This is a genomic window from Arcobacter sp. YIC-80 (genome assembly GCF_044841725.1).
GTDB lineage: Bacteria > Campylobacterota > Campylobacteria > Campylobacterales > Arcobacteraceae > Arcobacter_B.
In genome coordinates, this window is sequence record NZ_JBJBSI010000005.1 from 115,344 (window position 1) to 173,014 (window position 57,671).

At 26.8% G+C, this 57,671-nt stretch carries 47 protein-coding genes and 1 pseudogene (2 of these 48 cut by a window edge); 11 read left to right on the plus strand and 37 right to left on the minus strand.

The window, feature by feature from the left end; translation table 11 throughout:
- The 9 genes from ACH5BK_RS08680 to ACH5BK_RS08720 all read right to left on the minus strand — a co-directional run.
- Positions 1–613 carry the start of a Y-family DNA polymerase gene (locus tag ACH5BK_RS08680; RefSeq protein WP_404306460.1) on the minus strand. The gene continues 665 nt to the left of window position 1, outside the view, so only the first 613 of its 1,278 coding nucleotides appear in the window; it begins with the start codon at positions 611–613; its stop codon lies off the left edge, out of view.
- 124 nt (positions 614–737) lie between these two features.
- Positions 738–1,871: a hypothetical protein gene (locus tag ACH5BK_RS08685; protein ID WP_404306462.1), complete on the minus strand. Its 1,134-nt coding sequence runs from the start codon at positions 1,869–1,871 to the stop codon at positions 738–740.
- A 288-nt stretch (positions 1,872–2,159) separates the two neighbouring features.
- A complete protein-coding gene (locus ACH5BK_RS08690) occupies positions 2,160–3,239 on the minus strand; it encodes a hypothetical protein (RefSeq protein ID WP_404306464.1) in 1,080 nt (359 codons plus the stop codon).
- A gap of 88 nt (positions 3,240–3,327) precedes the next feature.
- Entirely contained in the window at positions 3,328–4,140 is an 813-nt protein-coding gene (locus tag ACH5BK_RS08695) for a tetratricopeptide repeat protein (protein ID WP_404306466.1), read from the minus strand.
- The gene (locus ACH5BK_RS08700) at positions 4,140–7,793 is read right to left on the minus strand and encodes a hypothetical protein (RefSeq protein ID WP_404306468.1); all 3,654 of its coding nucleotides are present in this window, start codon (positions 7,791–7,793) and stop codon (positions 4,140–4,142) included. The genes ACH5BK_RS08695 and ACH5BK_RS08700 overlap by 1 nt, the downstream gene beginning before the upstream one ends.
- Positions 7,794–7,877: 84 nt before the next feature.
- Positions 7,878–8,417, minus strand: a complete 540-nt coding sequence (locus ACH5BK_RS08705) for a rhomboid family intramembrane serine protease (RefSeq protein WP_404306469.1) — start codon at positions 8,415–8,417, stop codon at positions 7,878–7,880.
- Positions 8,401–8,973: a hypothetical protein gene (locus tag ACH5BK_RS08710; protein WP_404306471.1), complete on the minus strand. Its 573-nt coding sequence runs from the start codon at positions 8,971–8,973 to the stop codon at positions 8,401–8,403. Before ACH5BK_RS08710 ends, ACH5BK_RS08705 begins: the two co-directional genes overlap by 17 nt.
- 10 nt (positions 8,974–8,983) lie before the next feature.
- Positions 8,984–11,401 (minus strand): endopeptidase La, encoded by a 2,418-nt coding sequence (lon, locus tag ACH5BK_RS08715; protein WP_404306473.1) that lies wholly within the window; start codon positions 11,399–11,401, stop codon positions 8,984–8,986.
- A gap of 26 nt (positions 11,402–11,427) precedes the next feature.
- Positions 11,428–12,087 (minus strand): outer membrane protein assembly factor BamD, encoded by a 660-nt coding sequence (locus ACH5BK_RS08720; protein ID WP_404306475.1) that lies wholly within the window; start codon positions 12,085–12,087, stop codon positions 11,428–11,430.
- Between the two features lie 92 nt (positions 12,088–12,179).
- Between ACH5BK_RS08720 and ACH5BK_RS08725 the strand changes: the two genes are divergently transcribed.
- Genes ACH5BK_RS08725 through ACH5BK_RS08740 form a run of 4 tightly spaced genes read left to right on the plus strand, consistent with a single transcriptional unit; the run spans position 12,180 to position 13,875 of the window.
- Positions 12,180–12,944: a pyrroline-5-carboxylate reductase gene (locus ACH5BK_RS08725; RefSeq protein WP_404306477.1), complete on the plus strand. Its 765-nt coding sequence runs from the start codon at positions 12,180–12,182 to the stop codon at positions 12,942–12,944.
- Complete coding sequence (locus ACH5BK_RS08730) at positions 12,931–13,215, plus strand: hypothetical protein (RefSeq protein WP_404306479.1); 285 nt, start codon at positions 12,931–12,933, stop codon at positions 13,213–13,215. The genes ACH5BK_RS08725 and ACH5BK_RS08730 overlap by 14 nt, the downstream gene beginning before the upstream one ends.
- On the plus strand, positions 13,181–13,546 hold the full coding sequence (locus tag ACH5BK_RS08735) for a hypothetical protein (RefSeq protein ID WP_404306481.1): 366 nt from the start codon (positions 13,181–13,183) through the stop codon (positions 13,544–13,546). Before ACH5BK_RS08730 ends, ACH5BK_RS08735 begins: the two co-directional genes overlap by 35 nt.
- Positions 13,543–13,875 carry a hypothetical protein gene (locus ACH5BK_RS08740; RefSeq protein ID WP_404306483.1) on the plus strand — a complete coding sequence of 111 codons (333 nt, stop codon included), beginning with the start codon at positions 13,543–13,545 and terminating at the stop codon, positions 13,873–13,875. The genes ACH5BK_RS08735 and ACH5BK_RS08740 overlap by 4 nt, the downstream gene beginning before the upstream one ends.
- Here the strand turns inward: ACH5BK_RS08740 and rdgB are convergent.
- The gene (gene rdgB / locus ACH5BK_RS08745; protein WP_404306485.1) at positions 13,872–14,471 is read right to left on the minus strand and encodes an RdgB/HAM1 family non-canonical purine NTP pyrophosphatase; all 600 of its coding nucleotides are present in this window, start codon (positions 14,469–14,471) and stop codon (positions 13,872–13,874) included. The two genes, ACH5BK_RS08740 and rdgB, sit on opposite strands and share 4 nt — an antisense overlap.
- Before the next feature lie 81 nt (positions 14,472–14,552).
- Here rdgB and ACH5BK_RS08750 point away from each other — a divergent pair, with 81 nt between their 5' ends.
- From ACH5BK_RS08750 to ACH5BK_RS08765, 4 genes are all read left to right on the plus strand, one after another.
- On the plus strand, positions 14,553–15,863 hold the full coding sequence (locus ACH5BK_RS08750; RefSeq protein ID WP_404306487.1) for an MFS transporter: 1,311 nt from the start codon (positions 14,553–14,555) through the stop codon (positions 15,861–15,863).
- Positions 15,864–15,910: 47 nt separating this feature from the next.
- Entirely contained in the window at positions 15,911–16,555 is a 645-nt protein-coding gene (locus tag ACH5BK_RS08755; protein ID WP_404306489.1) for a transglutaminase-like cysteine peptidase, read from the plus strand.
- A gap of 13 nt (positions 16,556–16,568) precedes the next feature.
- Entirely contained in the window at positions 16,569–18,806 is a 2,238-nt protein-coding gene (locus ACH5BK_RS08760) for an EAL domain-containing protein (RefSeq protein ID WP_404306491.1), read from the plus strand.
- Between the two features lie 94 nt (positions 18,807–18,900).
- Positions 18,901–21,993 carry an efflux RND transporter permease subunit gene (locus ACH5BK_RS08765; protein ID WP_404306493.1) on the plus strand — a complete coding sequence of 1,031 codons (3,093 nt, stop codon included), beginning with the start codon at positions 18,901–18,903 and terminating at the stop codon, positions 21,991–21,993.
- Here ACH5BK_RS08765 and ACH5BK_RS08770 read toward each other — a convergent pair.
- The 15 genes from ACH5BK_RS08770 to ACH5BK_RS08840 form a co-directional block, all read right to left on the minus strand.
- Positions 21,990–24,098: a sensor histidine kinase gene (locus ACH5BK_RS08770; RefSeq protein ID WP_404306494.1), complete on the minus strand. Its 2,109-nt coding sequence runs from the start codon at positions 24,096–24,098 to the stop codon at positions 21,990–21,992. The two genes, ACH5BK_RS08765 and ACH5BK_RS08770, sit on opposite strands and share 4 nt — an antisense overlap.
- A 61-nt stretch (positions 24,099–24,159) precedes the next feature.
- On the minus strand, positions 24,160–24,924 hold the full coding sequence (locus ACH5BK_RS08775) for a hypothetical protein (RefSeq protein ID WP_404306495.1): 765 nt from the start codon (positions 24,922–24,924) through the stop codon (positions 24,160–24,162).
- Between the two features lie 26 nt (positions 24,925–24,950).
- Positions 24,951–27,584: a valine--tRNA ligase gene (locus tag ACH5BK_RS08780; RefSeq protein ID WP_404306497.1), complete on the minus strand. Its 2,634-nt coding sequence runs from the start codon at positions 27,582–27,584 to the stop codon at positions 24,951–24,953.
- A 68-nt stretch (positions 27,585–27,652) separates the two neighbouring features.
- Positions 27,653–29,722 carry an ATP-dependent helicase gene (locus tag ACH5BK_RS08785; RefSeq protein ID WP_404306499.1) on the minus strand — a complete coding sequence of 690 codons (2,070 nt, stop codon included), beginning with the start codon at positions 29,720–29,722 and terminating at the stop codon, positions 27,653–27,655.
- Between the two features lie 276 nt (positions 29,723–29,998).
- Positions 29,999–30,553 carry a sulfite oxidase heme-binding subunit YedZ gene (locus ACH5BK_RS08790; protein WP_404306501.1) on the minus strand — a complete coding sequence of 185 codons (555 nt, stop codon included), beginning with the start codon at positions 30,551–30,553 and terminating at the stop codon, positions 29,999–30,001.
- Positions 30,553–31,512: a protein-methionine-sulfoxide reductase catalytic subunit MsrP gene (gene msrP, locus ACH5BK_RS08795; RefSeq protein WP_404306503.1), complete on the minus strand. Its 960-nt coding sequence runs from the start codon at positions 31,510–31,512 to the stop codon at positions 30,553–30,555. Before msrP ends, ACH5BK_RS08790 begins: the two co-directional genes overlap by 1 nt.
- An 80-nt stretch (positions 31,513–31,592) precedes the next feature.
- Complete coding sequence (prx-suh, locus tag ACH5BK_RS08800) at positions 31,593–32,099, minus strand: thiol peroxidase Prx-SUH (protein ID WP_404306505.1); 507 nt, start codon at positions 32,097–32,099, stop codon at positions 31,593–31,595.
- A gap of 90 nt (positions 32,100–32,189) precedes the next feature.
- Positions 32,190–33,014, minus strand: a complete 825-nt coding sequence (locus ACH5BK_RS08805) for a S1 RNA-binding domain-containing protein (RefSeq protein ID WP_404306507.1) — start codon at positions 33,012–33,014, stop codon at positions 32,190–32,192.
- Positions 33,015–33,067: 53 nt separating this feature from the next.
- Positions 33,068–33,862 carry a metal ABC transporter permease gene (locus tag ACH5BK_RS08810; protein WP_404306509.1) on the minus strand — a complete coding sequence of 265 codons (795 nt, stop codon included), beginning with the start codon at positions 33,860–33,862 and terminating at the stop codon, positions 33,068–33,070.
- Positions 33,856–34,617 (minus strand): metal ABC transporter ATP-binding protein, encoded by a 762-nt coding sequence (locus ACH5BK_RS08815; protein WP_404306511.1) that lies wholly within the window; start codon positions 34,615–34,617, stop codon positions 33,856–33,858. The genes ACH5BK_RS08810 and ACH5BK_RS08815 overlap by 7 nt, the downstream gene beginning before the upstream one ends.
- A gap of 50 nt (positions 34,618–34,667) precedes the next feature.
- Entirely contained in the window at positions 34,668–35,411 is a 744-nt protein-coding gene (locus tag ACH5BK_RS08820) for an ElyC/SanA/YdcF family protein (RefSeq protein WP_404306513.1), read from the minus strand.
- Entirely contained in the window at positions 35,412–37,193 is a 1,782-nt protein-coding gene (gene amrS, locus ACH5BK_RS08825; protein ID WP_404306515.1) for an AmmeMemoRadiSam system radical SAM enzyme, read from the minus strand.
- Positions 37,193–37,747 (minus strand): AmmeMemoRadiSam system protein A, encoded by a 555-nt coding sequence (amrA, locus tag ACH5BK_RS08830; protein ID WP_404306517.1) that lies wholly within the window; start codon positions 37,745–37,747, stop codon positions 37,193–37,195. Before amrA ends, amrS begins: the two co-directional genes overlap by 1 nt.
- An 8-nt stretch (positions 37,748–37,755) precedes the next feature.
- Entirely contained in the window at positions 37,756–38,691 is a 936-nt protein-coding gene (gene hemH, locus ACH5BK_RS08835; RefSeq protein ID WP_404306519.1) for a ferrochelatase, read from the minus strand.
- 1 nt (position 38,692) lies between these two features.
- A complete protein-coding gene (locus ACH5BK_RS08840; protein WP_404306521.1) occupies positions 38,693–39,280 on the minus strand; it encodes an ATP-binding cassette domain-containing protein in 588 nt (195 codons plus the stop codon).
- 196 nt (positions 39,281–39,476) lie between these two features.
- Here ACH5BK_RS08840 and ACH5BK_RS08845 point away from each other — a divergent pair, with 196 nt between their 5' ends.
- Positions 39,477–39,767 (plus strand): c-type cytochrome, encoded by a 291-nt coding sequence (locus tag ACH5BK_RS08845; protein ID WP_404306523.1) that lies wholly within the window; start codon positions 39,477–39,479, stop codon positions 39,765–39,767.
- A 24-nt stretch (positions 39,768–39,791) separates the two neighbouring features.
- Here the strand turns inward: ACH5BK_RS08845 and ccoS are convergent, their stop codons facing one another.
- Entirely contained in the window at positions 39,792–40,031 is a 240-nt protein-coding gene (ccoS, locus tag ACH5BK_RS08850) for a cbb3-type cytochrome oxidase assembly protein CcoS (protein ID WP_404306525.1), read from the minus strand.
- 9 nt (positions 40,032–40,040) lie between these two features.
- Positions 40,041–42,479 (minus strand): heavy metal translocating P-type ATPase, encoded by a 2,439-nt coding sequence (locus tag ACH5BK_RS08855; RefSeq protein ID WP_404306527.1) that lies wholly within the window; start codon positions 42,477–42,479, stop codon positions 40,041–40,043.
- A gap of 138 nt (positions 42,480–42,617) precedes the next feature.
- Between ACH5BK_RS08855 and ACH5BK_RS08860 the strand changes: the two genes are divergently transcribed.
- A complete protein-coding gene (locus ACH5BK_RS08860; RefSeq protein WP_404306529.1) occupies positions 42,618–44,240 on the plus strand; it encodes an EAL domain-containing protein in 1,623 nt (540 codons plus the stop codon).
- Between the two features lie 2 nt (positions 44,241–44,242).
- Here the strand turns inward: ACH5BK_RS08860 and gmk are convergent, their stop codons facing one another.
- The 6 genes and pseudogenes from gmk to ACH5BK_RS08890 all read right to left on the minus strand — a co-directional run.
- Positions 44,243–44,860: a guanylate kinase gene (gene gmk / locus ACH5BK_RS08865; RefSeq protein ID WP_404306579.1), complete on the minus strand. Its 618-nt coding sequence runs from the start codon at positions 44,858–44,860 to the stop codon at positions 44,243–44,245.
- A 3-nt stretch (positions 44,861–44,863) separates the two neighbouring features.
- Entirely contained in the window at positions 44,864–45,685 is an 822-nt protein-coding gene (locus tag ACH5BK_RS08870) for a hypothetical protein (protein ID WP_404306531.1), read from the minus strand.
- A complete protein-coding gene (locus tag ACH5BK_RS08875) occupies positions 45,682–46,362 on the minus strand; it encodes an ABC transporter ATP-binding protein (protein WP_404306533.1) in 681 nt (226 codons plus the stop codon). The genes ACH5BK_RS08870 and ACH5BK_RS08875 overlap by 4 nt, the downstream gene beginning before the upstream one ends.
- A gap of 39 nt (positions 46,363–46,401) precedes the next feature.
- Positions 46,402–47,445, minus strand: coding sequence for a translation elongation factor Ts (tsf, locus tag ACH5BK_RS08880; protein ID WP_404306535.1), 1,044 nt, complete (start codon positions 47,443–47,445; stop codon positions 46,402–46,404).
- Between the two features lie 2 nt (positions 47,446–47,447).
- Positions 47,448–48,242, minus strand: a complete 795-nt coding sequence (rpsB, locus tag ACH5BK_RS08885; protein WP_404306537.1) for a 30S ribosomal protein S2 — start codon at positions 48,240–48,242, stop codon at positions 47,448–47,450.
- A gap of 180 nt (positions 48,243–48,422) precedes the next feature.
- Positions 48,423–49,085 (minus strand): annotated as a pseudogene (locus ACH5BK_RS08890) (SDR family NAD(P)-dependent oxidoreductase); the annotation flags it as partial.
- A gap of 154 nt (positions 49,086–49,239) precedes the next feature.
- Here ACH5BK_RS08890 and ACH5BK_RS08895 point away from each other — a divergent pair.
- Complete coding sequence (locus ACH5BK_RS08895; RefSeq protein ID WP_404306539.1) at positions 49,240–49,614, plus strand: hypothetical protein; 375 nt, start codon at positions 49,240–49,242, stop codon at positions 49,612–49,614.
- Positions 49,615–49,673: 59 nt separating this feature from the next.
- Here the strand turns inward: ACH5BK_RS08895 and ACH5BK_RS08900 are convergent, their stop codons facing one another.
- The 4 genes from ACH5BK_RS08900 to ACH5BK_RS08915 form a co-directional block, all read right to left on the minus strand.
- Positions 49,674–50,003 (minus strand): hypothetical protein, encoded by a 330-nt coding sequence (locus ACH5BK_RS08900; RefSeq protein WP_404306541.1) that lies wholly within the window; start codon positions 50,001–50,003, stop codon positions 49,674–49,676.
- A 2-nt stretch (positions 50,004–50,005) separates the two neighbouring features.
- Positions 50,006–56,683, minus strand: coding sequence for an RHS repeat-associated core domain-containing protein (locus ACH5BK_RS08905; RefSeq protein ID WP_404306543.1), 6,678 nt, complete (start codon positions 56,681–56,683; stop codon positions 50,006–50,008).
- Positions 56,684–56,694: 11 nt separating this feature from the next.
- Entirely contained in the window at positions 56,695–57,363 is a 669-nt protein-coding gene (locus ACH5BK_RS08910) for a hypothetical protein (RefSeq protein ID WP_404306545.1), read from the minus strand.
- Positions 57,364–57,511: 148 nt separating this feature from the next.
- On the minus strand, positions 57,512–57,671 hold the 3' end of the coding sequence (locus tag ACH5BK_RS08915) for a hypothetical protein (RefSeq protein ID WP_404306546.1). 428 nt of this gene lie beyond the right edge of the window; the window shows 160 of its 588 coding nt (coding positions 429–588); its start codon lies beyond the right edge, outside the window; it ends in the stop codon at positions 57,512–57,514.

Sequence of the window (57,671 nt, forward strand, 5' to 3'; positions counted from 1 at the left end):
CTACAAATTTAACGCCATCAGGCTTTGCATATTCAGTTATTAGCTTTGATAAAAACTTAGTATTTGCTATTCCTATAGATATGGGAAGTTTAAGTTCATTATATATTTTCTTTTTTAAATTATATGCAAACTCAACAATTTCATTAGAATCTATATAACCAGTAAGATCACCAAAAAATTCATCTATTGAAAACTGTTCTACTAAAGGTATTTCCTTTATAAGCAGTTTTTTTAACTTTTCAGATAAGTCGTGATATAAAGGATAGTTTGGAGGAAGCATTTTTAAATGGGGGCATAATTTTAGAGCTTCATTTACACTCATTGCAGTTTTAACTCCATAAGCTCTTGCTTCATAAGAAGATGTAGTTATGATACCTCTTATTTTTCCATTTTCATCAACAAAATAATCTTTAAAGGTTTTTTGCCCTTCATTTGTAAGAATTGTACTTACAAAGGCTCCTGAATTTGATGAGATTTTTCTAACTTCTTTTTTAGATGAAAAAATATTAAGATTACTACGTCCCCCAACTGCAACTGGAATATGCTCTAAACTACTATCAATAGTCCTATGAGCTGATACAAAGAAACAATCTAAATCTAGGTGAATAAACATAAAAGAATTATAACTAATATAAAAAACTTATATTAATTTTATTACAAATTGAAATATTTTTACATTTATAAAAAATCAATATAAAGTAACATTGATGATATATATCAATGTTACTTTAAAAATACTATTTATTCTTTGCATTCTTTTTACAATCTTTTCCAAATGGATAAAAGTTCTTTCTAATATTAAAACCTTCTGTTATGATAGAAAACAAGCTTATCCCTTCTGATTTTTCATCTAATAAGTCTTTGTATTTCATAGGTTTAGATGTAGTAATTGTAGCTTTACTAAACTGACTATTACTAGATAATAAAGACTGTTTTAATGAAGATAAATTTAAATCAATTTTTGCTATTTCTCTAAGCTCTTTTGAAAACTTATTTATATTACTAATATTAACTTCAAGTTTTGCTAACCTCTCATTCTCTTTAGAAGAAAATGAAATTAGTTTTTTAACTTTTAGTAAATAACTTACTACACCAGCTCTTCCAAAATGCCAAGATGTTCTTGAATCTGTATTAATATTACATTCAAAAGCATCTAAATAAGAAAGACTTGGTACTAATTTTTCAACTTCTACTCCTGTTGAAATGACATAACCATTTTTAGATTCACTATTTTTATATTTTCCCTCAGCTAAAGAGCTAACTTTTGCACTTGAAGAGTTATCCTTATTTGTGTTCCATTTGAAAATAAATATATCTTTTTTCTTCATTAGATTTATAAGATTAGTAGAGTTATCATTATATTCTTTTTTTAGTGCTGTTAATTGAGTATTTAATAGTTTAAGTTCTTCTTTGTAAATGGCTTTTTTTTCTTCATTTTTTTCATTTTTTTCCAAAGAGCTTTTATTATAAAAATCTACAGTTTTATCTAAAATATAATTTGCTAAAACTTCTAATTTTAATAAAGAAGACTTGATAGTAAGTAACTCATCAAAAGTTGCATTATTTTCATATACAATTTTTTGTATTCTAAAATCTTCTTTTCCTAACCATTCTTTACTCATGTCAATAAGAATAGAACTTTGAGCACCTCTTGAAGGATGTAAAAAATAAACCTCCCCTGCTTTTGTAATAGGAGATAAACCATTTACTGCCATAGATTTTATTTGAGAGCTATTTGTAAATAAAGATGAGACTTCAAACTCATTGTTAACATCAAATGATGATTCGATGATTGGATTTTTAGGAGCACATGCTGAAAACAGTAACGTTATACCAGTAATAAATATTACTTTTAAAGTTGTATTTAACATAAATAGTCCTTTTTTAATTAAGTAAAAACTATTTTTATAATTAAGTTTATTTTAATTTTATAGAATAATTGAATAGAAGCTTTCTTTTAAAACTCTTTATGATAATATCACAATAAAAAAGGATATATCATAGCTACTTGTAAAAACTGTAAGAGAGAAATTGAAGCAAAAAAAAGACAATGTCCCTATTGTGGTATATTAAATCCAACTGTAACTTTAAAAGATATATTTATAGCATTAGCTTTAGTTTTAGCAGTAATGACAGTAGTTACATTCTTTATAAAATAACTACTTCGCTACTTTATTAATATCTGATTCAATTGAATTTTCTAAAGAATCCCTTTTAAGTTCATAAAATTTAAATATATCCATAACTCTTTCAAGTTCTTCAATATCATATTTGTTATCAACTGGTTCTTTTAAATTTAGCACATTTTTAACTATATCTTTTTCATAATCACTCAAAGTAGAAATATCGCCATTATTCTCTTTTAATTTTTCTAATATTTTCTTTGTTTTTTCATCATCTTCATTTAAAAGTAAAGCTACAATCAAAGAAAAAACATCATTTAGTTGAGAAGATAAATCATCTAAATCCAAAGAACTTTTTTCTTCACTTAAAGCTTTGTTTCTAACAACATCTTCAATTTTCAAAGAGTTTACATGAGCTAAAAGAAGCTCTTCTTTTGTTATATTCTCATTTGTACTATATGCTTCATTTAAATCAATTTTTGAATCAAAATCTTTATTGATTGATAAAGTCATATTTAATTCATCTGCGATAGAATGTGCACGATTACCACTTCTGTACATACTTGTATACTCATCATCTTCTTTAGTGTTTAAATATGTTTTACTTATAGTTTCATCAACATCTACTGATAAATCACTACTATTATTTACAGCAATTCTTAGATTTACTTCAAAGTTATTTTTTGTTTGATTGTATTCATCTAAAGACAATAAACCATCATTATTTTTATCTGCTTCAAAAAAGTTTCTCTTATATGCAATATCTTCAAACCAACTAGCAACATAACTTTCTGCTTTATTATCTAGTGTTACAATTCCATCTGTACTTCTATAAATATCATCTTTACCAAAATAATCTTCTAACTTAGAAATAATATCATTATCTAAAGATACAGCTACCATTTTACCATCAACAGGATTTTCAAAAGTAGTAACTGTATTATTTTCATCGTTATCAATAGCTTGATAAGATATATTTTCACTCTTCTTTCCATTATTTAAAAGATCAGCAAAATTTAATGCTTGTTCTTCTAACTCTTTTTCATTTCTATCTTTTGATTCTACTTGTGTAGACTCAAAAGCAATACTATTATCAACAGATATATCTATATTCATAATAACTCTTTTATTAATATTTGAATAATTCTAGCTAAAAATATATAAATTATCTTCTAAAGTTTAAGTTATTATAAGTAATACCATTTTACTCTAAATTTAAATCACCTTTATATTTTATTGGAAAATCAGGTGAGTTTAGTTGTAATTCATAGCCTTTTTTTATTGTTTCGTTTGGGATTTTCCATTCTTTTTGAAGTATGTTTAAAACTGAACGTTCTGTATATTTATTTCCTATTAAGGCTATTGCATAAGCTGAAGCTTTTACATTGTCTTTTAATTCTAAATAATATAAATGAGCAATATTATGAAAAGCAATTAAATTTTTATTTTTTATAGCCTGTTTATACCAAGTTTCAGATTTTTTTAAATCTATGATTTTTTCATTATAAATAAGTCCTAAATTATTCATTGCTTTATTATTATTCTTTTTTGCAGACTCTTCATACCATTTTATTGCCATATCATAATTTTTTAAATTTTCATATATTTTCCCTATTTGAAACAACGCCTCATCACTACCAAGCTCAATAGCATTTTCACACCATTTAATAGCTTCTTTATACTCTTTTTTCATTTGATAGGCATAACACATATAGTTTGAGTTTTCACCCATTGGTTTCATTGAGTTTGAGTATTTAAACCATTCTATAGCTTTATCATAATCTTTTAACTCTTCACTATAGGCATACCCTATTTTTGTGGCTGGGATTGGATCTTTTTTTGCTCTGTGCCAATTTTTGTAACTTTCCCAAATTTTTTTACCTCCAGATTCATCCCATTCTGGCATAGGTAAAGAAGCTTTGTATTTTACTTCCTCTTTTTTTTGAATAGGCTCACAAGCTGTAAATATAAAGGCACTTATACTTACTAAAACTATTTTTACTATATTTTTTATCATTATATTTTCCCTTTTAATAATTCTTTATCTTTTATAGAAAAACTTATCTGTTTTAGTTCTTCTATATCTATTCTACAATTTGGTGTTATTTTATCTACATCTTTAAACTCTACTTCATACTTAAACTCTATTTGTGAAGATATTACTACTATATATGATTTATGGTTTTGTTTTTTTATATTATGGCTAAATTGATTTAAGTGGATATATGGTGTTTCTTTTGGGAAAAAGTCAAATGTATAATAATCTTTTTCTTCTATTAAATGTGCTAATTTAAATTCTAAATACTCATCCCCATAAGCAGAAAAGAATAGTTTAAACTCTTTATCTTCTGCTAGTATTTTTGGAATCTTTAAAGCCCTTTGAACATAAAAGCTTATTTCCATTCCACTTACTGTTCTTACTCTTTGATGTGAATTAAACTCTGTTTCTTCTAACTTATATCCAAACAATGAAGATTTAAAAAAACTTAACTCATTTTTTAAACTTGTATCAAAGTATTTCTCATTTCCTTTATAGTTCTCTCCTATAAATTTTACTAATCTTTTTGGATTATTAAAACCATCACCTGATATTGCTTTTAGCTCTTTTTTTTCATTTGTTATTTCAAATAAATATGGGGCTTGATATTTTTTTTCTTGCTGTCCTTCTCTAAGAGTCTCCCAAATAGAAAGAGTAGACATACTTATATTTTTGCTACTTAAAGTTTTATACAATAAAGATTTCTTTAAATACTTTTCTATATCACTATCTATTATATAATGTGAAAAAAACAACCAAATTAATTCTACTATTAATAAATATGCAAAAGACAATGATATCAATAAGTATATACTCAATGTTGTTTTCATTGCAGCTATTATACTTGCATCATAATCTTCATTTGAATATAGTTTTGCTACTTCATAAGTCCCTGTTATTGCCATCAAAGGTACACCTATTTTTGAAGCTAGTGTTGAGGCTTTTTTACTTATATTTTGTACTCTTTTATCTTGAACTATTTTATCAAGTATCTTTTTTGTATTTTTTATACTTTTAGTTCTTTGAGCTTCTTTTAATATCTCTTGACTTATTACTTTTGTGATATTTGATATATCGGTTACTGCATTCATTGTATTACTAAAGTTTTTATCTTTATTATAAACATACAAACCTAAAGTTATAAAAGCTATTAAAGTTGAAGTTATGCGTAATTGGTTTTTTTGTTCTATAAGTTTATTTAGGAAATTTTCTAGTGCTTTATATTCCTCTGAAATTCTTCCAGTTTTCATCTTCTCTAAAATATCAAGTACATTAGAACTAAACCCATTTATTGTATATAAGGTTTGGCTCATTGTTTCTATCAAGGCTTTTGTTTTAAACTCTTCATCAAATAGATGATCATTTATATCTTCTAATTTTATAAAATAACTTTCTGTTTGTTTCTTCTCATATTTTTTTAAAAAACTTTGAGCTTTATTCTTTATTTCTTTCTCTTCTAAATATGCATAACTTATTTGTTTTATTTGCATTTCTAAATATACTTCTGAAATAGTATAATTCTCAAGTAATTTATCTTTTATTTCATCATCTAAGGATATTCTTATATCTGTGAGGTTTACCATAAATTCATATATATGATTTAATTCTTTTCTAAATACATTTATCTTTTCATTCTCTTCATCTATTCCTATTCTTGGAGCACTTAATAAATATATCATATTCATACTTGTTATTACATAGGATAACTTATCTTTTACTTTTATTTCTTCATATATTTTTAAAAGCTCTTTTAATTTATCATTTTCAAGTTTTTGCTGTATTTCTTTTATTAGAGTACTTGGTCTTTTTGAGCTTTTTTCTTTATATAGTTCTTCTTTTCCTACATATAAAAATTTTGATTTAACTTTTAAATTACTATCTTTTTGTTCAAAAGAATATATTTTTTTTGAGGTGTCTAAATATGCATACTCTTCTAATAGTACATCTTTCTTTTCTATTATTCCCCTATAGCTATCCATTTGTGATTCTAGTTGTTTCTCTATATCTCTTACATTATTGCTTCCTACATTTGGAAGGGGTGTCATTTTTTTTATTAAAAAATACAACTCTTTTCTTAGGCTTTCTAGTCTTCCAAAGTTACTACTTTCTTGTAGCTTTTTTTCATAACTATTTGTAAAAAATATTGAAAACATTATATATGATATAAGTATTCTTGGGTCATCTTGAATTTTTATAAACTCTATATTTGTTCCATAAAAACTCAACTGTCTATAAATTTGACTTCTTTTTAATTGTTTTTTCTTTATTGAAGAGTTTGTATATATATAATAGTTTTTTGTTTCAAAGCCATATTTATCTACATAATCTATGATTACATCTTTTAAACAATCTGTATTTAGGTATGATATTTGTTCTACATAACTTTTTGCTATTTTAAAATTTTTATCATTTAAAAAGTTTGCTAAATTATTTTCTTTTATTAGAATATCTATAAATATTGAATCACTTAAAAGAAGTATTATTAATTCTTGATATATATCTTTTAATTTTTTAGCTTCTTTTTTTTGTTTTTCATCTATATAAAATATATCAACCATATTCGCTATTGTATATGTATATAAGTTTTGTTTTTTTACATCTTCTATTATTGAATGATTATGTGCATAAGCTAATTTATAGTTTTTATAATACTCTTCATACATATCTTCTATTTCTGCTAAGATATCTTCTATTATACAAAGTACATTTATTCTTTTTAATTTTCCTTCTTTATTTGGTACAAACTTCTTTTGTATTTCTAACTCTTTTTTACTTATACTTCTTTGATCTATTCCTTTTATATCTTTTATATAAAAAGCTTTTTCTTTATTTCCTTCTTTTGGGTTTATACTTAATTTTTGAAGTTTTTTTATATCTTTTTCTTCTTCTAATTTAACATTACTATATGATATATCTATTTTTGTATCTTCATATATTGGTATATAATCATATTTTACTTTGCTTTTACTATCTTCAAAGTAGATATCTTTTAAGCTCTCATTATAAAAAGAGCCTTTACTTAGTATTTTATATTCTTTGATTTTATTATTTTGTTTTATATATAGGTATGCAAAGGTATGAACATAAATATTATCTTTTATATCTAAAGGTTCATTTTTTGTGATATATTTCTCATCTGTTTTTCTAAAGGCTCTTGTTGGTCTTAAAGGTTTATATTTATTTTGGCTTTGTCTTAAAAAATATAAAGCATATTTTTCTTTTTCTATTAGTTTTTTTGCTTCTTTTTGCTTTATTGGGCTTATTTCTTCTTTTTGGATTACTTGATTTTCTAAAGAGGGGGGAGTTGATATTTTAGATTGTGTTTGTCCTGGGTTATTTAGGATTACTGCTCTTCCTTTATCTGTTTTAAATCCTATTGTATCAAGGAGGTATGTTTTTCCTGATGCTGATACATTTGTTTGTGTTCCTGCTGTTGAGATGGCAACTACTTTTGTACAAGGGTTTGCATTGGGACTTCTTGGGCAGGCTACTGGGGCATTTAGTAAATCTTCTAAATATAGTGGTTTCTTTCCACCTATTGTATAATTTTCTACACTTGATGTTAGTGTTACTTTACCTCCACAAGCGCAAGTTATTACTCCTTCTTCTACTACATTATATTCATTTGACATAATAAACCTATTTATTTTTTGGCTTATGTTACTTTAAAATAATTTAAAAAGAAATTAAATAGTATTTTTTTTGTTGCTTTTTTTCTATTTTTTAATCATAGCATATAAAAATCCAACTGCTAAACCTATAAAGTGTGCGTACCAAGCAATAGGAAGACCTATCAGTAGTGGTGCAACTGAGATTAGTAAAACCCAAGTTATAATACCACTTCTTTGAGCCTTGTCCCAAAAAGCAACATAGCCCAATATTGCACAAATAGCACCTGAAGCTCCTACTAAATTTACATAATTATCTAAATAATAAATATACGCAAAAGAGATTAAAGATGTAGTAATACCACAAATAAAATATAAAAGTAAAAACTCTTTAGCTCCCCTTGAACGCTCAATTAGACTTCCAAACTGATAAAGTACAAACATATTCATAGCAAGATGAAAAACACCTCCATGTGCAAACATTGTGCTTAAAGGTTGCCACCAAAAATCATAAACTCTAAAATACATATTTAAACCAAATAATAAACTTCCATCATTTATACTTTCTTGAATTATATACATCAAGATTGTTATTGCTATTACTATATTTGTTGCTGTAAAATTTGATTGATTATAACTTCTTAACATTGTTTTTATATACCTTTATTGAACAATCTATTCTATTTAATATTTCTTTATCATCATACAATCTAAAGTCTGTAAATATCTTGAATATCTCTTTTTCATCAGCTTTAAAAGTTGTAAGTATTGAACCTGAGTAAAATTGTTTTCTTTTTATTTTATCATCTACACTATTTTTTTCAATTAATTTATACTCAATCGAAAGATACTTCTTAATATCTTTTTTAGGTGCTCGTCCAACTGCTTGAATATATAAATCATTTAGTTTTTCTAAACTTATTAAAGTCTTTGTATTAGATGATTTTGCTTTTTTATAACTTCCATTTAATCTATAATAACCTTTTCTTAAAGCCTTTAGAGATTCATTTAAAAGTTCTTGATTATATACTTTGTATTTAGTAAGTGTGATTTCTTCACAAGATAAGGGGATTACTTTTTCTTTTGTTATTTCAGGTTCATTAACTATATATTTTACATATAAAGTTAATGTAACTGAAATGATTATGATTGAGGCAAGAGTAAAAAAGTTGTTTATTACTTGGCTTTGCCTCAAATTTCGCATAATATTTTCTTTATACTAAAGCCTCTTTTAATACATCTTCAATAGTATTAACAGCTTTTATTTCCATAGCATTTTTAACCTCAGCAGGAATATCTTCTAAGTCTCTTTCATAATTTTTCTTAGGAATTAAAGCTTTAGTCATTTTAGCTTTATAAGCAGCTATTAACTTCTCTTTTAAGCCTCCAATTGGTAAAACCTTTCCTGAAAGTGTAAGCTCTCCTGTCATAGCAACATCTGATTTTATTTCTCTATTACTTAAAATAGATGCAATAGTTAAAGCCATAGTAATACCAGCACTAGGGCCATCTTTTGGAGTAGCACCTTCTGGAATATGTAAGTGAATATCATATCTTTTATAAACTTCACTAGCATCAACTTTTAGTTTTTCTTCTTTTTCTTTAAATGTTTTAGGAATTATTTCATCATCAATCTTTAAAACACCATTATCAATAAGTACTTTTACTACTGAATAAGAAATTCTTGATGATTCTTTCATAACATCACCTAAGTTTCCAGTTACAGATAAAATTCCCTTACCTTTTAACTTAATAGCTTCTGTTTTTAAAACATCACCACCTACAGAGGTCCAAGCAAGACCATTTGCTATACCAACAGCATTTTTCTTATCAGCTGGATCTATTTCAAAAATAGGATTATCTAAATAAGATTTCAGATTTTTAGTAGATATAGAAACTTTTGTAGTTTTTTCATCACTTAAAATCTTTTTAGCTGCTTTTCTAAATAGTTTTGAAAAAACCCTTCTTAAATTTCTAACTCCAGCTTCTCTAGTATACTTAGAGATGATAGCTTCAATTGTAGGTTTTGATAAAGAAATTTCACTTTTATTTAATCCATGCTTATCTAATTCTTGAGGAATTAAATAATCCTTTGCGATATGATACTTTTCATTTGGAGTATAAGAAGAAATTTCAATAAACTCCATTCTATCTCTTAGTGCAGCAGGGATTCTTCTTACATCATTTGCAGTTGATACAAAAATAATTTGAGATAAATCAATAGCAAAGTTTAAATATAAATCTCTAAATTCATGATTTTGCTCTGGATCCAAAACTTCTAGCATTACAGCAGTAGGGTCACCTCTGTGATTTGCACCAAGTTTATCAATTTCATCTAAAACCATTACAGGATTCATTTTTTTAGCATCAATTAAACCTTTTACTAATCTTCCTGGCATAGCACCCACATAAGTTCTTCTATGTCCTCTTAGTTCGTTTACATCTTCCATTCCACCCAATGCTACTCTTACAAGTGGTCTTTGAAGTGCTTTTGAAATTGAGTTTGCTAAAGATGTTTTACCAACACCAGGAGGTCCTACAAAACATAATACAGTACCTTTAGCTTTTAAATCTTCAACTTTTCTTTGCTCTAAAAGTTGCTTAACTGCAAAATATTCTAAGATTCTTTCTTTTGCTTTTTCTAAAGAATAATGATCTTTATTTAATTGTTTTTCTACATTATTAACAGAAATTTTTTCATCTGAATACTGTCCAAAAGGAATATCTAATACTTGTTCAATATAAGTTTGTAAAAGAGATGCATCAGGTGAGTCTTGGTGCATTCTTGAAAGCTTCTCTATTTGTTTTTTAGTCTCTTTATATCCATCTTTTGGCATAAAAGGTTTAAGTTTTTTAAGTTTTTTACCATAAGATTTAATTTCTTCATCTTTTTTATTATCAGTACCAAGCTCTTTTTGAATAGCTTTAATTTGTTCTTTTAAAAAGTAATCTTTATGAGTTTTTTCAATTTTTGTATTTACTTTTTGAGTTATTTCTTTTTGAATTTTAAAAGACTCTATCTCTTTTTTAATAACTTCAATAATATCTAATAGTCTTTGTTCAACATCTGTTTGAGAGAAAAGTTTATATGCGTCTTCTTTTTTAACTTTTAAAACAGATGAAATTAAATCTGCAATTCTTGTTGCATCATCATTTTCTTCTATTGTCTTAATTAAATCAGCAGGAAATTTTGAGTTTAATCTTGAAAGTTTTTTAACATGCTCAATTAAAACAGAAATTACAGATTTAACATTTTCACTATTAAAATCTTTACTTTCTAAAATATCAACTTCACATCTAATAGGATTAGCATCATCAAAATCAGTAATTTTACCCTTAGCTAAACCTTGGAAAAGCACTTTTATTTTACCATCAGGTAAAGCTACTTTTCTCATAATATTCCCAACAACACCTACATCATAAAAAGACTCATTTGCTCTTTTACCTTCTTTTCCATGCTTAGATACAGCAACAATAACTAATTTATTTTCTTCAATTGCTTGTTCAACAGCACTTATATTTTCATCACTATCTAAAAAAAGCGGAGCAATCATAAAAGGGTATAAAAAAATCTCATCTTCTATTATTAGTGGTATTCTTTGTGGAAAGTTATCATAATTTTCTAGTTCCATATATTTACTCCTAAATTCTTATATAATTATTCAAAAATCGATCTATAAAATGGTACTTCTATAGGTTTAATTTCATCTGGTTTAATCCATGATTCTTTAACTCTATCACTATAAATTTGAGCTGCTTTTTCTTTACCTTTTTTCTTATAAAGTTTAGCTATCTCTTCATCTAAAAGTGCTTTTGCCATGTATAATCTTGCATTCATTGTATCAACAAGAGGCATATAAGGAGAAGAGCTATATCTTATTTTATATTCTTTAATATCATTTAAAGTATCTTCAATAAGTTTTTGATCTCTCATTTGATATTTGAAACCTAAAAAGTTAGCTTTAATTTTTAAATATCTAGCATAATCAATATTTTTACTTAATGCAAATCTTTTAATATATTCATCTAAATAGAAATTTGCTAAAGCATACTCTTCTGCATCTATATGAGCATTTACTAAAATCAACATTGCAGTGGGAATTAAAGGTGAATTTCTATGTTCACTCTCTAAAGATGTATATGTATCATCAGCTAGATCTGTATCTCCTTGCGAAATTTGAGTTGCCATTTTGTTGTACCAATAAATCGCTGGTTTATTGTACTCTGTACTTGACTTATTCTTTGAAGAACAAGCTGTAAAAATAAAAATTAAACTTGTAGCAAATAATAAAGTTTTCATTTTAAAGCTAGTTACCATATAAAATCCTTTCTTGTAAAGTTGATATTTTATCTAATACTAGCTTAGGAATTATCTGCTATAATAATAAAAATAATTAAAAAGGTATTAAAATGAAACTAACTTTAATAGGTAATGGGGTTATGGCTCAATCACTAGCAAAGGGACTTATTAAAAACCATGAAGTAGAAATTATAGGAAGAGATGAAAATAAATTAAAAGCTATTCAAGAAAAAATTCCTGGCATTACTACAAAAATTTTAAATGACCAAGAAGATATTACAGATAAAAATATTCTTTTTTGTGTAAAGCCTTATGCCTTACATAGTGTATCAGCAAGACTTGTAGGAAAGGCTAGTACACTATTTTCTATTTTAGCAGGAACAACACTTGATACTCTAAAAAAACAAATTGAAGCAAAACACTATGTAAGAACAATGCCAAATGTCGCAGCTTCTGTTCAGTTTTCAACTACAACTATAACAGGGGATAAAGAAGCTAAAAATACAGCCATTGAAGTTTTCTCATCAATAGGAAAAGCTATTTGGGTAAATACTGAAAACCAACTTGATATAGCAACTGCTATTGCAGGTTCAGGCCCTGCATATTTGGCATTGGTTGCAGAAGCTTTAGCTGATGGTGGAGTAAAAGCTGGACTTGAAAGACATACTTGTTATGAATTAGTTCAAGGTTTAATGGAAGGAACTGCTAAGCTATTAAAAGCAAATCATCCTGCAATTATAAAAGACTCTGTGATGTCACCAGGTGGTACTACTGCTGCTGGTGTAGCACAACTTGAAGAAGGAAAAGTTAGAGATTCAATGATAAAAGCTGTAAATAAAGCTTACGAAAAAGCTTGTGAACTTGGAAAAAAATAGCTTTACTATTTTAGAAACACTAATAAGTATTAGTTTACTTTTATTTGTAATAAGTGGATTTTCAAACTTCACTTATTACTCTTCTAAAAGTAATTATTTTCAAACCCTAAATACTTTAGAAAATAAATTTACAAAAAAAGACTACTCTTCTTTTTCTAAAAATATGAAAAACTTAGAAATTCAAATAAATAATAGTTTAAAAATAAATCTTAATGTAGAAAAATATGAGTACGAAGATGAAAAAATTACACTCTTTAAATATGAAATCTAGTTTTTCACTCTTTGAATTAATTTTAGTTACTTTAGTATCTTCAATCGTAATCATATATAGTTTAATTTTTATTAAAGAACTTTATGAAAATAACAATACAGAACAAACACAAGAAATACTAAAAATAGATTTACTCGCAACAAAAGCGTTTTTAGATAAAAAATCAGATTTTTACGATGATATAAAATATGAAAACGAAGTACTATTTTATAAAGACTCTATATTACTAGAAAATGTTACGAATTTTAGGATTGAAAAAGAGAAAAACTTTATAGAAATAAATCTAAGCTTAGAAAATAAAATTTCTATTTTATGGGTATTTAAAATATGAAGAAGTCATATATTTTACTTTTAAGTATTATTTTAATAACTCTTTTTTCATATTTAAGTATACAAATTGCGACAACAAAATCAATAGAAAATGAAAATGAGATAAATCAATACTTATATATCCAAGCTAAAAACCACAAAGAGTTTTTAAAAGAATATATAAATAGTTTAAGTAATTTAGAAACTATTGAGCATTTAAAAATAAAAGATGATTTTTTTGAGATTGAAGCATTTATAAAAAAACAAGCAACAAACTTTCATATACAAATATATGTAAAATCAAAATATTATAATATATCTGTATATGAAGAATTTATAAAAAGTATTTAGATGATAACATCTAAAACTTTTTTAGCTAAGCTTAAAGCCTTACTTCTGTGAGAAAATGATTTTTTAACTTCATGAGGTAACTCTCCTAAAGTTTTTTCATATCCTTTTGGAATAAATAAAGGATCATATCCAAAACCTTCACTTCCAATTTGTTCATCAATAACCTCTCCATGCATCCATCCATGAACTGTTTCAATTTCACCTTTATAAACCATTGCTATACAAGCTGTATAATAAGCAGGTGTTCTTTTTATATTTTTTTCTTTTAAATTATTTATTAGTTTTTCATTGTTTTCATTATCACTTGCATTTTCACCTGCATATCTAGCAGAATAAATACCTGGTTCATTATTTAATACAGGTACAGTAAGTCCAGAATCATCAGAAATTACAATATGATTTTTATAACCTTTGCTTTCTAACTCATCATAAATCACTTTTGCTTTTTTAATTGCATTGCCTTTAAAAGTATCTTTATCTTCAACAATTTCTATATCACCTAAAATATCTTTATATGCAACAACTTCATCATTTGGCATTAATTTACCAATTTCTTTTATCTTTCCTTTATTACCTGAAGCTAAAACTATTTTCACTACTTTTCCTTTAAACAAACTATTATCTTAAGTATTAATTATATATAATCACAAGAAATTATAATATGTTTAGGATTACAAATGATTAAATCGGTTTTACCACTTAGTTTAATTATAGCCCTAAGATTTTTAGGGTTATTTTTAGTTTTACCAGTAATATCTGTATACGCTATAAATTTAGAAGGAGCAACAACTACACTTGTAGGTATTGTTGTTGGTGGTTATGCACTAACGCAAATGCTATTTCAAGTTCCATTTGGAATTATAAGTGACAAGCTTGGAAGAAAAGGTACTATTGTTATGGGACTTATTCTTTTTGCTTTAGGTTCACTAATTTGTGCAACATCTTCAGATATTTATAGTTTAATGTTAGGAAGATTTTTACAAGGTGCAGGAGCTATTGGAGCAGTAGTTACGGCAATGATTAGTGATTTAGTAAAAGAAGAACAAAGACCAAAAGCAATGGCCACTATGGGTATGTTTATTGGTATTTCATTTGCAGTATCAATGCTTGCAGGCCCTACTTTAGGTTCAGCTTTAGGAGTTGAGTCTTTATTTTATATTACTATGGTTTTAGCTTTAGGTTCTATTTTTGTTTTACTAAAAATGGTTCCCAACCCTCCACATATTACTCATACATACAATGGAAAAACAAAGTTAAGTTCTGTACTTTTAAATGCAAATTTAGTAAAAATGAATATCACAAACTTTTTACAAAAAGGTTTAATGACTTTTGCATTTATGATTATTCCTATGGTTTTATTAAGATCTTATGAATGGCAAATGTCTGATTTATGGCAAGTTTATTTACCTGCTATGATTTTTGGATTTTTAGCAATGGCACCTGCTGCTATTATTGCTGAGAAAAAAGGAAAATTTAAAGAGATTCTTGTAATAGGTATAGCTTTATTTGGTATTTCTTACTTAGTTATTGGATTAAGTAGCTCAACTTTTGTATTTATTATTGGTGTTGTTTTATTCTTTATTGGATTTAATATGCATGAACCTATTATGCAATCACTTGCTACTAAATTTGCTAAAGTTCACCAAAGAGGTTTAGTTTTAGGTATTTTTAATTCATTTGGTTATTTAGGTACTTTCTTAGGTGGATTACTTGGAGGGATGTTCTTTGAAAATGCTTCTTTAAGTGCAATTGTAATTGCTATTGCTATTATCTGTGCTTTATGGGCAATTTTAATCATAACAATGCCAAATCCTACAAAGAAAAAATTTGTTTATCTTCCAATAGATGAATACAATTTAGATAAAAAAGAGAATTTAGAACATGAAGGTATTGATGAGTGGTACTTAAACAATACAGAAAAAATCATTGCTATTAAATATAATGATGAAAAAATTGATGAAGAATCAATAAAAGCTCTTTTAAAATAACCTTTTAAAGATATATACAATAAAATAAAACAAAAAGGAGATGAGTTTTGAAAAAAGTTTTACTTTACAGTTTCATAACTCTCTTCTTTGTTTTTATAATTAACTCTATTGCTAGTTCAACACAGTTTATAAGTAACTCTAAACTTAAGCAAGTAAAAACAAAATATGGTAACAAAGCCCTTAAAAGAGTTGAGCTTTGGGATCAAATGCTTCAAAAAAACCAAAATCAAAAAATACTTTATAAACTTAAAAATGTAAATGATTTTTTTAATCAAATAAAGTATAAAACAGATCCTGTACATTGGAGAAAAAAAGATTATTGGGCAACACCATTTGAATTTATGGGTACAGGTGCTGGAGATTGTGAAGATTTTGCCATCGCTAAATACTTTAGTTTAAGAAAACTTGGTGTTCCAGAAGAAAAACTTAGAATTACTTATGTTATCTATCAAAAAAGAAACAGTAAATATGACCAAGCTCACATGGTTTTAACATATTATCATAAACCAGGTGCAACACCTATTGTATTAGATAATATTAATAAAAAACTAAAATTAGCTTCAAAAAGAAAAGATTTAAAGCCTATTTACAGTTTTAACGCAAGTGGCTTATGGCAAGCAAAAAATAAAGGTTCTGTAAAAATGGGACGAAACAATCTAAAAGCTTGGAAAAGCTTAATGAGTAGAATTTAAAAAAGGAAAAACTATGTCTTTATCAAAACAGTTGTATATTATAATCGCCTTTATCTTTTTTATGATATTTTTTGGTAACTTTATTATAAGTGTAAACAATACTAAAGAGTATTTACAAAGTGAATCTATCACAAAAGCACAAGATACTGCAACATCTTTAGGAATGACATTAAAACCTCTAGTTCATGATAAACAAAGCGTTGAGATTAAAACAATTATTAATGCCATAGCAAATAGAGGCTTTTATAAGGAAATAAGACTTGAAGATGCTAACTTCACAATAAACCAAACACAACTTATTGAAGCTTCATCAGACTTAGATAATCTAAATTGGAAAATAAAAAGCATAAGTGTTGATAAAGAATTTGGAAAAATACAAGAGCTTTCATCTGATTTAGAAATATCTCAAGCGTTATCTCAACTAGAAAATGTAGAAACGAATGAAGAATCAGATTTTACTCTTGAAGAAAAAAGATATTCATTTATTCCTACAGCTGAATATAAAGACGGAGGAAATATAACTTTTAATTTTACTGTTACAAATGAAAAGGGACAAACAATAGACACTTTTGCTAACCTTACAATAAATAAAGTTATTGCACAAGTACAAAGAGATGAAAAGTTTGATTATGTTCCAACTTGGTTTTTAAAACTAATATCTATTAACCTAGAAGAACAATATAGTGAAATTTCTGATGGTTGGAAAACCACAGCTATTATTTATGTAAGTGCAAATGCAGGAGAAGCTTATGCGAAACTATATGAACAGTTTAAAGGTGCTATTATTTATGCTCTTGTTGCATTTTTAGTTTCAATGCTTATTTTATTTATATTTGTTCAATATTTATTAAAACCTCTTAAAAAGATTGAGAAATTAGCACAATCAATTGCTATTGGTAAATTTGATACTATCAAAGAGCTTCCTTGGACAACTGAAATAAAAAATGTAGCAATATCAATGAATGAAATGTCTACAAAAATAGAAGCTATTATTAATAAATTGAATAAAAATTTAGAATCAATTACAAAAAAATTATCAAAAGATGAAGTAACTTCTTTAGAATTAAAACAAAGTTTTGAAACTGATATGAAAAGTATGTTTATTCACAAAGATGATGGTTACGTTTTTGTAATTAAAATATTTGATTTAGCTACTTTTGCTAAATCTCATACAAATCAAGAAGTTAATACTTTTATAAAAAAGTTTGCTACTATTTTAAAAACAACAAAATTAGAAAATAAAAAATGCACTTCAAAAGCTTATAGATTTTTTGGTTCAGAGTTTGCGATGATTGGGACAAACTTCTCTTATGATGATGCTGTTTTATTTACAAAAAAGCTAAAAGAAAATTTTGAAAAATTATCATTTGAATACAATAAAAAAGATATTGTTCATATAGGAGCAACTCCATTTAATCAAATAGGAACAATTCCTGAAATGCTTCAAGCAGCGAATGAAGCCTATGAAAAAGCTACAATAATTGGCTCTAATGAAGCTTATATCAGAGATAAAAATGACTTATCAAGAGATATGGAATCATGGAGAGAATTAATCTTTGATATTATTGAAAATTCAAAGTTTGACGTAAAATATATCTCAGATGCAAAAAGTCTTTCTTGCATAAAAACAGAAAATGAAGAACCAAAGATTTTAATGCAAGAAGCCTTTACTAGTGCAAAAGACAAAAATAATAATGATATTCCAATAGGAACTTTTGTATCAATTGCCGAAAGATATGAGAAAATTATGCAATTTGATATGAATGTTATTGAAAAAGTAATAAACTATATCATAATAAATAGTATTAAACATGAAATTTCTGTTAACTTATCATTAGAATCTATAAACAACACAGCCTTCATAGCTTGGCTTGAAAAAACACTTTTAAAACATAAAAATATAGCAAATCAACTTGTATTTTCTATTACAGCTTATGCAGCAGCAAAAGATGTGAATAAGTTTAAATTTTTTGCAGATGAGATTCATAAATCAGGAGCAAAAATCATTATAAAAAGATTTGAAACTAAATTTATTCCTCTTGATAATATCAAAGATTTTAATTTAGATTATATTAGATTAGCAAGAGACTATACAAATAATATATGTAATGATGTATCAAAACAAAGTTTTGTAGAAGCAATATCTGAACTGTCATCACTATTAAATATAAAAGTATTTGCAGAAAATGTAAAAGATGAAGAAGACTTAAAAACTATAGAAAAATATAATCTTTATGGGGCAAGTAGATAATTTTATCTACTTAGCTTAAAAGAAGAAAAAGACGTTAATACTAGATTAATAAACCTATAATATAATTCTTTTTTATTAGATAAAAAGGTTATAAATGTTTGATAAACTATTAAAATTCTTTGTAAATAACTCAAGAGTAAACTATACTTTATTTATTTTAGTTTTTGCCATTGGAATTTGGTCTTATAATAAAACTGCAAAAGAAATTTTTCCCAGCTTTGAACTTGATATGATTTCAATAAGAGGATCTTACATAGGTGCTTCTGTTGATATTTTAGATAAAATGGCTGTTGCTGAAATTGAAGATAATCTTAAAAACCTTGATAGTGTTGATACTATGACTACAATAATATCACCAGGTCGTTTTTCTATTATTTTAGAATTAAAAAAAGGTAAAAATAAATACAACGAAGCTGATAAAATTAAAGATACTATCACATTAGTTAAATCCAACCTACCCTCTGATATGGATGAACCCAGTGTAAATGTACTTGAAAGAAGTCGTTCTGTACTTGATATTTCACTTACTTCTTCAAAATATAGTACAGATGAGTTAAAACCTTTTGCAGATGAATTAAAAAGTAAAATTTTAAATATTGAAGGTGTTAATGATATTACAATTTATGGAGATTCTGATAAATACTTTGAAGTTTTATTAAATGATAAAAAAATCGAAGCTTTAGGCTTAAACAAAAATGAAATATTTAATGCCATATCAACATTATCATATATTTTTCCAGTTGGGAAAATAGAAGATCCTAAAAAACATTATTATGTATCGACTAACAATGGTGCAAAAAATGCAGTTGATTTTGGAAATACTCTTATAAAAGTAAGTAATAAAAATATATATGTAAAAGATATAGCAACTATATCAAAAAAGTATGAAGACGCCTCTACTCTTTATTCATTTAATGGGAAAAATGCCCTATCTTTAGCTATAGAACAAAGTGAAAGTGCTGATGCACTAACTATTGTAAAAGAAATAAAAAAACTACTTTCAAATTTAGAGAAACAAAATTCAGATATAAATATAAGTATTGCAGATGATAATAGTGAGAGAATAGCAGATAGATTAAATATTGTAGTATCTAATATTCTTTTAGGAATTATTCTTATTACTATTTTAGTGATGATTCTAATTAACTTTAGAATGTCAATTATTATAGCAATAGGTATTCCTACATCTTTTGTAATTGCAGCTATTTATATGTATTTTAGTGGTTATACAATTAATATGATATCTTTAGTAGGAGTTTTAATTGCTATTGGTATTGTAGTTGATGATGCTATTGTTGTAAGTGAAAATATACAACAACACATAGAAGAAGGACACCTTCCAAAACAAGCAGCTATTATGGGTGCTAGTGAAATGGTAAAACCTGTTACTATTGCTTCATTAACTACTCTATTTTCTTTTTTGCCTGTACTTATGATTAGTGGTACAATGGGAGAAGTTATGAAGTTAATTCCTATTGCACTTAGTGCTTTAGTTGTAGCTTCATTAATTGAATCTTTTATTTTCTTACCAATTCATGCCGCACATACTTTAAAAAATGGTGCAAAAGTTACTTCTTGGGAAAAAGCAAATAAGGTTTATAGTGCTATTATTCACTTTTTTATGAACTGGAAAAAAACTTTTTTAACTATATTTATCATAATGGTACCTCTTTTTACTTATTATGAATTTACTAGTTCGAAATTCCAATTATTTCCTAAATTTGATGCTTCGGATGTAAAAATAACACTTAAAGCTAACTCAAATACAAGTCTTGAAGAAGCTTTTGAAATTGTTCAAAAAATTGAGCAAGAATTTATGAAAAAAGAAAAAGAGTTTTCAATAAAAAGTATAGATTCAGTTGCTGGATTTAGAAGAGATGTAGGAGGAAATACTGAGAATTTTCCTTATGTTATGTATATGACTATCGAGCTTAAAAAACTAAAACCTGCAAATATTTTAGATAAATATGTAACTCCAAATCTTAGCTTTTATTATGATGAAGAGGGTAGAGAAAGAACTGAAAAATCTAAACAAATAGCTAGTAAAATTAAAAAATTTATTGAAAAGAAAAAATTTAAAGAATACTACAACTTAGAAGAAATTTCTGTTTTAGAAAGAAAAGTAGGCCCTGTAAAATCAGATATAAAAATTGGTCTAGTTTCAAATAACAACCAAAAAATCATAAAAACAATTGAAAGTTTACATGAAGAAATAAATAACCTTGAAGGAATAAAATCAGTATCAAATTCTTTAAAATTTGGAATAGATGAAATAAAACTAAAAGTAAACAACTATGGAGAATCATTAGGACTTAGTGAATCTTTTATAGGTTCATATCTTTCAAACTTGTATTTACTAAAGAAAAAAGGTGTTTCTTTTGATGAAAAAGAAATGCTTGACATAAAAATAAAATCTAAAAATAAAGATGATTTTGAAAGTTTTAAAAACTCTCAAATACCTTTAAATGATGGAACTTATGTATTATTGCATGAAGTTGTAGAAATAAATACAATAAGGGCTTTTGAACAACTTATAAAAGATCAAGGTGAAAAAAACTTTTACATTTATGCAAATGTAGATCCAGATGTTATCACAGCAACAGAAGTGCTTGACAAAATACAACCTACATTAGATAAAATAGAAGAAAATGGTATCAGAGTAATACTAAAAGGTGAAGCAGAAAAGAAGAAAAACCTTAAAAATGATATGTTATTAGCAACTGCCTTAGCTTTAATCTTAATCATGCTTTCAATGCTTTATTTATTTAACTCATTTAGGGAAACTTTTATAGTTATGAGTATTATTCCTTTCTCAATTTTAGGAGTTTTATTAGGACATAAAATCATGGGATTAAATTTGTCAATGCCATCTATGATTGGAGCTTTAGGATTAGCAGGGGTTGTAATTAATGATGGTATTATTATGATGACATATCTTAAAAAAGCAAAAACTTTAGATGAAATTTTCCAAAGAGCAACAAAAAGATTTAGACCAATTATTATTACAACTATTACAACACTTATTGGAATGAGTTCTCTTATTTTCTTCCCAACAGGTCAAGCAGTAATTTTTCAACCCATAGCTATTGCTTTAGGTTTTGGTTTAGCTTGGGGAACAATATTAAATCTAATATATTTACCTGTACTTTATACAATCACTCATAAGCTAAGAAAAAACAAGAGTTAATTCTCTTGTTTTAAATTAATTATAAATTTTAAACCAGTAAGTTCTTTATTTCTATATTTAAACTGTGTGTTTTTAAAATCTATCTTAAAATTCATCTGTTTAGTAAGTATTTCTTGCACCATGTATAAACCAAGTCCTACACCTTGTGCTTTATGTTTTGTAGTAAAATATGGATCAAAGACTTTTTCCATTATAGAAGGGTCGATTCCTTTTCCAGAATCTTTTATGATTAATTTACAATCTTTAATACTAACATAGATTACTTTTATTTTATACTCTTTATTTCTATTTATTGAATCTATTGCATTTTCCAATATTTTTAATAAAGCTTGCTTAAATTCATTTTCATAAACTTTTATTTTATAATCTTCTTGTATTTCAAACTCAAGATTTATCTTATTCTCTTTTATAACTGAATCAATATATTCTAAAGTTTCTCCCACTAATTTACTAATTTTCACTTTCTCATAAGAGTCTTCCACCTCAAAAAAATCTCTAAATTTTTCAATTGTATTAGATAAATATTTGGCTTTATTTACAATCAAGACACAAGACTTATTAAGCTCCTCATCAGTTAATTTTCCTAGTTGTTTATATAGTTGAATTGAACTAGCAGAAGTTGTAATCACATTTAAAGGTTGTCTCCATTGATGTGCAATATTATTGAGCATTTGAGCGATTGAAGCCATTTTACTTTGTTGAAAAATAAGTTTATCTTTTTGCTTTGCTTCTTTTTGCAGTTTTATTTCATTGGTTATATCTGTTAATGTAACTATTATAAAACTGTCTACATTATTTTGAGATACATTTAACTTAAAATGTCTTAATTCATTTTTACTATTATACATAGCAGCCTTGAAAGAATTAGTAGGATTTGCCAAAACATATTCAGCCCAATTTAAACCATCATAGTCTTGTTCTAAAACATAAGAATCATCATTTTCAAAAGGAACAAATAATGTACATACACAAGTATATTTTTCTTTAAACTCTTTTAAGGTTTTTGACTCTGGAAAAAAGTTTAGTAATTGTTGATTTGAATCTATTATTTCTTCTCCATCAGTTATTACAATTATATTTAATTGGGAATCTAATAAAAGTTGTGTTTTATTTTTTTGAGCCTTTATCTTTCTAACACTTCTTATTAAATTTTTATTTAATTTATTCATGTTTTTCATATAATTTCTATAAGAGTAAACAACTACTATAAAAATTAATATAATCAATAAAAATATAGCCAATAAAAATACTTGTTTTTTAAAATCACTTATTGTTTGTGTATCAATTGAAGATATGTCTTTAAATAAAAGAATATAACCTGCGTCATTTTCTATCTTCACTTTTGTAAATAAAAAATTTTCTAAAATTGTATAATTATCAACTTTTAATAACTCATCAATAATACTTTCAGATAAAATATTTAAAATTTTATCTAAGGCATCTACATTAGCTACATAATATGAACCTACAAACTTTTTAGAAAAAGGATAAATTATCTTATCTTTATATTTTTTATTTGCTATTACAATAGCTTTAAAACCATGAGAATCTATACTTTTTGATATTGAATTAAATTTAGTAATAGTTTCTAAATAAGCTATTGTCTTATCTTTGTAAACAATAGGAACTAAAGCTTTAAAACCTAATCCAAATTCATAAACTTCAATAAATTTAAGTATTTTATTTTCTTCTAAATTTATTTTTTTATTATTTATGGGATAATCATTCTCATTTTTTAACCAAGATTTATAAAGTGATTTTCCATCTAAATCAAATATATGTAACCACAAATTTTTATAATTAGTGTTTTCTTTCAACTGCAAAGACAAAAGTTCTAAATCTAAATTATCAAAAGTATTTTCTTTTACTGCATTTATTATATGAGTATCTCGTACAAGAGGAATTGATATTGCTGTATTTGCATTTTTTTTATTATTTATTAATGTCTTAGTACTTTTTTTAATATCACTTACAAGTGATTCATAAATTTCATTAGTTAAAGTTTGCTCTTTTTTTATAATATAAAAGCTTAGTAAAAGGATTGACACTACCAAAAAAATGGCAAAGGTCCACATAAATTTGTAAGTATCTTTTTTGTAGTTCATTTGTGTTCTTTTATTATATTTTATTATATTTTATAATAAAAGAACTTCTATTTATATAATTTTATATTATAAATGCAAAACTTTTTATAGCAGAAATACTTAACTCATAGGGTTCTACATCAACCTGTCTTAAGGAATACTTTACATTTAAAAGTAGTCTTTCCATTAAAGTTTCAAAAGTAAAATTAGAATGATTAAAAATTGATTCTTTTTTATTTTTTATATATTCAAGTTCTTTAATTATATTTAAATTATTACTATCTTTTTTCATAAGTTCTAATTGCCAGTTATTCTGCCAAGTATTAAAAAGATACTCCCCTTTAAAATCTTTATCATGTCTAACTTTCCACCTTATAACTTGTAAATAAGTATAAAGCTCTTGCATATATTTTTTATTATATTGACTAGCTACAAATTGATGTTTATTCTCTAAATCAAAGGCTTTGTAAATTAATTTGTACATTCCAAGTATTAAAAAATCATTTCTATTTTCTATATCATTTTGAGTAAAAGCATAGTATAAATACTCATTTGCAGTTTCTAATTTATAACCATCTTGAATTATATTTATATAGTCTTGCTTTGAAGATATTTGTGTATATATATTTTTTGAAAGTTTTTGATTATAAGAGTATGGATTTCTTAAATCTAATTTTCTTTTATACTCTTTTAAATCTTTTAAAACTTCATTTCTATAAGTAGCTACTAAAGTTGCTGAGTTAGTTTGAATAACACTAGACAAAGAGGACTGATTTAAGCTACAGCCTTGAAAAAGAAAAATAAATAGTGTTAATAACCAAATTTTTAGTACTGTTTTAAATCTCATTTTCAAGCCCTTTTTATTAAAAGCTATTAAGAAATAGCTTTTAATTCATTTTCAATTTTTTCTAATTTTGTCTTTGCGTCTTCTAATGCTTTTTTATTCTCTGCAACAACTGCCTCAGGTGCATTTGCTACAAATCTTTCATTTGATAACATTCCGTTTAGTTTATCAAATTCTTTTTGAGTTTTCTCTTTTTGTTTAGTTAATTTATCAATAATTGGACTCATATCAATTTCACTTGTTGGTAAATATACTTCTAAATTATCAGATACATCTGTAATTGAGTTTTCAACTTTTGCATTTACAAACTCAATCTCTTCAACTTTTGCAAGTTTTTCAATAAATGGTTTTGCTAGTTGTGTATCAATTTGTTTATCTAATTTTATATAAGCTTTAGCAATTTTTGAGTTACCCATATCAATAATAACTTTTGCTCTTCTTAATGCTGTAATTGCTTCTTCTATGATTTCAAACATAGCTTCTGTCTCTTCATCTTTTGCAATATCTTTTGGATAATTTGTTACCATTAAAGAATCAGCTCCCTCTTCTAATGAAGTTCCTGATAATTTATGATATAGAAAATCTGAAATAAATGGCATGAAAGGAGATACTAATTTAAGTGTCTCTTTAAAAATTGCTCCAAGTTCAGAAATAGACTCTTTTGAAGCTTTAGAGTACTCAATACCCCAGTCACAGAATTCAGTCCATACAAATTTATAAAGGATTGACGCTGCTTCATTAAATTTAAATGCTTCTAAAGCTTCTCTTACATCCTCAACTGCGTGAGCAAGTCTTGATTGCATATATTTACCAAGTGCTGTTTGAATCTCAATATCTTTTAAATCTTCAAATGTATCAACATTTAATGTTAAGAAATTAGAAGCATTATAAAGTTTGTTTGTAAAGTTTCTAAACTGCTCTAAGTTTTTAGCACCAAGTTTAATATCTCTTCCTTGAACTGCAAGGTATGCAAGTGTAAATCTAATAATATCAGCAGAATGCTCTTCAACCATATCAAGTGGATCAATTACATTACCTTTTGATTTAGACATTTTTGCACCGTGCTCATCTCTTACAAGTGCGTGCATATAAATATCTTTAAACGGTAATTCTCCTTGGAAGTGATCACCCATCATCATCATTCTAGCAACCCAAAAGAACATAATATCAAATCCAGTGATTAATAAAGAGTTTGGATAGAAGTCTTTCATATCTTGCTCTAAATTATAAAGTTCAGGTAATTTTCCATTATTTCCCCAACCAAGTGGTGACATAGCCCATAAAGCAGAAGAGAACCAAGTGTCTAATACATCTGGGTCTTGAGTATAGTGTTTATTTCCACATTTTGGACAAGCTTCTGGCTCATCTGCTTTATCAGCCCATTGGTGATTACAAGAATCACAAGTAAATACAGGAATTCTATGTCCCCACCATAATTGTCTTGAGATACACCATGGTCTTAACTCATCCATCCAAGCAGTATATGAATTAATCCAGTGTTGTGGGTGGAAATTATTGTGTGCTTTTGTTTTCTCAATTGAAGATTGTGCAACTTTCTCACTTAAGAACCATTGTTGAGAAATAAATGGCTCAACAATATTTTTACATCTATAACAGTGACCTACTTGATGTACGTGGTCTTCGATTTTTACAATATACCCTGCATTTTCTAATGCTTTTACGATAACTGGTCTAGCTTCAAGTCTCTCTAATCCTTGGAATTCTCCACAGTATTCATTTAAAATACCAGCTTCATCAAAACATTTTATGAATTCTAAGTTATGTCTTTTCCCTACTTCGTAGTCATTTTGATCATGTGCAGGAGTAACTTTTACAACACCTGTTCCAAATTCCATGTCAACATGAGAATCTGTAATAACTTTGATTTTTCTATCAGTAAGTGGTAATAATACTTCTTTTCCAACAATATCAGTGTATCTTTCATCATCAGGATGTACCATAATAGCACTATCCCCAAAGTATGTCTCAGGTCTAGTTGTTGCAACTTGAACTTCTCCAGAACCATCTGCAAATTTATAAACCATGTGGTAGAACTTACCATTTACTTCTTCATGCTCAACTTCAATATCAGATAATGCACCATCGTGAGTACACCAGTTTACCATATAGTTATTTTGAGTGATATGTCCATCATTGTAAAGAGATACAAATGCTTCTTTAACAGCCTCTTTAAGACCTTCATCCATTGTAAATCTCTCACGTTTCCAAGCAGGAGTAACACCAAGTTTTCTCATTTGGTGTACAATATTCCCACCAGAAGTTTCTTTTTGAAGCCAAGCTCTCTCTAAGAATTTTTCTCTACCAATTTCTTCTTTAGTAGTACCTTCAGCTAAAAGTTGTTTTTCAACAACATTTTGTGTAGCAATACCAGCATGGTCTGTTCCAGGTTGCCATAAAGTTTTAAACCCGTCCATTCTTTTATATCTAGTAATAATATCTTGTAATGTAAATGTAAGAGCATGACCAATATGTAATGAACCTGTTACATTTGGTGGGGGCATCATGATTGAGAAAGTTTTTTGTTTCCCATTTTCATCTAGTTCTTGTATATTTTTATTTCCATCGATTTCGAAGTAACCTCTATCTTCACAAATCTTATAATAGCTATCTTCAACTTTTGATGGTTCGTATTTGTTACTCATAAAACTTCCTATTTATAATGTTATGTTTTCTTTAAAATATGCGCGATTATAGCTAATTTTTCCTTATATTATATTTGAGGATCACCTGCTATTTTTTCATCATCATCACCTTTTACTAAGCCTGCTTCTTTTAAAAATGGGCTTGCTACAAAAGTTAGTTTTTTTATTTTGTCATATTTTGCAAAAGATAAATAAAGTATGTCTTTTGCTCGGGTAACTGCTACATAGAAAAGTCGTCTCTCTTCTTCTATACTTCCACCTTTACTCATAAGTTTTCTATTTGGAAACCTACCATCCATAAGGTCTATTACATAAACTTCTTTAAACTCTAAGCCTTTACTAGCATGAACAGATAAAAGATTTACTCCATCTCCTTCACTCATTTCACTTCCACCTAAAATCATTGAATTTACAAATTTTGATAAGTCATTGAAGTTTCTAGATAGATTTTTTAAAAGCATGATTTTTCTATTTATTTTTGCTAAAGCTTTTGTTTTTTGTATTACATTTATTGTTCCATCTTTTTGAGTAGCTCTTTTTGTTGCTAATATCTCTTTTATTTTTGAATACATCATTGATGAAGAAATATTTGTAGTTAATGTTTCAGGATTTCGACTTCTTCTTAAATGCTTTAAAAGTAAATAAAAATCATATACATATTTAGCTCCATCAACAGAAAGTTTAGGATGTTTAAGTATTGGATTACCTAAAAAAGCTTCTTCAAAGCCACAGTCTTTAAACTTTGAAACTGACCCTAATTCAATAAAATCATCAAATAAACCTAACTGTATGTTTTTAACTTTATTTGATTCATAAGGATTTCGTATATCTTGATCAGGTGAAAATAAACCTTTAAATAAGTCTCCATGACCTAGTTTTATCAAAGCATCAAAAATATCTTTAGCAATTGCTTTTCCAATACCTTTCCCATGCTCAAGCACGTGAATAAAAGCCATCATATCATTATGTGAAAGTTGCATAACTAACATATCAAGAATAAACTTAATCTCAACAGAATCAAAAAAGGACATTCCACCTTTTCTCTTTGCAGGAATTGAAAACTCTCTTAAGTTAGCTTCAATACCATCTGCACTTGAATTATTTCTAAATATTATAGCTATTTCATTGTGAGGTGTATCTGTTTGAGAGATTAACTCTGAAATATAATGATATTGTGAAAAAAGCTCATTAAAAGCTAAAAGCCTTGGTTTATGGTTTGTTTGAGTTCTCATAACTTCAAGATTTTTTTCATAAATTCTTTCGTTGTGTTCTATTACTTTTGTTGCTAAATCAAGTATTGGTTTTGAAGATCGATAATTTTTTCTAAGTGTATATACTTTTGCTTTATCATATCTACTTGAAAAAGTTGAAATAATACCAATATCAGAGCCATTAAAAGCATAAATACTTTGATCATAATCTCCTACACAAAAAAGAGACTTTGGTCTAAACCCATCTAAAAGTCTACCTTGTAATGGATTTGTATCTTGGTACTCATCCACTAAAATTTCTTTAAAATCAAACTCTTCTTCTTCTAAAGTTTCTAACATAATAGTTAGTAAATCATCAAAATTTGCGTAACCATATTTCTTTTTAAGGTCATTAAATTCTAAAACTACATCTTCATATATCATCACATAAAGTTCATGATCTGGATTCTTATTTTTTACCCATTCCCCAAAGCCTTCACCCTCATTTGAGTTAAGGTAAAGTGAATACATATCATAAAGGTATCCACCATCATAAGGATTTACTCCCTCTTCTCTTTCATAAAAAACTCTTTTTTCATAAAGAGATTTAAACAAAGTTTTTAATTCATTTGGTTGCTTTAAAGTTATATTTTTTTCTAACTCTTTTAATAGTTTATATGAAACAGAGTGAAAAGTTCCGGCCATAATTTGTTTGGCTACATCTTTACCAAAAAACTTACCCACACGCTGTACCATTTCAGCTGCTGCTTTGTTTGTAAAAGTTAATAAAAGTATTTCTTTAGGCTCTACACCATTATTAATAAGATTTGCTATTCTTCCAACAATTGTAGATGTTTTTCCAGTTCCTGCACTAGCAATAATAAGATTAAAACCTCTATCACAAGTTGCGGCTTCTAGTTGTTCTTCATTTAGATTTGATAATGGCATATTTTATATGTTTTTTTTAATAGGATTTGTCATTTGTGAATATTAGCATAAATTAATTAAGACTTATTGAAGAAGGAAGATTTTTAGAAAAAAAAAGAGGTGCCATTTCTGACACCTCTTTTACACAAGGAAACATAAAAAAAATTATTTATATTTAAGAAATCTATCTTAAAAATACTTACATAAATAAGTCGCTGCGTCAACCTATCTATATTAAAATTATACAGACTCATGATTAACTAATTTATAATAAAAGATTAACCAAAAGTTAATATTTTAAATAACCTTACTATTTCTAACAATTACTTGTAAAAGTTTGTAATATGCGATTATCAAAATTACTACGATATAACAAAATAAATCAATATCGATACTTTTTTGTGCCATTACAAAGTGAATAGTAATTAAAACCAATGCCAAATAAACTAAAGTATGATACTTTCCATATTTTCTAAAAAGATTTTTAGTAGAAGTTATTGCCATAAATATCAAAATCAAAAACGCAATCACTCCAAGATAAATAAATGGCTTATCTAAAGTCTCCTCAAATATAAAATATATATCAAATTGTGCATCAAATATCACAAAATTAACCGTATGAACTAAAGCATAAAAAAATCCCCACAAACCAATTGCTCTTCTATATTTCATAAGATTTATTTTTCTTTTTATAAGTGAAATAGTAATTGAAAAAAACAGTATTACTGTTGCAGTTATTCCACTTATTGTATATATATATTTTACAGGATCATTTACTTCTACAATAAAAAGTTGAATTAGTAAATATAAAAAAGGTAAAACTAATATTGTGTGAATTGCTAATCGTTTCATCATATAAACTTTCTTAAATCCATTCCTTTATATAAATGTGCTACTTCTTTTTCATAGCCATTAAACATTAGAGTGTCTTGTTTAAAAAACTTACCAAGAACCCTTTCTCTTTTTTGAGACCATCTTGGATGATCTACATTTGGGTTTACATTTGCATAAAAACCATACTCTCTTGAGTTTTGTTCCTGCCAACTATTAAGAGGTTCATCTTTTACAAATGAAATTTTTACTATTGATTTTATTGATTTAAATCCATATTTCCATGGAACAATAAGTCTAATAGGAGCACCATTTTGATTAGGCATTTTTGAACCATAAAGTCCCACTGCCATTAAAGTCAAATCATTCATAGCCTCATCCATTCTAAGCCCTTCAACATAAGGGTATGTAATAGTTGAAAATATTCCTCTTGCTTGATCTGGAAACTGTTCTTCATCATGTAGAGTTTCAAACCTTACATATTTTGCACTTGAAAGAGGTTTTACTTTTTTGATTAAATCTTTTAATGTAAAACCTATCCAAGGTACTACCATAGACCAGCCTTCAACACATCTAAATCTATATATTCGCTCTTCTAAACTCATAGTTTTTATTAAATCGTCAAGATCAAGTGTTATTTCTTTTTCAACTAAACCATCAATATCAATTTTCCAATTTGAAGTATCAAAAGTTCTAGCTAAATCTTTTACTCTTGTTTTTGAAGTAGTAAATTCATAGAAATTATTATATGTTGTAATTTGTTCATAAGTATTTAATTTTAAATTATTTGGATTTGAGTCTTTTAAATAATCTAAATTTTTTACAGGAATATTATCTTTTGCTAGAGTTTCTAAAATAGCTCCACTAGCAACAAGACTTGCTGCACCTAACTTTAAAAAATTTCTTCTTTTATCAAATATTTCTTTAGGAGTTACTTCATTTTCATTTAGTTGCCAAGATGGTTTTTTAATAATATTCATAGGTATCCTTTACACGTTTTATAAAATAATTTTATTACTTTAGTGTAAAGGATATGTTTAGTTTTTAATAAGTTTTATAATTATGCGTTTTTAGCAGCTTCTAAAATCTCTGCATAGTTTGGTTCTTCTGTAATTTCTGGACAAATTTCTTTAAATGTAACCTCTCCTGAAGCATTAATTACAAATGCAGCTCTACAAGTAACACCAGCTAAAGCACCATCAGCAATTAAAACACCATAAGCATTAGCAAACTCTTTAGCTCTAAAATCAGAACCAACAGTTACGTTTTCAATTCCTTCTGTTGTACAGAATCTTCCCATTGCAAATGGTAAATCCATAGAAACTACAATAACTTCTGCATTTTCAATACTTGCAGCTTCTTCATTGAATTTTCTAGTTTCAGCAGCACATACAGGAGTATCTAAAGATGGAACTACTACTACAATTTGAGTTTTTCCAGTTTCTCCACCAACTTGTACATTTGATAAATCTTTTGCTACTACATTTACAACTGGTGCTTTATCACCAACATTTACTTCATTTCCAGCTAAATTTACAAGGTTACCTTTTAAATTAGTTGTTGCCATATTAGTCCTTTTGTTTAATTAATTTATTGCATTATAATAAAATAGGATAAAATTTGTCTTAATTAAGACCTATCAATTAAAAGGGTGTTACTAATTGACTCTTATTCCATTATCTTCTAATACTATTTTTTTTTCATTAAGTAGTTTTGTCAAAGTTGCTTTAAATGCTTTTTTACTCATTCCAAAAATATCTTTTATATCTTGAGCATCACTTTTATATGTAAAATTCATAAATCCATTGTTTTGATTTAAAATATCTACAACTTTTTCATCATCAACTTTTTTACCTATTTTTTGTAAAGAAATATCAAGTTTACCATCATCTCTTACTTTTTTTATATAAGCTTTTTTTCTATCTCCAATTTTGATATTTTCAAATATTTCATTATGAAAAATCATTCCTTCGGTTTTATGATTTACTATAACTTTGAAACCTAAAGGAGTTTTTGAATAAACCAAGATATCAACCTCATCGTTTAATTCAAACTTTTTAATATTTTTTTCTAAAGTAAACTTTTCATTAGCAATAAGTCTATTTGTTTTTTCATCAAGTTGTAATTGAAGTACTTTATATCCACCAATTGTGTATGAACTTCTTTGTTTATTTTTAGGTACTAAAATATCTTTTGATAAACCAATATCAACAAAAGCCCCAAATCGTGTAGTATCCACAACTTCCAAAGATGCAAACTCATTTAAATATACATAAGGTTTTAATGTAGTAGCTACAAGTCTATCTTCACTATCTGTATAAATAAATACATCTACAAAAGTATCAACTTCCATAGATTTTTCTATATAAGCATTTGGAAGTAATACCTCTTCTTCATTTTTAGCTATTAAAAATAGTCCAAACTCTGTAACTCTATTAACTCTTAGTGTGTTAGTTTTCCCAACTTCTATTTTTTCATTCATTTATGGTAATTCCGTTCTTAAATTTTATTTAGATTATATCTAAATTTTTTCACTTATTTTCTAATTAACTTTACAACAGTTAAAATAACTACTGCTGAAATAATAATACTAGCTCCTGAACTAATATCATAATAGTAAGATATCCCTAATCCAATAATAGTGAAAAGTGTAGCTAAAGCTGAGCTGATTATCATCATTGATGAAAGTCTTGAAGCAAAACTTTCAGCTAAATATGTTGGAATTGTAAGTAATGCTATTACTAAAATCAATCCTACAGCCTTTATAGCAGCCACTACACAAAGTGATGCTAAAATCAAAATTAGTGTATAAAAAAACTTAGTGTTAATCCCTCGTAAAGAAGCAAATTCATTATCATAAGATACAGCTAATATTTGTTTATAAAAAATCATAACTATTGAAATAATAAAGATATCTAAAATACTCATATATAAAACATCACCACTTGATACAGCAATAATTGAACCAAATAAATAAGACATTAAGTCCACATTATACCCAGGAGTAAGATCAACAAAAATAATTCCTAAAGCCATACCAAATGCCCACATTAAACCAATAATTGAATCTGCTCTATTTCTATTTTTTAGTGTAAGCATAGCAATAATTACAGCTGTAATTATCGCAAAAACTGTAGCTCCAAATAAAACAGGTATTCCTAAATAAATAGCTAGACCTATCCCACCATAAGAACTATGGGCTATTCCACCTGTTAAAAATGTAAGTCTATTTACAACAACTAAAGAACCTATAATACCAGAAGCGATTGAGATTAAAACTCCTGCAAATAAAGCATTTTGAATAAAATCATATTGTAAAGCTTCTAACATTTCATTGCCTTATGTAGTGTATATTCACAACAATCTTTTTTCTGACCTAAAGCAGATAATAACTCCACTTCACAAAGGTGTTCTTCTGTTGTATCTATATCATTTTTTATATTTTCTAAAGAGTGGTAAACCAAATTTTTATTTACATGAGCAACTTTTTTTGCGTAATTTAAAAGTACTGAGATATCATGACTTACTACAACTATACAAATATTTTTATTTAATTGTTTTAGTAATTCATAAATTTCATTTTGACCTTTTACATCAATACTTGCAGTTGGTTCATCAAGTAAAATCACTCTTGGATTTGAACAAAGAGCTCGTGCTATAAATACTCTTTGTCTTTGCCCTCCGCTTAAATCTCCAATTTTTCTATTTTCAAAACCCTTCATACCTACTTGCTCTAGTGAATGTTTTGCACACTCTATATCTTCTTTTGCATAACCAAATATTCTCTTTTTAGCTGTAATATGCCCCATTAAAACTACTTCTAAAGCAGTTATTGGAAAATCAATATTTAAGTTTGTATTTTGTGGGACATATCCTATTTCTTCATTTTTTACATGTTTTATTATTGAGCCAGTTTTTGTTTTTAATAAGCCTAAAATAAGCTTTAAAAGTGTTGATTTTCCACCACCATTTGGTCCAATAATTGCTAAAAAATCTTTACTGTTTATCTCTAGATTTACATCTTCTAATACTTTACTACTTTTAGTATATTCAAATGATAAATCTTTAATTTCTAATATTTTCAATTTTTACCTTTTTGCAACAAAGTCGCAATTATATCAAATTTTTTTTAATTTTAAATATATCCCATAATTTTAGAATATAGTAAACCTATATATTCATGAAAAGCCACCTCAACTTTATACAAATTTCTACTTGAGAAGTATGAAGAAAAACCTTTTTCAACATGAACTAAATGATTAGTAGGTGCAGCAATTGGATTTAATCCTTGCTTTTTAAAAAGCAGCATTGCTCTTTTTATATGGGAAGCTGATGTTACTAAAATAAACTTTTCATTTTTTATGATTTTTTTAGCTTCTATAGCTTCTTGTCTTGTATCTTTAGGGGTATCAAGTCTTAATATATCTTTTGATTTAATTCCTAAGGCATTTGCTAAAAGTTGTTGCATAAAAGCATGTGGATTTTTATCATAGCCACCATAACCAGATACTATAAGTTTTGCATTTTTTAGTTTATTAAAATGCTTTATTCCCTCATTTAATCTATTTTGAGCAATCATATTTACTTGAGAAGTAATACTTAAATTTTCATTACTTATATGCCCATTGCCTAAAACTAATACATATTTTACATCAGGTGTTTGAATTAGTGCTTTATGAGTATTTTCTAAAGGTTCTAAAATCCCATTTGCTATTGGTTGAAAAGATAATAAAGCTAACCAAGAGATAGTAAAAAACAATATGATTTTTGCTTTAGTATATGAGTTTTTAAATAAAAAATAAACTCCTAAAGCAAACATAAAAAGTGCAATTGGTAAAGGAAGTAAAAAAGCTGCTATAAATTTTTTTAGAAAAAACATTTATTTTCCTTTTCCTATTAAAGCCGAAGTATATCCAACTACCCTTGAAGCATCTTTTGTTCTATCATAAGAAGTACAATAGTGTAAAACTTTTGTATCTAAGGTCTTTTTAATTGCACTATTAATCACAGCTTTTACTCCAATTTTTCCACAAGCTTCACAACCTTTATCAAATAAACTCATATCTTTTTTAGCAATTGCATTTAAACAGATATTATCTAGTTTATTTGCTGTTTTTTGATTATGGAAATGACTTAAATCAGTTGAAATTAAAATAAGATTATCTTCATCATCTAAAAATTCATCTATCACTTTGGATAATTTTTCATAATCTATCTTTCCATAGATTATTTCAACTATTGAAGTATCAGGGAAATAGTGCTTTATAAAAGGAGCTTGGGTTTCTGTTGAATGTTCTAAATGTAATTCTTCATTGAAATCTAAAACATCATATTTATCAATAAGCTGCTTTGAATACTCTTTATCAATTTGTATATTTCCAAAAGGTGTTTCATACTCATCATATAAAGCAACACTTGCTTTTTCATAATAAACATTATGTGTAGGACCTATTACTATTACTCTTTTTGGCTTTTTATTTTTACAAATATTATAAGCAATATTTGCAGTAAATCCACTATAAACATATCCAGCATGAGGTACTATCATAGCATTTGTTTCAAAACTTCCATTTACTTTAAAGTTTTTATTAAACTCATCAATATATCTTAAAATTTCTTCTTTTTTTTCAGGATAAAAACTTCCACAAAAACCTGTCTTTCTAACTGTTTTCATTTTAGAAAAAACTCCTTGTATTTCATAATTACAATTTGGACACCTACCATTTCTAAGTTTATTTTCTAAAACTTGAAATCTATTTCTTTTTAATACGCTTTGATTACAATTTGGGCAATAAGTATGATTATCAAAACCTATATTTCCAATATAAGCATATTTAAGTCCAACTTCTTTTGCTATATCATTTGCTAATTTTAAAGACTCAAAAGAAGTGTTTGGTAAATCCATCTCTTTATAATCAGGATGAAAAGCCGAAACATGCCAAGGTGTAAACTCATCAAGCTCTTCTTTTATAAACTTAGCTATTTTTGTCAACTCTTCTTTTGAATCATTTTTTGTGGGTACTATTAAAGTTGTAACTTCCACCCATATACCATTTTTCTTAAAATGCTTTAAATTTTCTAATACTTGTGTTAAGCTTCCACCTAGGCTTTTTTTATAATAGCTTTCATTAAAAGATTTCAAATCAATGTTTACAGCATCAATAATGCCTTTCATATCATCAATTACTTCCCTACTTTCAAAACCATTTGAAACATAGATATTTTTTATTCCTTGCTTCTTGGCTTCAATTGCACAATCTTTTGCATAAGGATAAAAAATTGTGGGTTCATTATAAGTATAAGAAATAGTTTCACATTTATAATGTTTTGCCATTTTAACTATATCTTTTGGGCTATAATAATTTGTTTTATTTATATTATGTTCTTGGGATATTCCATGATTTTGACAAAAAGAACATCTAAAATTACATCCAACAGTACCAATTGAAAAAGATTTTGATTGAGGTAAAACATGATATAAAGGTTTTTTTTCAATTGGATCAATATTCATAGCAGCAGGATAACCATAAACTAAACACTCTATTTTATCCCCTGTGTTTTTATTTACTCCACAAATACCAGTTTGATTTGGTTTTAACTTACAATAATAAGAGCATAACTGACAAACTAGTCTGTCATTTTGCTTTTTATAAAAGTTCATTACTTTATCTTTATTGCTGTGTAAATGTAAATACTTGGTTTGTCTTCTAAACAGTTTTGAGAGAATCCTGCTTTCTTTGAAAGTTGCGTAAAAAACTGTTCAAAAGAAGGAAGCTGTTCCCAAACTTGAGGTAAAAATGTTGCTCTTTTACCTTCAAGTTCTAAAATAACACCATGTTCATTTACTTTTATTTTCTCTTTCAAATCTTGTGTATTTTCATATTCAAGTTTTACAGCAGGAGTTAAAACAGATATTTCAATATCTATATTTTTAAACTCCGATGCTGTTAATCTATTAAATCTTAAATCACTAAAAGCAGCATTATAAGCATTTGAGATTACATCATCAAGTAAACTTCTATGTGCAACAAGTGAACCAATACAACCTCTTAATCTTCCATGCAAATTTAAAGTGACAAAACAAGCTCGTTTTTCTTTTAAAATAGGATATTTATCTACTAATTTTTGTTTATTAATTTCAAAACTACTATCAAATTCATTTAAAATTGTATTTCTAGCAATTTCAAGTAAAACTTGTTCTACACTTATTTGCATTCTTCTTCCTATTTTACTTTTATTATATCCTTAATAGCCTCTATAAACATATCACTATCATTTACACACTTACAAACTCTAAACTCTTTCACTCCAATTTCTTCGGCTATTTCTCTATACTCAATATCAAGTTCAAAATCAGTTTCAGAATTATCAACTGTAAATGCAATAGGATAAATAATCACATTTTCATCTTTAAAATTTTCAAGCATATCATCAAGTGATGGATCAAGCCATTTCATAGGACCTACTTTTGATTGATAAGCTAAATTTATAGACTTAAACTTTTGCCCTTGATCTTCAAGCATTTTTGATAATATTTTTACATGTCTATTCATTTGCTTTTCATAAGGATCACCTTTATCTACAATCTTTTGAGGTAAGCCATGAGCAGAAAATATAAGATTAAATTCACTTGCTTGTGAATTTACTTTTTGTTTTATCTCTTCAACAATACATTTATTGAAAGCTTCATTTTTAAAAAACGTTCCTTTTGTTCTTATTTTAAAAGATTTTTTTGCATAAGCTTTAAAATCTTCTAAAGAAGACTTAGTAGTTGTTGTGGAAAACTGTGGATATAAAGGAAGTAAAGTTACTTCTTCTATTCCATCTTTTTTCATTTGCTCAACTACATCTTTTGCAAAAGGTGGTGTATATCTCATAATTTGATAAGTTTTATATCCTTTTATATTTTCATTTGCTTTATCTACTAACTTTTCAGTTAATGGATTTAAAGGTGAAAATCCACCAATTTCTTCATAGTTTTTCCAAGCACTATTAAGTCTTGAAGTTGTGATAAAAAATGCAATCATTTTTCTAATTAGTTTTGGGGCTGCAATAATATTTTTATCATTAAACATATTTGTTAAAAAAAGTTTTAATTCATTTTTATTTCTAGCTCCACCCATGTTAAGTAGAACTAAGGCTTTTTTATTATTTTCCATTTTAATCCAATCTTATAATTTTATCACTACACCATGTAGCTAAATCAATATCATGTGTAATTAATAAAATTGCACATTCATCTAAATATTTTATTAAAAGTTTCATTACATCATAAGCGATAATATTATCTAAAGCTGATGTTGGTTCATCAACTAAAAGAAGTTTAGGCTTCATTAAAAGTGCTCTTAAAATAGAACATCTTTGTAATTGCCCACCACTTAGCTCATAAGGTTTTTTATACAAAAAATCTTCATTTAAACTCAGTTCTTTCAAATATTTTTTTATATCTTTAGAAAAATCATAATTAATTACATCTTTTATTTGTTCAATTATATTATAAGTGGGATGAAAAGAGTTATAAGGGTCTTGAAAAATAAGACTTAAACTTTGTTTTTCTATAGTTCCACTTTGAGGTTTTAAAGTTCCTGTAATTAATTCAAAAAGTGTCGTTTTTCCACTCCCACTTTTTCCGAAAATTGTAAAGAGTTCACCTTTTTTTAAAGTCATTGAAAAATTTTCATAAATAGGTGTGTCTTTTTTATAAGAAAAGCTTAAATTATCAATTTTTAAAACTGTATTATTTTCCATAAAAACCTCTTGGTAATTTAAAAACATACTATATAAAAAACTGCCTTTAGCTTTCCAAAATTCATTTAAAAAATCTTCACAATTGATACACAATTATAGGTAACACTTATATTGATGTAAAAAAGTTAATTGTGAATATTAAGCTAAGCAAAAAGAAAAAATAGCTAAAATGTTTATTCAAATTCAAGGAGAAACAATGAAGAAATTAGTATTAACTACATTATTCGCTGCAGCAACTGCTGCTACTTTATCTGCTGCATCTTTTGCTGCATGTGCTGGATGTCATGGTGCAAATGGTGAAAAGAAAGCTTTAGGTAAATCTGCAGTTATCGCTGGTTGGGATGAAGCAAAAACAATCGCTGCATTAAAAGGTTACAAAGATGGATCTTATGGTGGAGCTATGAAGGGTGTTATGAAAGGTCAAGTTGCTAGACTTTCTGATGCTGATATTGCTGACTTAGCTAAGAAAATTGCTGCATTTAAATAATTAGTAATTCTTCAAGAGGTTAGTTTAACTAACCTCGTTTTTATTCTCATCTTTCTTTATTTTTGATTCTTTAGCGTTTTTTACTTTTTTTTCTTTATTAATAGCATCATTTAAATCATCTTCACTATCAAAAAGTAAACCATCAACCATTTTATTTGAATCATCAAATTGGCCATTTTTTGCACCCCATACAAAAAGTAATAATAAACCAAAAGATATAATCAATCCCACAATTAACATCATAAATAAAGTATCATTTATCATAAATTTATCCTATTTCATTTTTATTCTAAGCGAATTTACAACAACAAGCAATGAGCTTAAACTCATAGACAATGCTGCAACTAAAGGTATAACATATCCAAACATAGCAAAGGGTATTGTAATTATATTATAAACTAAAGATATAGCTAAATTCTGCTTTATAAATTTATATGTTCTTTTTGAAATTACAAAAGATTGTCTTAAAGACATAAGTGAAGAATTCAGTAAAACTATATCAGAAACTTGCATTGTAATATCTGCTGAATTACCCATGGCAACTGCAACATCTGCATTTGATAAGGCAACAGAATCATTTACACCATCACCTACCATAACAACTGTTTTACCTTCTTCTTTAAGTTTTTTAATAAAATTTGCCTTATCAATAGGAGTTTGTTTTGCATAAAACTTGTCAATTGAAAGTTTTTGGCAAACATCTTTTGCTACATTTTCATTATCTCCTGTAAGCATTATAACTTCAATATTATTTTGTTTTAAATATGAAAGCAACTCTTTTGCATTATCTTTTATTTCATCTTCTAGTTCAAAAGTTGCTATAACTTCATCATTTACTGAAAAAATATAAGTAGTTTTATTTGATTCATATTCATAAGCAATATTATTAGCTTCAATTAATTGTTTATTTCCACCAAGTAAAGTAAAGATATTTGAATCTTCATCTTTATATTTTGCACTAAGACCTTTTGCATCTATACTTTTTATATCATAAAGTTCTTGATAAGTTAAATCATATTTTTCTTCTAAATACTTCTTAACAGCAATACTAACAGGATGTTTTGACGAAGAAGCTAGAGAGTAAAGTAAATTTAATTTTTTTTGATTCTCAGAGCTAATTTCAGTTTTTACAACTTTTAACTTTCCTTTTGTTAAAGTTCCAGTTTTATCAAAAACAACTGTATTTGTTAAAGCAAGTGATTCTATAAACTTAGCTTCTTTGAATAAAAGACCTTTTTTTGATAATAGTGAAATTCCTATTAAACTAGCCATTGGCGTAGCTAAAGCTAAAGCACAAGGACAAGCAATAACAATAACAGATACAGCAACAATAAAAGACTTTTCAAAATGGTTTGTACCCTCATAATCAAAACCTAAATCAACACCAAAAAAATACCAAACTAAAAAAGTTAAAAAAGAAAGAGTTAAAATAGAAACTGTAAAACCTTTTGAAACTTCATTTGCTTTTGATTGTATTTTCGGTTTTGAATTTAAAGAGTCTTCTAATAAAGTTACAATAGAAGAAAAAGTTGAGTTTTTAAAATCTTTTGTAACTTCAAATTCTATCACACAATTTGTATTAATAGTACCACTATATAAACTATCTCCTTGCTTTTTATATACAGGAAGAGATTCTCCTGTAAGAGAAGATTCATCAAAGGAACCACTCCCTTTTTTTACAATACCATCAACAGGAACTTTATCTCCTGCTTTAATTTCAACAATATCTCCAATATTTATGCTATTTAAAGAAATAGATTCTCTTTTACCATCTTTAATTACTACAGCTTCTAAGGGAAGAGTTGATTTTATTTTATCTAAAGTATCTACTGCTGATTTTTTTCCTATTACTTCTAAGTATTTTCCTACTAGAACAAAAGTAATAATCATAGCAACTGAATCAAAATAACTCTCGCCTTTTGCTCCAAATAAAATAAATAATGAATATATGTAAGTAAGAGTAGCACCAGAAGCTACTAAAAAGTCCATATTTAAAACTCTATTTTTTAAACCATAATATGCACCTTTAAAAAATACCCAACCAGAATAAAATAAAACAGGAGTTGAAAGTAAAAACTCCCCTAAGTGAACCATCCATTTAACTTCATCACTCATTCCAGTAAAAAAGCCTGTATATTTAGCAACCCCTAGCATCATAATATTCATACTACCAACAACAGCAACCATCATCTTTATAAAATAATCTCTTTTGGCTTGAGTTGCTTTTTTATCTGCTATTGAAGAATCATAAGCATAAGCATTGTACCCTATGGATCTTATTCGAAGAATTATATCTGATAGTTTTATTTCTTCACTATCCCAAGTAATAACAGCTTTATTAGTTGTAAAATTAATATTTGCTTCTATAATACCTTTTGTTTCAAAAAGTATTTTTTCATTTAACCATACACAAGCAGCACAATGAATTCCTTCAATAATCAAATCAATTTGCTTAAAACCCTCAGGAGTTGTTCTTATATAAGAGCTTTCAAAACTTGCTGTATTAAATTTTTCTAAATCGTCATTATCTAGTTTTAAAGGTGGAGTAATAGTTTTGTTTCCAAGTTTATCATAAAAAGAATCTAAGCCATCATCTTTTAAAAGATGATAAACTCCTTGACATCCTTTACAACAAAAATTTAATTCACCTTCTTTTATCATAATATCATCATCAAAACTTAAATGACAATGATTACACTTTACTTTTGACACTTATAATATTCCTATTTTTTATAAATAATTTTTTAAATTGATATTTATTTCTAGTTTGACAGTCTTTTTTAGTGAATGATTAACTTTATTTATATCTAAATATGATATTATATCGTAATAATTATGGAGTAAATCTTAATGGTAAATAATATTTCTATATTGAAAAACATAACAATACTTTATGCTGAAGATGAAAAAGATTTAAGAGATGTAACCCATCAAATTTTAAAAGGCTTCACCAAAAAGCAATACTTAGCTCAAGATGGACAAGAAGGTCTTGAACTATTTAAAAAAAATCAAGATGAAATTGATTTAATCATTACTGATGTAAATATGCCAAATATGAATGGCCTTGAAATGGTTAAAGAAATTAAAAAAATAAACATGAATATCCCTATCATAGTAGCAACTGCTTTTTCTAATAAGGAGTATTTATTAGAAGCTATTGATATAGGTGTTGATAAATATGTTCTTAAACCAATTGATGTGGCAAAGTTACTACAAGTAATGTCACAATCACTACTTTATCACGAATTAAAAGATTTATATATAGATAAACTTACAAATCTACCAAATAGAAATAGACTAAAGAAAGATTTAGAAACAACAGAAATTGATTTAATGGCTTTACTTGATATTGACGAATTCTCAACTATCAATGATTTATTTGGTGAAAAAAATGGTGATGTAATTCTTTCTGAATTAGCAAAAGCTATAAAAAAACACTTCAATGAAGAACATTTCAAAATCTATAGAATGGAAGCAGATAAATTTGCTATTGTTTATAAAGATAAAAATGAAGATGTTAATAAATTTTATAATTTGTGTAAAAGTTTTGCAGATAAAATAGAAAAAGACTCATTATTTATAAATGAAGATGAAATTGATATAAATGTAACAATAGGTATCGCAAAAGGTGATGGTTCAAGAGCTTTTAAATACTCACAAAGAGTTATAAATTATGCAAGAAGTAAAATGCAAAGAATCATGATTTATAATGAAGCTTTTAATATTCAAGAATCATTTGAAGAAAATATAAAATGGGTTAAACAAGTAAAAATTGGATTTAGAGAAAACCTTTTCCAAGCGTATTTTCAACCTATAGTAGATACATATACAAAAGAGATTTATAAATATGAAGCACTTATTAGATATGTAACAAAAGACAACAAAGAAATTGCTCCTATTAACTTTATAAATGTAGCAAAAAGAACAAAATTATATCCTAATATTATTAAAATTGTTATTGATGATTCATTTAAACTTATTAAAAATAAAAACAAAAGAGTTTCTGTAAATATTTCATTTGATGATATCGCAAATGAAGAAACTACTGCATTTATTTATGATATTTTAGAGCAAAATAAAGAGTACTCTCATCTTTTAGAATTTGAAATATTAGAGTCAGAAGAGATATCAGACTTTGATGAAGTAACAAAATTTATTGAAAATGTAAGAAAATTCAACTGTTCAGTTGGAGTTGATGATTTTGGAGCAGGATACTCAAACTTCAATCTTTTAACATTACTTGATATTGATTTTGTAAAAATAGATGGTTCATTAATTGAAAATATTAATACTTCAAAAGATTTAGAAATTATCGTTACAACAATTGCTAATTTCTCAAAAGAATTTGGTGTAAAAACTGTAGCTGAATTTGTATCTAAAGAAGAAATTTATGAAAAAATAAAAGAATTAAAAATCGATTATTGTCAAGGTTACTACTTTGAAAGACCAATAAACTATGACTGTATTAAGTAGGCTTATTTAAGCCAACTTAATACTATATTTTCTTTATTATAAAGTTTTGTTTTTATTCTAGCAATATTAGCAATACTTACTAATTGCTTTGAAGCAGCTTCTAAATCATCATTTACTATAAAGTAATCATAATCTTGAAAAAACTCTACTTCTTGTTTTGCATTTTTAATTCTTTTTTCTATAACATCTTTTGAATCAGTAGCTCTGTTATTTAATCTACTTTCTAATTGAGTTAAATTTGGAGTTGTTATAAAAACAGAAGTAACAACATCATCTAGTTGTTTTCTAACTAATTCATGACCTTGTACATCAATATCAAAAATTACAAGTTTTCCTTCATTTAAAGCCTCTTTAACTGGCTTTAAAGATGTACCATAATAGTTTCCATGAACATTTGCGTACTCTAAAAAATCACCATTTTCTATATCTTTTTCAAACTCTTCTTTTGAAGTAAATAAGTAATCGACACCATGTTCTTCACCTTCTCTAGGCTCTCTTGTAGTTGTAGATATTGAAAAATAGTAATCTTCAATATCTTTATATACTTCTTTTAATAAAGTAGACTTACCACAACCACTAGGACCTGATAAGATAAGAATTGCACCATGTTTTTCTTTTATCAACTATTTATCCTTTAACACTAATCTAATATCAACGCTTTTGCCACTTGAAAGCTTATCAATCACTTCTTGATTAAACTTTTCTAAAAATGGCTTTAGCTCATTTATACTGTAATCACTTAAAACCAATTTATAAGGTAAAAGCTCTGATTGACCTTGACCTTCATCTAAGTTAAATTCATACTCTTTTACTTCTTCTAGGGCATCATCAATAATATCAGAAATATCTTTCCAATCTTGCTGATCCATAGCTACTTCATTTTGGATTTCTTCTTCTTTTAGAATATTATTGATTTTATTAAGTTCATTATCATCTAAAACTCCACCCTCTTTTAGAGAAGCTAAACTTACTATACTCTCATCATTGTCATCTTCAATATCAGAATAAATATCATCAGCTAAAGACTCAACATACTCAGTAATAGGAATAGTAACTTCTTCATCTTCAAAATAGTCATCTTCAAGATTAGAATGTCTAGGAGTATTTATAAACTTTTCTGTGGCAGCTTTTTCATCTTCTTTTATATTTTCAACTTCTTCTTTAATAATTTCTTGAAGTTTTGTAGGTAAAAAAGGTCTTGGTATTATAAAATCTCTTGATTTATCAAAAGGAAGTTCTTCACTTGAAATAGCTCCAAGTCTTTTTGAATATTGCTTAATAATATTAAACTTATCATCAATAAAACTTTGATCAATTACAATTAAATCATAATTTTCTTTTACACTAGTGTCATCTGTAATTGTTAAATCTAAGTTTAATTTTTTACATACTAATGAAAATATTTGTTCTATTATTGCAGTTTCACATATCAATAATAATTTCACTTTATCTCCTGCAATTTTTTATCAACAAGTTTATAAACTTTATCACATCTCATAGCTAAGTCATTTTCATGTGTAACAAGAATTAAACCTGCTTCTTTTTCTTCAATATAACTAAATAGTGTATCCATAACAATATTTGCTGTATCTTTATCAAGATTACCTGTTGGTTCATCAGCAAATATAATTTTTGGCTTTTTTGTCAAAACTCTAGCAATAGATAATCTTTGTTGTTGTCCACCACTTAGCTCTCCTACAGCTTGATTTAAAACATGCTGTATTCCTAAATCTTTTAGTAATTTATTATCTATTTCTTCTGTACTTAAAAGTTTAGCAATATCTAAATTTTCATTTGCAGTAAACCCTCTGAAAAGATAATGTGCCTGAAATATTATACCAAAATCTTCTCTTCTTATCTTTAAAAGATTTTTTTGCTTTATATTATATAGGCTTTTATTTTCAAAAAACACTTCACCTTTAAAAGGTTTTAGTAATGAAGATAAAATATTTAAAAGTGTAGATTTTCCACTTCCACTTGTACCAATAATAGCAATAGATTGTTTTTTGTATAATGACAGATTTATATTTTCAAAAAGTTCATAATCAAATTTATGAAATAAATTTTCAGCTTTTAAAAGAGGAGAAGTAATGAGTGCCTCTTTTTTATTTTGTACACCCATTACATAATCCTTTTAAGTAGTTATAATTATAAATAATTATTAGTTACCCATTTGTGCAGCAACTTCTGCAGCAAAATCTTCTTCTTTTTTCTCGATACCTTCACCAAGTTCAAATCTTACATACTCAACGATTTCAATTGATGCGTCAACAGCTTTAATAGCTTCTTCAACAGTCATTGAATCATCCATAACATAAGTTTGAGATAATAATGCATGAGTTTTATCTAATTGAGAGTTATCTTCAATCCATCTGTTAATTTTACCAGCAACAATGTTGTCAATAATTTTTTCAGGTTTACCTTGAGCGATTAACTCTTCTTTCATTTCATTTTTTGCAGCTTCAATAGCTTCATCAGTTAATTGTTGTTTAGAAACAAACTGAGGGATATTTTTAAGAGGTTTTCCAAGTCTTACTAACTCTTCATTCTCTTTTTCAATATCAGCAATAATTGCTTTGTTTTCAGATTCAATGAATTCAGCTGATAAATCTGAATAAGAAATAACAGTTGGCTTCATAGAAGCTGCGTGCATTGCAACTCTTTTTAATAATTCAGCAGTCTTTTCTTTAGCAGCGTCATCACATTTAGCAGCTAAAACAACTCCTACTTTTCCTAAGTGAACATAACCATTTACTACAGGACCTTCAACATTTACAACTTTTCTTGCAACTAAGTTTTCACCAATAACTGCAATTTTTTCATTTAAGAAAGTTGTAAAATCTTGACCTTCAATATTAGAAGCAGCTAAAGCTTCTGCATCATTTAAGTTATTTTCTTGTGCATGAGTTGTAATTTGATTAGTTAATGCAATAAACTGCTCATTTTTAGCAACGAAGTCAGTTTGTGAATTAACCTCAGTCATTGTAGCTTTAGTTTTGTCATCATTAACAATAATAGTTACTAAACCTTCAGCAGCAACATTACCTGATTTTTTAGCAGCTTTTGCAAGACCTTGCTCTCTTAACCAAGTTTGTGCTTCTTCGATATTACCATCACACTCATTTAATGCTTTTTTACAATCAAGCATTCCTGCACCAGATTTTTCTCTTAATTCTTTAATTAATTTTGGAGTTGCACCAGCCATAATTACGCTTCCTCAGTTTTTGATTCGTTTGCTTCAGCTTCACCTTCTGCAACAGCTTCAGCTACTACTTCTTGTGCTTCTTCTGCAGAAACAACTTCCTCTTCTTGACCTTCTTCAGCTAATGCAGCTTTACCTTCGTTAATTGCTGCAGCCATTTCATTACAAAATAGTTGAATAGATCTGATTGCATCATCGTTACCTGGAATTGGTAAATCAACTAAATCAGGGTCACAGTTAGTATCTAAAGGAGCAATAACAGTAATTCCTAATCTTCTAGCTTCTTTGATTGCAATTCTTTCTTTTACTGCATCAATAATGAACATCATATCTGGTAATTTGTTCATTTCTTTAATACCACCTAGGTAAAGCTCTAACTTTTGCTCTTTTCTAGAAAGCATTAATGCTTCTTTTTTAGTTAATAAGTCTAATTGACCTTCTTCTCTCATCTTTTTGATGATTTCTAATTTTCTAATAGATTTTTTGATTGTTCCGTAGTTTGTTAACATACCACCTAACCATCTGTGGTTAACGTAAGGCATATCACAAGATTCAGCAGCTCTTTTAATAGCTTCACTTGCTTGCTTTTTAGTACCAACAAATACCATTGTTTGACCTTCAGCAGCTCTGTCTCTTACTACATTATATGTATATCTGAAATATCTTAATGTTTTTTGTAAATCAATAATATAAATGTTCTTTCTTACACCGAAAATGAATTTTTTCATTTTTGGATTCCATCTTCTTGTTTGGTGTCCGAAGTGTACACCACACTCTAATAGGTCTTTCATTGTAACCATAGTATCTCCTTGGATATATTTAAAATTGGGTTTTGCCTCTGTGTCCCTTAATGCAAAATTGCACAACCCATAACAGGAATTTGACACATGTGACATTTCTAATTAAAATTAGAACCGTGATTTTATCTAAGATAAGTTTAATTTTTCTTTAAGCCATAAAACTTAACATATACTTGTATATTAAGCTAGTGATTCATCAAACTCCAATTCAATAATATCTTTATTTTTTTCTAAATTCTCTTTTAATGACTTTGAAAACTCATCAGGATAAACTTCTTTTTTATTCAACTTTATTGCATCAAAAATTTCTTCTACTACTTCAACAGTTGAAGATTTAGGAATATCACTTTCTTTTGTCATATTTGTATCAATAGGACCTGGTAAAACTTCTAATACACTGATGTCTTTAGATTTCATTTCAGCTCTAAGTGCTTGTGTAAGAGAATGTAAAGCACTTTTTGAAGCAGAATATAAGCCCATAACTGGAAAGTTGCATAAAGCCAATACTGATGTAATATTTACAATTTTCGCTCCTTTATTTAGTTTTATAATTAATGATTTTGTTAAATTTAACGTACCAATAACATTTACATCAAAATCAAGAGTTGAAGCTTCAAGTATTCTTTTTTGACTATTTACTCCTGCATTATTTATTAAAAAATCTATATTATCAATATTTAAAGTTAAATTTTTTAGATCTTCTTTATTTGTTATATCTACTTTTACTAACTGAACTTTTGAAGATAAGTTTTGGATATTTCTAGCTTTTGAGATACTCCTTACTGTACAGTAAATCTTTTTTACATTTTGAGTTAACATTTTTTCAACTAATGTTTTACCAAGTCCTCCATTTGCCCACTAATTAAAACTATTTTATTTTCTAAATTCATATTGTTCCTTTGATTTATTTATAAAAGCATACATCAAAAAATCTTTTTTGTCAACTTAATTGACAAAATTGACATTTATTGTTATAATTTCATAAAAAAGGACAATCATGAAAAATTTCCTAACTATACACAGCTCAATATATCTAATATTTGCAGTTGTTTTATTTTTTATTCCAAATCAATTATGGCCACTATATGGTATGCAAATAAATGACGAATATGCAATGTTCTTGTCACAACATAACAGTATTTTTCTTGGAGGGATAGGTTTTATAGGTTTATTCTTTAGAAATATGCAAAGTAATATTGAGGTTTATACACAATTATTGAAAGGTTTATTAGTGACAAATCTTTTAGGTTTTATCATAACTTTTTATGCATGTTTAAAAGGATACTTTTCAGGTTTTGGTTGGTCAGATCCAATTTTCTTTTTTGTTTTATTAATTTTATGTTTTATTGAAATAAAAAAAATAAATAAATAATATTAAAATTAGCTAGGCAATTAGAGTTTACTAAACTTATTGCCTAGTTAATTTTGTCATTATGTAATTGCATTTAAAATTAAAAAAATTGAAAATTCAGCCTCTGGCATAACTATTTTTCTATAAATTACATTTAAAATTAAAAGTAAAATCCACCCACTAACAAAAAAAGCTAAGTATCTTAACTTTTGATTAGTTTTTCTACTATATATATACATTGACTTATTGCCTGTTTCATTTTTTATATCATATATAGATTTTAAAAAGCTTTCTGTGGCAAGAGATAAAATAAATATATAAAAATAATCTATTTTCTCAAATAAAATAAAACTAAATATGGAAAGGCACAATAAAAATGTAACTATCATGAATATATCATCTTTATTCAATATTATTCCTTTATAAAATTATTATAAATAGTTGAAGATGCACCAATGAATGCTCCGGATTTACCATTTTTAGGGATTCCTGCTGCACTACCTACTGCCTGAGACAAATCACCTGAATTATAAACACTGCAAATATCTGTACTTGTTCCAACACTCCAAAGAAACCAGGCTGTTCTACCTGTTGCACTAACTCCTGCAATTGAGGATATTGTCCCATAGTAAGTCAATAAAGCATTTCCATATACTGCTCTATTTTCTTCAAATGTACCATAATGATTTCTTTGATACTCAATCCCACTATCAGCATAAGCAATTTTATATGATGAACTCATATAACTATATATTTCCCTACCATACTTATTATACATATGAATAAAAGCACCAGTTACAGCACCATTAGCAAATTTCCCACCTGATACTTGACTAGTAGTTCCACTAACCACCATCGTTATTGCTGTTCCTTTATAAAATCCAAGAGATTTTGGAGTTGCAAATCCACTTGCTACAAAGCCACTCCAAAATTGTGCAGTTGTATCTTGATTTTGAATCTTTGCAAAAAGTGCTCTACTTAGACCATGTGCTATACTCTTTTTTGTAGCTTCTATTGCTGATCCATTGAGATATGAAGTATCATGTCCATATCTTCCACCTATTTGATTAGCTACGTAGGCACTTGCATAAGCAATAGTACCGCTTTTTACTATATCTCCATAACTTCCACCTTGAATATCAGTAAGATACATAGCCCAAAAAGCTGAACCATCAGGACCAGCAAAAGCTCCAGCAATAACACTTCCTACAAGTTGTGCCCATTTGTATTTAACAAAAAACTTTTGTACAGGTTTAGAACCAAGCATTAGTCCATACCTAAATGACTTTCCAAGATCAATACGTTTTATTGCACGAGAAATCTTCTTAAAAATCTTCTTAAAGAAAAAACCACTTGGATCTGTATACTTTAATGGATTATTTTTTACATAAGTATATCTATTATAACTTTGAGTATCATAAGGACTTTGTATATGTGGATCTGCACTTAAAAATCTTCCAAGTGTGGGGTCATATACTCTTCCGTTCATGTGAATTAGATTGAACTCTTTTATATGTTCATGTCCTGTAAACCCTCTTTTTGTTAAGGCATTATTTTCTGAAACTTCATTTTGCCATGAACCTATAATTCTATTACCAAAAGGTTTATAGCTTACTCTTTGTATTACTTTTCCACTTTCATTTGTTATGGTATCTACTGATCCTAAAGCGTCTTTATGAAAGTATTGTACTGTTGGGATAAATGATGAACCATTATCTTCTTGTATATCTACTGCTACTAGTGAATTTCCTGCATATATAAAGTTTTTATATCTTTCTTTTCCGTTTATTATCTCTTTTTCAAAGAGTTTGCCTGAGTAGTAAGTGATATTGCTATTTGACTCTTTTTTATACCTACTTCTATTTGGTGCATAATAAAACTTTGTCGTATTGTTACTATTTTTTATTTCAATTGGTTTATTAAATGATGAATATTTTATAGTTGTACTATCTTTTTTTATTACATTTCCGTTTAAATCATACGAATACGAATATCTTCCTGCTTTTGAAACTTGATGAGCTTTTCTATAGCTATAACTACCTACATCGGATTTATAAGTGATATTTCCTATTGAATCATATCTATATGATAGGCTTATTGATTTATTTGACGTTGATATTGTTGTATTTGTTAACCTATCTAAATTATCATATTCATAAAAAGAAGAAATATTTTGTTTTAAATCTCTTATTTCAGTTACATTATCCATATTATCAAAACTATATGATATATCTCTAATATCATTATTATCGTTATACCCTGTTGTTATATAGTTTAGATGTCCATTTGCTTTATTGTATTCTCTATTTGTTACTAAACCATTTCCAACAATATCTTTTGTAACTCTACCAAATTCATCGGCTTTTAAAACTTTATAAAAATATGAATAGTTTTCATCTTCAACCATAGATAAATAAGTCTTATAATCTAATCCATTTAGACTATTTAATATATCTTCATATTTAACTCTATAGTTTTTCAAACTTTCACTTGCACTTTGAGCTGCTAACAAAATAGTTTTTGTCTGCTCAATATATGCAGAAATCATTTCTTTTTCTTTTTGAAGGTCTAAACCTTGTATGTTATTATCTGAACTTAATTTATTTAGCTTTGTTACTGCCTTATCAATATTTTCTAAGGCAAGACTTAAATGTAAAATTGTTTCATCTCTAAATATATATGAAACAAACTCATAAAAGTCTGGATCTTTAAATCTTTGTGCTTTTTTGATTAAAAGCATTGCATTATTAAAAAACTTTGAAGCTAATTCTTGTGCTTTATTTGAATTTTCTTTTAGAATCACTCCTGCTTCTGCTGATAAAGAAGATGTTTCCAGAAACTGTTTTTTTATAGTTGAATCTTTTGCTTGCTTTGAAAGATTAAAAAATAAATTTGAAACGATTTGTTTTTCTTTTGCTTCAACTGCAAAATCTACAGCTTCTTTACTATATCTTTTAAAATTATCAAATTGTTCTTGTATTAAAGTTTCAACTTGATAAATTGATTCAAATTCAGGTACTTTCTTAGGAGATTTTACACCTATTAAGTATCCTTGCTTGTTATATTCATTTATTGATATAAAGCCATCAGGAGAAATAGTTTTTTCAAGTTTTCCATCACTAGTATAAGTATATGAAGTTTGAAATATATTATCTTCTATAAACTCTTTTTTTGAACTTATTCTTGAATACATATCATAATACAACTCTTTTTTATAAGAATTATTTACAACATAAGAGAGTTTTCCTATTCCATTTTGACTAACATCATATTTCCAAGTTGTTGTTCCCTCTGGTTCAGTTCTTTTTATCATTCGACCCAATAAATCATATTGCATTGAAGTTGTTTGTTTTTTAGCATCAATTTGAGCTGTTAACTGCCCTAGTGCATTATATTTGTATTGCCAAAACCCCATATCTGGGTCATTCATAGAGGACTTATTTCCATATAAGTCATAACTCATAGTAATCTTATTTCCCTTAGAATCGATAGTACTTACTAAATTTCCAATAGCATCATATTTATAAGTTATAGAAGAACTTCCCTCTGTTACTTTTATTTTTTTATTTTGAGCATTACTTAAAGTGACTTTTGTTTGATTATTAGGTTTTCTTTCAATAACGCTTAAACCATCGTATTCTATTTTGTGAATGATTCTGCCACTATCTCCTGAGGGTTTATCTATACTTACTAATCTACCTAATTCATCATATTCATTATATATAAAGATTGGGCTTTGAGTATCAAAATAAGGAAGTGAACTTTTAGATACTTTTCCAATTTTATTATAATAAAAATCTTCATGTATATTTGCACCATCAAAACCTATTTTAGTAGTCCTTACTTTTCTTGCTGCACTATCATAATATACTATAATTGCTGGACTACCAGTAGATTTTTCAATAACTTTATATAAACTGTTTCCAAAAGAGTTATCCCATAAATGAACCCAAATTGTTGTTGTACCATCTGCTCTTTGTTCTTTTATCTTTCGACCAAGTTCATCATAAAAATATTGAGTACTTAATCCATTTGGTCCTGTAACTTTTACTAATTGATTTTGTTCATCATATTCTCTTGTTTCTTTATGACCTAAAGCATTTTCAATTCTTATTATGTTTTTTCCATATACATCATAAGCATATTTTGTTGTTCTTGCTTTAATATCTGGTGAAGATATAGTTTCTGATATTTTATTTCCAAAATCATCGTAAATGTACGACTTTTTTAAAGCTTGAGAACTATTTGGTTCTATTATTTCTGTGATTAGAGTACCTGTAGTTAAATCATACTCAAAACTTGACTTTCTTAAAACAGTTTTTTGCCCTGTACCTTCATGAGAAACAGAGGATTCTTTTAGTCTTGATAAAATCCAACTTGATTCATCATTATCATAAATATTGTTTATTGTTTTTGTAAAAGTTTTTCCATTACCTGATGTTATAGTAGTGATTTCTCCTATATTTCCAAACTTATCATAGTTTTTATTTTTTGTATATTTTGTTACTAATAAATGTCCATTTAAACTATAATTTTTTGTATATGTTCTTCCTAATTCTAAATTTATAATTTTGTTATTTGAATAATAAGACTTATGATTTAAAGAATCAGTAAACTTTTCTGATATTTTTTTATTATTTATATAAGTTGTTATCTTATTTGATAAACCTATAAACGGGTATGTCTGAATATAATCTGTAATAACCTTTGTATTTGTCAGATGATTTATAGTCTCAACACTTTTAAAACCTAAGGAACCTCTTTCTCTATTGATTTTAAAACCATGATATTTAAAGCTTGTTTTATTGTATTCACCTGATGCATCTTTTACATCAAAAGATTTTATTACATACATAGCAGATGCTTTTATATCTAAGTTAGGATAAGCACTCCCATTACTTGAAGTATATATTTCACTATCTCTTAAAGTAGAGTATTCTACTTTTATTTCTTGGTCAATATTATTTGTGATTGATATGATTTTTGAGTGTTTAGTTTTATTAAGTTGAACCCAATAAGCAGGTTCTTTTGTTTTATAATTATAAGCGTGAACTCTATCAGGTAAACCATCTCCATTTATATCTATGAAACTACTATTCTCACCCCATTTATATCTATATTGTTCATTTTTTCCTGTATTTTGTCCCCAATTTTGAAAATCTGTAAATCCTTTTCCAGTGTTTAATTGAACCCAATAACCTGTTTCTTTTGTTTTATAATTATAAGCGTGAACTCTATCAGGTAAACCATCTCCATTTATATCTATGAAACTACTATTCTCACCCCATTTATATCTATATTGTTCATTTTTTCCTGTATTTTGTCCCCAATTTTGAAAATCTGTAAATCCTTTTCCAGTGTTTAATTGAACCCAATAAGCAGGTTCTTTTGTTTTATAATTATAAGCGTGAACTCTATCAGGTAAACCATCTCCATTTATATCTATGAAACTACTATTCTCACCCCATTTATATCTATATTGTTCATTTTTTCCTGTATTTTGTCCCCAATTTTGAAAATCTGTAAATCCTTTTCCAGTGTTTAATTGAACCCAATAAGCAGGTTCTTTTGTTTTATAATTATAAGCGTGAACTCTATCAGGTAAACCATCTCCATTTATATCTATGAAACTACTATTCTCACCCCATTTATATCTATATTGTTCATTTTTTCCTGTATTTTGTCCCCAATTTTGAAAATCTGTAAATCCTTTTCCAGTGTTTAATTGAACCCAATAACCTGTTTCTTTTGTTTTATAATTATAAGCGTGAACTCTATCAGGTAAACCATCTCCATTTATATCTATGAAACTACTATTCTCACCCCATTTATATCTATATTGCTCATTTTTTCCTGTATTTTGTCCCCAATTCTGAAAATCTGTAAATCCTTTTCCTGTGTTTAATTGAACCCAATAACCATATTTACGTGTTTTATAATTATAAGCATGAACTCTATCAGGTAAACCATCTCCATTTATATCTATGAAACTACTATTCTCACCCCATTTATATCTATATTGTTCATTTTTTCCTGTATTTTGTCCCCAATTCTGAAAATCTGTAAATCCTTTTCCTGTGTTTAATTGAACCCAATAACCATATTTACGTGTTTTATAATTATAAGCATGAAATCTATCAAGTAAGCCATCTCCATTTATATCTATGAAACTACTATTCTCACCCCATTTATATCTATATTGTTCACTTTTTCCAGTATTTTGTCCCCAATTCTGAAAATCTGTAAAGCTAGTTTCTATATTCTTTTCCCACTCAAAAACCACAGGTTGTAAACAAATTCCATTTGCACACTCTGTTATTTGAGTAATACGAGATTTATTATCAAAAAATTCATAATCTAATTTATAAGAAGATGTTTCTATACTTGAAGAAAAAACCTTTATTTCTTTTAGTCTTTTATTTACTTGAAACTCTTGTCCTTTTATAAACCCTACTTTAGTATCTATTCTATCTTCATAGATAAAGCTAACTTTATTATTTGCATAATTTATTTCTTTCAATAAATTTTCTTTATTTTCTGAATAAACATAATTGATTTTATTATTGTATCTATCTGAAATACTTGATAATTTAAAAATAGCTTCTATATCTGTATTTATTGAAGTATTTTTATACTCTTTTATTAAACCATCTTTCGAATAAACACTCCAACCATTAGAAGTTTTTAAAACTTTATTTTGACTATTTATTTCTGTTCGATATTCCGTTCCGTATGAACCATAAGTATTATTTGTATCTACAAGCAAAAGCTTTTGCCCATCAAGACAATAGTTATAATTTCTTGAAGCATCTTTTTTCTCTGAAAATAATATCTCATTACATTTACTAATCATTGATTGACCACTTAAATTAAATCCAACACCTAAAATAGAATTTGCACTATTTGATGAATTATAATTTATTCCAAGTTCAGGTTTCAATCCTGCTACACCCTTTGGAAGTAACACTTTAATATCATAAGTCATACTTCCTTGATTTATATCCATACTTCCTTTTGTTGTTCCTACTAATGCAAATAAATTAATATTTATAAAACATAGTAATATAAAAATATTTTTAAACTGTTTCACATTTTACCTTATTATAAATTTTCTTTTATTTTTGACATCAATGTTTTAATCTCATTAATCTCTTTTGTATATAGTTTTAAATCATTTTGAATATTTACTACTTTATTTTCTGTTGGTATTGTTTCAATTTCAGTATTATTATTTGTATCTGTAGGTTTTGTTGTAGAAACTAAAGAAGGATTACTATATGAACTTGAAATAGAAAGATTCTCATTATTATCACTATCTTGGTAGTTATATTTATTATCAAAACTTTCATATTTTTTTGAAAACTCATCAAAATTAGTTAAATCATTTGTATTGTTTACTATATTATTAAATTGAGGTTCTAAACTACTTTGTAGTAAGTTGGTATCTATTGAAGAATATGGGTTTTCTTGGTTATATTCGTCTATCATAGCCAATGATTTACTAATACTATTATCTAATTCATCTTTTTTCTTAGATAATTTATATGAAGAAAAAGAGTTTATTTCTTTTTGTTTTACTTTATAAGTGTCAATAGAAAAAGTATACTCTTTCTTTGTATTTTTGATATCTTGAGCATCTTTGAATTGTAAGTTTTCTTGCTGTTCAGATAAGTGGATAATATTATCATCCTTACTATATAGCTTGTAAAAAGCAAACATCAAGGATATGGATAATATCCCTATTGTCATTTGGTAGATTCTTTCTTTCATTATATTTCCCTTGTTTTTTCGTTATGAAATAATAATGAATTATAGTTTTAAATTTTATTAAAATAATTAAATTAGTTAAATATTTTCAAGAACTTCAAAACTAGCCAATAAGAAATCGCAAAACTTATTGCCTAATTTTAAAATTTTGTTAGATATATAAAAAGAGTGCTACTACAGCAAAACCTGCTAGCATGAAGTAAACACCTCTTTTTTTGAAGCCATTTTTACCTTTGACCATCCAAAATGATGATATTGCTAAAAAAGATAAAATCACACTATAAATAATTGCTAGATAAAACCAAGCACTA

Excerpts from the sequence above, each read along its gene's own strand:
- ACH5BK_RS08700 (WP_404306468.1), bottom strand. The coding sequence starts at position 7,793 with ATGTCAAATGAATATAATGTAGTAGAAGAAGGAGTAATAACTTGCGCT.
- ACH5BK_RS08780 (WP_404306497.1), bottom strand. The coding sequence starts at position 27,584 with ATGAGTAACAAATACGAACCATCAAAAGTTGAAGATAGCTATTATAAG.
- ACH5BK_RS08810 (WP_404306509.1), bottom strand. The coding sequence starts at position 33,862 with ATGTTAGAAGCTTTACAATATGATTTTATTCAAAATGCTTTATTTGCA.
- ACH5BK_RS08690 (WP_404306464.1), bottom strand. The coding sequence starts at position 3,239 with ATGAATATAGATATATCTGTTGATAATAGTATTGCTTTTGAGTCTACA.
- ACH5BK_RS08760 (WP_404306491.1), top strand. The coding sequence starts at position 16,569 with ATGTCTTTATCAAAACAGTTGTATATTATAATCGCCTTTATCTTTTTT.
- ACH5BK_RS08860 (WP_404306529.1), top strand. The coding sequence starts at position 42,618 with ATGGTAAATAATATTTCTATATTGAAAAACATAACAATACTTTATGCT.
- tsf (WP_404306535.1), bottom strand. The coding sequence starts at position 47,445 with ATGGCTGGTGCAACTCCAAAATTAATTAAAGAATTAAGAGAAAAATCT.
- ACH5BK_RS08820 (WP_404306513.1), bottom strand. The coding sequence starts at position 35,411 with ATGTTTTTTCTAAAAAAATTTATAGCAGCTTTTTTACTTCCTTTACCA.
- ACH5BK_RS08805 (WP_404306507.1), bottom strand. The coding sequence starts at position 33,014 with ATGAATGAAAAAATAGAAGTTGGGAAAACTAACACACTAAGAGTTAAT.
- ACH5BK_RS08910 (WP_404306545.1), bottom strand. The coding sequence starts at position 57,363 with ATGAAAGAAAGAATCTACCAAATGACAATAGGGATATTATCCATATCC.
- ACH5BK_RS08775 (WP_404306495.1), bottom strand. The coding sequence starts at position 24,924 with ATGAGATTTAAAACAGTACTAAAAATTTGGTTATTAACACTATTTATT.
- lon (WP_404306473.1), bottom strand. The coding sequence starts at position 11,401 with ATGGAACTAGAAAATTATGATAACTTTCCACAAAGAATACCACTAATA.
- msrP (WP_404306503.1), bottom strand. The coding sequence starts at position 31,512 with ATGAATATTATTAAAAAACCATCTTGGCAACTAAATGAAAATGAAGTA.
- ACH5BK_RS08710 (WP_404306471.1), bottom strand. The coding sequence starts at position 8,973 with ATGCGAAATTTGAGGCAAAGCCAAGTAATAAACAACTTTTTTACTCTT.
- ACH5BK_RS08770 (WP_404306494.1), bottom strand. The coding sequence starts at position 24,098 with ATGAACTACAAAAAAGATACTTACAAATTTATGTGGACCTTTGCCATT.
- ACH5BK_RS08875 (WP_404306533.1), bottom strand. The coding sequence starts at position 46,362 with ATGGGTGTACAAAATAAAAAAGAGGCACTCATTACTTCTCCTCTTTTA.
- ACH5BK_RS08685 (WP_404306462.1), bottom strand. The coding sequence starts at position 1,871 with ATGTTAAATACAACTTTAAAAGTAATATTTATTACTGGTATAACGTTA.
- ACH5BK_RS08725 (WP_404306477.1), top strand. The coding sequence starts at position 12,180 with ATGAAACTAACTTTAATAGGTAATGGGGTTATGGCTCAATCACTAGCA.
- ACH5BK_RS08705 (WP_404306469.1), bottom strand. The coding sequence starts at position 8,417 with ATGTTAAGAAGTTATAATCAATCAAATTTTACAGCAACAAATATAGTA.
- rpsB (WP_404306537.1), bottom strand. The coding sequence starts at position 48,242 with ATGGTTACAATGAAAGACCTATTAGAGTGTGGTGTACACTTCGGACAC.
- ACH5BK_RS08790 (WP_404306501.1), bottom strand. The coding sequence starts at position 30,553 with ATGAAACGATTAGCAATTCACACAATATTAGTTTTACCTTTTTTATAT.
- ACH5BK_RS08840 (WP_404306521.1), bottom strand. The coding sequence starts at position 39,280 with ATGGAAAATAATACAGTTTTAAAAATTGATAATTTAAGCTTTTCTTAT.
- ACH5BK_RS08765 (WP_404306493.1), top strand. The coding sequence starts at position 18,901 with ATGTTTGATAAACTATTAAAATTCTTTGTAAATAACTCAAGAGTAAAC.
- ACH5BK_RS08720 (WP_404306475.1), bottom strand. The coding sequence starts at position 12,087 with ATGGTAACTAGCTTTAAAATGAAAACTTTATTATTTGCTACAAGTTTA.
- ACH5BK_RS08735 (WP_404306481.1), top strand. The coding sequence starts at position 13,181 with ATGAAAAAATTACACTCTTTAAATATGAAATCTAGTTTTTCACTCTTT.
- ACH5BK_RS08845 (WP_404306523.1), top strand. The coding sequence starts at position 39,477 with ATGAAGAAATTAGTATTAACTACATTATTCGCTGCAGCAACTGCTGCT.
- ACH5BK_RS08785 (WP_404306499.1), bottom strand. The coding sequence starts at position 29,722 with ATGCCATTATCAAATCTAAATGAAGAACAACTAGAAGCCGCAACTTGT.
- prx-suh (WP_404306505.1), bottom strand. The coding sequence starts at position 32,099 with ATGGCAACAACTAATTTAAAAGGTAACCTTGTAAATTTAGCTGGAAAT.
- ACH5BK_RS08695 (WP_404306466.1), bottom strand. The coding sequence starts at position 4,140 with ATGATAAAAAATATAGTAAAAATAGTTTTAGTAAGTATAAGTGCCTTT.
- ACH5BK_RS08750 (WP_404306487.1), top strand. The coding sequence starts at position 14,553 with ATGATTAAATCGGTTTTACCACTTAGTTTAATTATAGCCCTAAGATTT.
- ACH5BK_RS08895 (WP_404306539.1), top strand. The coding sequence starts at position 49,240 with ATGAAAAATTTCCTAACTATACACAGCTCAATATATCTAATATTTGCA.
- ACH5BK_RS08740 (WP_404306483.1), top strand. The coding sequence starts at position 13,543 with ATGAAGAAGTCATATATTTTACTTTTAAGTATTATTTTAATAACTCTT.
- ccoS (WP_404306525.1), bottom strand. The coding sequence starts at position 40,031 with ATGATAAATGATACTTTATTTATGATGTTAATTGTGGGATTGATTATA.
- amrS (WP_404306515.1), bottom strand. The coding sequence starts at position 37,193 with ATGAACTTTTATAAAAAGCAAAATGACAGACTAGTTTGTCAGTTATGC.
- hemH (WP_404306519.1), bottom strand. The coding sequence starts at position 38,691 with ATGGAAAATAATAAAAAAGCCTTAGTTCTACTTAACATGGGTGGAGCT.
- amrA (WP_404306517.1), bottom strand. The coding sequence starts at position 37,747 with ATGCAAATAAGTGTAGAACAAGTTTTACTTGAAATTGCTAGAAATACA.